Annotated in this window: 38 protein-coding genes, 1 tRNA gene and 3 pseudogenes (1 of these 42 running past the window's edge); 21 read left to right on the forward strand and 21 right to left on the reverse strand. The window is 65.9% G+C overall.

The annotated features are described in order from the left end of the window. The 3 genes from FMM79_RS21870 to FMM79_RS08680 form a co-directional block, all read right to left on the reverse strand. Positions 1 to 804, reverse strand: partial view of a DUF2779 domain-containing protein gene (locus FMM79_RS21870; protein ID WP_240339064.1) — the 5' portion only. It extends 687 nt beyond the left edge of the window; 804 of the gene's 1491 nt are visible here — the first part of the coding sequence; it begins with the start codon at positions 802 to 804; its stop codon lies off the left edge, out of view. A 76-nt stretch (positions 805 to 880) separates the two neighbouring features. After that, positions 881 to 965: transfer RNA gene (locus FMM79_RS08675), tRNA-Leu, on the reverse strand. Between the two features lie 108 nt (positions 966 to 1073). Beyond that, positions 1074 to 1355 carry an integration host factor subunit beta gene (locus FMM79_RS08680; RefSeq protein WP_039390108.1) on the reverse strand — a complete coding sequence of 94 codons (282 nt, stop codon included), beginning with the start codon at positions 1353 to 1355 and terminating at the stop codon, positions 1074 to 1076. Positions 1356 to 1709: 354 nt separating this feature from the next. Here FMM79_RS08680 and FMM79_RS08685 point away from each other — a divergent pair, with 354 nt between their 5' ends. The 4 genes from FMM79_RS08685 (at position 1710) to FMM79_RS08700 (ending at position 6877) form a co-directional block, all read left to right on the forward strand. Then, the gene (locus tag FMM79_RS08685; RefSeq protein WP_148627088.1) at positions 1710 to 3296 is read left to right on the forward strand and encodes a peptide MFS transporter; all 1587 of its coding nucleotides are present in this window, start codon (positions 1710 to 1712) and stop codon (positions 3294 to 3296) included. Between the two features lie 67 nt (positions 3297 to 3363). Next, positions 3364 to 4746 (forward strand): amidohydrolase, encoded by a 1383-nt coding sequence (locus FMM79_RS08690; protein ID WP_148627089.1) that lies wholly within the window; start codon positions 3364 to 3366, stop codon positions 4744 to 4746. Next, positions 4743 to 6044: an amidohydrolase family protein gene (locus FMM79_RS08695; protein ID WP_148627090.1), complete on the forward strand. Its 1302-nt coding sequence runs from the start codon at positions 4743 to 4745 to the stop codon at positions 6042 to 6044. Before FMM79_RS08690 ends, FMM79_RS08695 begins: the two co-directional genes overlap by 4 nt. A 74-nt stretch (positions 6045 to 6118) precedes the next feature. Continuing rightward, positions 6119 to 6877, forward strand: a complete 759-nt coding sequence (locus FMM79_RS08700) for an SDR family oxidoreductase (protein ID WP_148627091.1) — start codon at positions 6119 to 6121, stop codon at positions 6875 to 6877. A 137-nt stretch (positions 6878 to 7014) separates the two neighbouring features. Here FMM79_RS08700 and dxs read toward each other — a convergent pair whose 3' ends face one another. The 5 genes from dxs to purH all read right to left on the reverse strand — a co-directional run bounded on the left by dxs (position 7015) and on the right by purH (position 11845). Then, entirely contained in the window at positions 7015 to 8949 is a 1935-nt protein-coding gene (dxs, locus tag FMM79_RS08705) for a 1-deoxy-D-xylulose-5-phosphate synthase (protein WP_148627092.1), read from the reverse strand. A gap of 148 nt (positions 8950 to 9097) precedes the next feature. Further along, positions 9098 to 9601 (reverse strand): Fur family transcriptional regulator, encoded by a 504-nt coding sequence (locus FMM79_RS08710; RefSeq protein ID WP_226637897.1) that lies wholly within the window; start codon positions 9599 to 9601, stop codon positions 9098 to 9100. Between the two features lie 69 nt (positions 9602 to 9670). Then, positions 9671 to 9820, reverse strand: a complete 150-nt coding sequence (locus tag FMM79_RS21475) for a hypothetical protein (protein ID WP_162853542.1) — start codon at positions 9818 to 9820, stop codon at positions 9671 to 9673. Positions 9821 to 10000: 180 nt separating this feature from the next. Further along, positions 10001 to 10222, reverse strand: coding sequence for a hypothetical protein (locus FMM79_RS08715; protein WP_148627093.1), 222 nt, complete (start codon positions 10220 to 10222; stop codon positions 10001 to 10003). A 30-nt stretch (positions 10223 to 10252) separates the two neighbouring features. Next, positions 10253 to 11845, reverse strand: a complete 1593-nt coding sequence (gene purH, locus FMM79_RS08720; RefSeq protein WP_148627094.1) for a bifunctional phosphoribosylaminoimidazolecarboxamide formyltransferase/IMP cyclohydrolase — start codon at positions 11843 to 11845, stop codon at positions 10253 to 10255. 758 nt (positions 11846 to 12603) lie between these two features. Here purH and FMM79_RS08725 point away from each other — a divergent pair. The 4 genes and pseudogenes from FMM79_RS08725 to FMM79_RS08740 all read left to right on the forward strand — a co-directional run bounded on the left by FMM79_RS08725 (position 12604) and on the right by FMM79_RS08740 (position 16265). After that, a pseudogene (locus FMM79_RS08725) lies at positions 12604 to 13295 on the forward strand (IS5 family transposase). A gap of 15 nt (positions 13296 to 13310) precedes the next feature. Next, positions 13311 to 13535: a hypothetical protein gene (locus FMM79_RS08730; RefSeq protein ID WP_148627095.1), complete on the forward strand. Its 225-nt coding sequence runs from the start codon at positions 13311 to 13313 to the stop codon at positions 13533 to 13535. A gap of 352 nt (positions 13536 to 13887) precedes the next feature. Further along, positions 13888 to 15099, forward strand: a complete 1212-nt coding sequence (locus tag FMM79_RS08735; protein WP_148627096.1) for a LuxR C-terminal-related transcriptional regulator — start codon at positions 13888 to 13890, stop codon at positions 15097 to 15099. 234 nt (positions 15100 to 15333) lie between these two features. Next, positions 15334 to 16265, forward strand: a pseudogene (locus FMM79_RS08740) (IS5 family transposase). Between the two features lie 173 nt (positions 16266 to 16438). Here the strand turns inward: FMM79_RS08740 and FMM79_RS08745 are convergent. Together FMM79_RS08745 and rpe are read right to left on the reverse strand one after the other, a co-directional pair. Further along, positions 16439 to 18280, reverse strand: a complete 1842-nt coding sequence (locus FMM79_RS08745) for a heparinase II/III family protein (protein WP_148627097.1) — start codon at positions 18278 to 18280, stop codon at positions 16439 to 16441. Between the two features lie 110 nt (positions 18281 to 18390). Then, complete coding sequence (rpe, locus tag FMM79_RS08750; protein ID WP_148627098.1) at positions 18391 to 19053, reverse strand: ribulose-phosphate 3-epimerase; 663 nt, start codon at positions 19051 to 19053, stop codon at positions 18391 to 18393. Positions 19054 to 19363: 310 nt separating this feature from the next. Between rpe and FMM79_RS08755 the strand changes: the two genes are divergently transcribed. Beyond that, positions 19364 to 19855: a DUF2141 domain-containing protein gene (locus FMM79_RS08755; RefSeq protein WP_148627099.1), complete on the forward strand. Its 492-nt coding sequence runs from the start codon at positions 19364 to 19366 to the stop codon at positions 19853 to 19855. Between the two features lie 189 nt (positions 19856 to 20044). Here FMM79_RS08755 and FMM79_RS08760 read toward each other — a convergent pair whose 3' ends face one another. The 3 genes from FMM79_RS08760 to FMM79_RS08770 all read right to left on the reverse strand — a co-directional run bounded on the left by FMM79_RS08760 (position 20045) and on the right by FMM79_RS08770 (position 22987). Then, on the reverse strand, positions 20045 to 20845 hold the full coding sequence (locus tag FMM79_RS08760) for an NTP transferase domain-containing protein (RefSeq protein WP_240339065.1): 801 nt from the start codon (positions 20843 to 20845) through the stop codon (positions 20045 to 20047). Next, on the reverse strand, positions 20842 to 21831 hold the full coding sequence (locus FMM79_RS08765; RefSeq protein ID WP_148627100.1) for a hypothetical protein: 990 nt from the start codon (positions 21829 to 21831) through the stop codon (positions 20842 to 20844). The genes FMM79_RS08760 and FMM79_RS08765 overlap by 4 nt, the downstream gene beginning before the upstream one ends. A gap of 91 nt (positions 21832 to 21922) precedes the next feature. Beyond that, entirely contained in the window at positions 21923 to 22987 is a 1065-nt protein-coding gene (locus FMM79_RS08770; RefSeq protein ID WP_148627101.1) for a diacylglycerol kinase family protein, read from the reverse strand. Positions 22988 to 23234: 247 nt separating this feature from the next. Between FMM79_RS08770 and FMM79_RS08775 the strand changes: the two genes are divergently transcribed. The 3 genes from FMM79_RS08775 to FMM79_RS08785 are packed head-to-tail and all read left to right on the forward strand — an operon-like array spanning position 23235 to position 26010. Next, complete coding sequence (locus FMM79_RS08775; RefSeq protein ID WP_148627102.1) at positions 23235 to 24407, forward strand: CDP-alcohol phosphatidyltransferase family protein; 1173 nt, start codon at positions 23235 to 23237, stop codon at positions 24405 to 24407. A gap of 2 nt (positions 24408 to 24409) precedes the next feature. After that, the gene (locus FMM79_RS08780) at positions 24410 to 24838 is read left to right on the forward strand and encodes an HIT family protein (protein WP_148627103.1); all 429 of its coding nucleotides are present in this window, start codon (positions 24410 to 24412) and stop codon (positions 24836 to 24838) included. 17 nt (positions 24839 to 24855) lie between these two features. Beyond that, a complete protein-coding gene (locus FMM79_RS08785; protein WP_148627104.1) occupies positions 24856 to 26010 on the forward strand; it encodes a glycosyl transferase in 1155 nt (384 codons plus the stop codon). 83 nt (positions 26011 to 26093) lie between these two features. Here FMM79_RS08785 and FMM79_RS08790 read toward each other — a convergent pair whose 3' ends face one another. Then, entirely contained in the window at positions 26094 to 26840 is a 747-nt protein-coding gene (locus FMM79_RS08790; protein ID WP_148627105.1) for a sugar phosphate nucleotidyltransferase, read from the reverse strand. 151 nt (positions 26841 to 26991) lie between these two features. On the opposite strand from FMM79_RS08790, the gene FMM79_RS08795 reads away from it, so the two are divergent. From FMM79_RS08795 to FMM79_RS08820, 6 genes are all read left to right on the forward strand, one after another. Next, positions 26992 to 28335 carry a lipopolysaccharide biosynthesis protein gene (locus FMM79_RS08795; protein ID WP_148627106.1) on the forward strand — a complete coding sequence of 448 codons (1344 nt, stop codon included), beginning with the start codon at positions 26992 to 26994 and terminating at the stop codon, positions 28333 to 28335. A gap of 47 nt (positions 28336 to 28382) precedes the next feature. Further along, a complete protein-coding gene (locus FMM79_RS08800) occupies positions 28383 to 29603 on the forward strand; it encodes a M20 family metallopeptidase (protein ID WP_148627107.1) in 1221 nt (406 codons plus the stop codon). Positions 29604 to 29713: 110 nt separating this feature from the next. Then, positions 29714 to 33331 carry a hydantoinase B/oxoprolinase family protein gene (locus FMM79_RS08805; protein ID WP_148627108.1) on the forward strand — a complete coding sequence of 1206 codons (3618 nt, stop codon included), beginning with the start codon at positions 29714 to 29716 and terminating at the stop codon, positions 33329 to 33331. Positions 33332 to 33467: 136 nt separating this feature from the next. Continuing rightward, entirely contained in the window at positions 33468 to 35069 is a 1602-nt protein-coding gene (locus tag FMM79_RS08810; RefSeq protein ID WP_148627109.1) for a carboxyl transferase domain-containing protein, read from the forward strand. Between the two features lie 5 nt (positions 35070 to 35074). Continuing rightward, on the forward strand, positions 35075 to 35386 hold the full coding sequence (locus FMM79_RS08815; protein WP_240339066.1) for a DUF3088 family protein: 312 nt from the start codon (positions 35075 to 35077) through the stop codon (positions 35384 to 35386). Then, positions 35383 to 37221 carry a biotin carboxylase N-terminal domain-containing protein gene (locus FMM79_RS08820; protein WP_148627111.1) on the forward strand — a complete coding sequence of 613 codons (1839 nt, stop codon included), beginning with the start codon at positions 35383 to 35385 and terminating at the stop codon, positions 37219 to 37221. The genes FMM79_RS08815 and FMM79_RS08820 overlap by 4 nt, the downstream gene beginning before the upstream one ends. Before the next feature lie 222 nt (positions 37222 to 37443). Here FMM79_RS08820 and FMM79_RS08825 read toward each other — a convergent pair whose 3' ends face one another. The 4 genes from FMM79_RS08825 to FMM79_RS08840 all read right to left on the reverse strand — a co-directional run bounded on the left by FMM79_RS08825 (position 37444) and on the right by FMM79_RS08840 (position 44066). Then, positions 37444 to 38571 (reverse strand): adenosine deaminase, encoded by a 1128-nt coding sequence (locus FMM79_RS08825; RefSeq protein ID WP_148627112.1) that lies wholly within the window; start codon positions 38569 to 38571, stop codon positions 37444 to 37446. A gap of 33 nt (positions 38572 to 38604) precedes the next feature. Beyond that, positions 38605 to 39921, reverse strand: a complete 1317-nt coding sequence (locus FMM79_RS08830) for an NCS2 family permease (RefSeq protein WP_148627113.1) — start codon at positions 39919 to 39921, stop codon at positions 38605 to 38607. Further along, on the reverse strand, positions 39918 to 41024 hold the full coding sequence (locus FMM79_RS08835; RefSeq protein WP_148627114.1) for a nucleoside hydrolase: 1107 nt from the start codon (positions 41022 to 41024) through the stop codon (positions 39918 to 39920). Before FMM79_RS08835 ends, FMM79_RS08830 begins: the two co-directional genes overlap by 4 nt. A gap of 96 nt (positions 41025 to 41120) precedes the next feature. Continuing rightward, positions 41121 to 44066, reverse strand: a complete 2946-nt coding sequence (locus tag FMM79_RS08840) for a TonB-dependent receptor (protein ID WP_148627115.1) — start codon at positions 44064 to 44066, stop codon at positions 41121 to 41123. 245 nt (positions 44067 to 44311) lie between these two features. Here FMM79_RS08840 and FMM79_RS08845 point away from each other — a divergent pair, with 245 nt between their 5' ends. After that, a complete protein-coding gene (locus tag FMM79_RS08845; RefSeq protein WP_148627116.1) occupies positions 44312 to 45268 on the forward strand; it encodes a LysR family transcriptional regulator in 957 nt (318 codons plus the stop codon). A gap of 68 nt (positions 45269 to 45336) precedes the next feature. Here FMM79_RS08845 and FMM79_RS08850 read toward each other — a convergent pair. Beyond that, positions 45337 to 46436, reverse strand: a protein-coding gene (locus tag FMM79_RS08850) for an IS3 family transposase (protein ID WP_148627150.1) whose coding sequence is annotated in 2 segments (ribosomal slippage) — positions 45337 to 46196 and positions 46196 to 46436 — 1101 coding nt in all. Because the reading frame shifts where the segments join, the coding sequence is not laid out codon by codon here. A 62-nt stretch (positions 46437 to 46498) separates the two neighbouring features. On the opposite strand from FMM79_RS08850, the pseudogene FMM79_RS22245 reads away from it, so the two are divergent. Both FMM79_RS22245 and FMM79_RS21875 read left to right on the forward strand, forming a co-directional pair. Continuing rightward, positions 46499 to 46870: pseudogene (locus FMM79_RS22245) on the forward strand (recombinase family protein); the annotation flags it as partial. Positions 46871 to 46891: 21 nt separating this feature from the next. Then, positions 46892 to 47305 carry a hypothetical protein gene (locus tag FMM79_RS21875; RefSeq protein ID WP_240339067.1) on the forward strand — a complete coding sequence of 138 codons (414 nt, stop codon included), beginning with the start codon at positions 46892 to 46894 and terminating at the stop codon, positions 47303 to 47305. An 872-nt stretch (positions 47306 to 48177) separates the two neighbouring features. Here the strand turns inward: FMM79_RS21875 and FMM79_RS08860 are convergent. Beyond that, on the reverse strand, positions 48178 to 48462 hold the full coding sequence (locus FMM79_RS08860; RefSeq protein WP_148627118.1) for a LysR substrate-binding domain-containing protein: 285 nt from the start codon (positions 48460 to 48462) through the stop codon (positions 48178 to 48180). Between the two features lie 51 nt (positions 48463 to 48513). Further along, positions 48514 to 48781 (reverse strand): integrase core domain-containing protein (locus tag FMM79_RS08865; protein ID WP_148625073.1); only part of this gene is annotated, 268 nt, incomplete at its 5' end.

Raw genomic sequence — 48781 nt, forward strand, 5'->3', positions numbered from 1 at the left:
TACGATGCGGGCCTCACGCGGCTTGGTCATGGTCGCCGGGTCGAGTTCGAGAAGGTGGCACACGCCCTTGCGGGCCCACTTGCGTCCACCTCCGTCCGGCAGAAGCATGACCGGCCATTCGGGCGCGTCCTCCAGCGCTCGGCAATGCGGGGCGAAGGGGCAGGGCGCAGGCTTGCGGCAATGTGGGCCGGTCGGGCAGTTTGGTTCTGCTCCCGAAACGATCCCGCGGACTTCCCCGAGCCGATCAGCCACGTCGGATTGCTGCGCGCGCGCGGAGGCGGTGACGTCGGTGTCGGTGAAGAGGCCGCGATACTCTCCCGGCGTTTCGAGCACGAAATCGGGGGCGATATGGCGGATCATGGCGCGCGAGATCGGTACCCCGCACTGTTCGACGGTCCACATCTGGGCCGCCAGCCTGGCGACATGGTGGGGCTTGGGCTTGGTGGTTCTGTGGACGGTGGTAAGCCGCCAGCGCTCCGGTGCCAGGGGATCGCGAGTGAGCAGGTCCACATCGGCAACGAGGCCTTCGTGGACGAAGCGGGCCTCGAAGACAGGACCCGGGTGTCCGGCGGAGAGGATCTGGCGGGTACGTCGCAGGGCCGCATCGTGGCTTTCGTGTGGGCCAAGCCGCGTGCCGGCGTCTTCCTGCTCACGGGCAAGTTCGTGAATGTCGAAGGGCGCGCTCTCGAAATGGGGCGTGGCTCGCGCCAACTCGGGGCGATGAACCTCCAGCCAGAGACGACGCGGGCACTGGGCCAGCGCGGCCAGATGGCGCGGGCGCAGCAGCCGGTCAGGCCCGGGCAATGTGAGGATCGAAAGCAGGCATCGGCAAGGAGCGCTCCACAGGCAGGCCGTGCTCGGCCATCCTGGACAGGCTTTGTGGTGCGGGCGGCGGGACTCGAACCCGCACGATCAAGGATCAGGGGATTTTAAGTCCCCGGCGTCTACCATTCCGCCACGCCCGCACAGGCGTGGGCTGCGATCTGGCAGATCGCGGGGCCGACGGCAACGAGGAACTTGCGAGGAACTTGCAGGCACGCGCGACGCGTCGGGCCCCGGCGCGTCCGACCTGGTCAGGTAACGTTGAGGCGCGCGCGCATTTCCTTGCCCGGCTTAAAGTAGGGGACCCGCTTCTCGGGGACCTCCACGCTTTCGCCGGTGCGCGGGTTGCGGCCCACGCGGCTGTCGCGGTGGCGCGTCGAGAAGGCACCGAAGCCGCGTAGTTCCACGCGTCCGCCGTCGGCGAGACGCTGGCCGATTTCGTTGAAGAAAGTGTCGAGCGCGCTTTCCACGTCCTCGGCGCGCAGTTCAGGATTTTCCTTGGCGAGTGCCTGCAGCAGTTCGGATCTGATCATTGCATCCCCCAATGGCGCCGGGTCCGACTACGCCGGACATTCCGGAACTGGTTCCAACAGCGGTCCGAAAAAAGAACCGCACCCCTTCGAATCATAAAATTGCGTATTCAAACGTCCGCGTCGAAAGGGAAAATGCCATTTCATGGCGAATGACGCAACGCCTAACCTTTGTCCGTCGATTTCCGGGCCGAATCGCTGGCCTTCGCGCCGCGAGATGGGTGTGCAGGAGGCAAGGTCCCCTCTTCACAATGACCGTTTTGGCGCTAGGCTCGCCGGTCATACGCGGCCCGCGCCCCTTCGCTGTGCGGCGCACAGGGCCGAACAACACGATCAATCAAGGGAATTCCGGGGTCGATGGCGACACACTATGCCGAAAGCGGGGATGCCCGTGGCACCATATTGGGGCATCCGAAAGGCCTCTTCGTTCTGTTCTTTGCCGAGATGTGGGAGCGCTTCTCCTACTACGGCATGCGCGCGCTGCTCATTTTCTACCTGACCAAGCATTGGCTTTTCTCGGACGGGGAAGCGGGTGTCATCTACGGCGCCTACACCGCTCTCGTATACATCACCCCGGTGCTCGGCGGCTATCTTGCCGACCGCTACCTGGGGCAGCGCAAGGCGGTGGCCTACGGCGCGATACTTCTGACATTCGGCCATTTCCTGATGGGCTTCGAAGGTTCGGGCGGACAGGACGCGGCCAGCCTCAACGTGTTCTGGCTGGCGCTGGCCTTCATCATCGTGGGTTCCGGTTTCCTGAAGGCGAACATCTCGGTGATCGTCGGCCAACTCTACCCGCGCACCGATGCGCGCCGCGATCCGGCCTACACCATCTTCTACATGGGCATTAACCTGGGTGCCTTCCTCGGTTCGCTGCTGTGCGGCTACCTGGGCGAGGTTTACGGCTGGTCCTATGGCTTTGGCGCGGCGGGCGTGGGCATGCTGCTCGGACTTGTCGTCTTCGTCGTCTTCAAGCCGCTCCTGATGGGGCGCGGCGAAGCGCCCAAGCCGCTCTCGAAGGGCTTTGAATGGGCGCTCTACGGCGTGGGTCTCGTGGCCGTGCTGGCGTGCTGGTGGCTGGTGCAGAACCAGGCCGTGGTCGGCACGCTGCTCGGCGTCTTTGGTGGGCTCCTGGTCCTGGGCGTGATCCTCTACTCGGTCGTAAAGCTGCCCGGACATGACCGGGACCGTATCTTCGCGGCGCTGTTCCTGATCTTCGTGTCGATCGTGTTCTGGGCGCTGTTCGAGCAGGCGGGCAACTCGCTCTCGCTCTTCACCGACCGCGAAGTTGATCGCAACATGCTCGGCTTCGAGGCGCCCGCCTCAATGTTCCAGTCGCTGAATGCGGCCTATATCTTCCTGCTCGCCCCGCTCTTCGCCGGGATCTGGACGATGCTGGGACGCCGCGGGTTTGAGCCCTCGGCCCCGTTCAAGTTCGGCCTTGGTGTCATCCAGGTCGGCCTTGGCTTCCTCGTTCTCGTCTGGGGGGCGAAGGCTGCGGGAATGGACAACGCTGTGCCGGTGCTTTTCATTTTCCTGATCTATCTCCTCCACACCACAGGAGAGCTTTGCCTCTCCCCGGTCGGCCTTTCGGCGATGAACCGGCTGGCGCCTGCGCACATGGCCTCGCTCATCATGGGCACCTGGTTCTTCGCTTCGGCGACGGGCAACTTCGCGGCGGGTCTCATCTCGCAGGCGGCAGGCGGCGATGGCCTCGAAGGCGGCGAAGCGGGTAAAGAACTGGTGCTGGGCGTCTACAATACCGTGGGTTGGTATGGCGTCGGGATCGGCGTCGCCGTCCTCGTTCTCAGCCCGCTGGTGAAGCGCCTCATGCACCTCGACAGCTTGCGCGACGACGGCGCGGAGGACGATCTTGCCGGGCAGGGCGAAGCGGGCCTCGAAGCCCAGGAAGGCGGCGTTCACCCCGAGGTGCAGCCAAACTAAGGACACACACATTCCGGCCCGGTCAGTGATGACCGGGCCGGAGTTCTTTCAAGCAGGGGCATGACACATGAGGATGACGTCGCAGATCGGGCGGTTGAGCAGCGCGCTGGCGCTGACCCTCGCGCTTACGCTGGCGCCAGGCGCGCAGGCGAAGAAGAAGGACAAGGACGCCGAGGCGTCGCACGAGGTGCCCTACGCCTCGACCTACAAGGCCTATCCCGGGCGCCCGACAGCGCTGGTGGGCGCCACTCTCTATGACGGGCGCGGGGGCCGCATCGACAACGGCACGTTGCTCTTTGCCGAGGGCAAGGTCGTAGCTGTGGGCGCCTCCGACCTTGCCATTCCCGAAGGCTATGACCGCATCGATGGCACCGGCAAGTTCGTGACGCCTGGCGTCATCGACGCGCACTCGCACCTGGGCGACTACGCCTCGCCCGGTGTCGATGCCAATTCGGACGGCAACGAGGCGACTGCGCCGACCACGCCGGATGTGTGGGCCGAGCATTCGGTCTGGCCGCAGGACCCCGGCTTCAGCCGAGCGCTCGCAAACGGCGGGGTGACCTCGCTCCTGATCCTGCCGGGGTCGGCCAACCTCATGGGGGGGCGCTCGGTCATGCTCAAGAACGTGCCCGCGATCACCGTGCAGCAGATGAAGTTTCCAGGAGCGCCTTATTCGCTCAAGATGGCCTGCGGAGAGAACCCCAAGCGTGTCTACGGTTCGCGTGGGATGAAGCCTTCCACGCGCATGGGCAACTTCGCGGTCAACCGCCAGACCTGGATCGACGCCAAGGCCTACATGGAGGGTGACCACGAAAAGCGCGACCTGGCCAAAGAGACGCTCGAGGGCGTGCTGAAGGGCGAGATCCTGGTCCAGAACCACTGCTACCGGGCCGAGGAAATGGCGCTCGTGCTCGATATGGCGAAGGAGGCGGGCTACAAGGTCACCACCTTCCACCACGCGGTGGAAAGCTATAAGATTGCCGACATGCTGCGCGAAGCCGACGTGTGCTCGGCGGTCTGGGCGGACTGGTATGGCTTCAAGATGGAGGCCTACGATGGCATCCCCGAGAACGCCGCGCTGATCGCCAAGGAAGGCGCCTGCGTGGTCATCCACTCGGACGACCAGAACGGCATCCAGCGCCTCAACCAGGCGGCGGCGAAGGCGCAGGCTTCCGGGCGCCGAATGGGGATCGATATCCCCGATGCCCAGGTCATTTCCTGGTTTACCTACAACGCGGCCAAGGCGGCGGGCATTTCCGATCAGACCGGCAGCCTTGAAGAAGGCAAGATGGCCGACGTCGTGCTGTGGAACGGCGATCCGCTCTCGGTCTACACCCGCCCGGAAAAGGTCTGGGTCGATGGTGCAATGTTGTTCGATGCCACCAATCCCCGGATGCGTCCGGTGAGCGATTTCGAACTTGGTCAGCCCGGTGAAGGAGACGTGAAATGAGCCGTATCCTCGCATTTTCCGCCAGTCTTGCGGCGATCGCTGCGCCGCTTGCCGCGTCCGCACAGGACCTTGCCGTCACCAACGCCACTCTGGCGACGGGCGATGGCAGCGAGCCCATTGAGGGCGCGACCGTGCTCGTCCAGGGGGGCAAGGTCGTCGCGGCTGGCGTGGGCATTGCGGTCCCGGCCGGGGTCGAGACCGTGGATGGCACTGGCAAGTGGGTCACGCCGGGCATCTTTGCGGCGGTCTCCGACATGGGCCTGTGGGACGTGCAGGCGGTGGGCGACAGCAACGATCTCTCGGCCGACAAGAGCCCCTTCAACGCCAGCCTCGATGTCGTGCCCGCACTGAACCCGGCTAACGAGCATATTGCGGTCAGCCGCGAAGGCGGGGTGACGCGCGCCAGCGTGACGCCGTTCCCGGGCAATGCCATCTTTGCAGGGCAGGGTGCGCTGATTGATCTGGGGGCGGACGCCGCACTCGTCGACAAGCCGCGCGCCTTTCAGCTCGTAGTGCTGGGGGAAGGCGGCGCGCGCGAGGCCGGCGGCAGCCGCATGGCCGCGCACGTTACGCTGCGCAACGCGCTGCGCGAGGCGAAGGCGCTTGCAGGTGCGTCGGCCTCGGCCGAGCGGGCCTCCGATGCGCTTCTGACTCATGCGGATGCGGCGGCTCTTGCGCCTGTCCTCTCGGGCGAGCAGGCGCTCTACGTCCATGTCGAGCGCGCCTCCGACATTCGCGCCGTACTGGCCCTCAAGAGCGAATTTCCCGCTCTCAAACTCGTGCTGATCGGTGCGAGCGAGGGCTGGATGGTGGCGAGCGAGATTGCCGCGTCGGGCGTCCCGGTCCTGACCATGCCGCTGCGTGACTTGCCTGAGCAGTTCGAGGTGCTGGGCGCGACCCAGTCCAACGTCGGGCGCATGGTCAAGGCGGGCGTCAAGGTCGGCATCGGCCTCTTCGCGGGGGACAACCAGCCCCGCCGCGCGACCGAGCAGGCCGGAAATCTTGTGGCTTTGACCAAACTGCCGGGCGCGAGTGGCCTTACCTGGGCTCAGGCCTTCGCCGCGATCACCTCGATCCCGGCCGAGATCAGCGGCATGGGCGGTAAGGAAGGCGTCCTGGCACCTGGCGCGGTAGGCGATGTGGTGATCTGGGACGGCGATCCGCTGGAGCTCTCCTCGGCGCCCGACGCTGTCTACATTGACGGGGTCAAGCAGCCCTTCGACAGCCACCAGGCACGGCTGCGCGAACGTTACAAGGACCTGGATCGCACGTACCTGCCCAAGGCCTACGCCTGGTAAATTCGCAGCATCGACACTTTCGCGCTCGGCAGGCGTTCATCCTCTGAATTGAGGAAAGGACACACGAGGACACCATGCGGATCGTGATCGTGACGGGCGGCGCCCAGGGTATCGGCAAGGGGGTGGTGTTCCATCTCCTTGGCAAGGGGTGGAAGGTGGCCGCCTTCGACCGTGATGAAGAGGCGCTGGCTGACCTTGCGGCCGAGAGCGGCAGTCAGCAGCTTCTCACCCAAGCCGTCGATGTGGCGGACGAGGACGGCATGGCGCAGGCCTTTGCGCAGGTCGCGCGGTGGACGGACAATGCCGGTCTCGATCTCCTCGTTTCCAATGCGGGGATCGCGGATCCGGTCTCCGGGCCGATCGAGGAGCTTTCGCTGCAGGAATGGCGGCGCTGGCAGGACAGCCACGTGACAGGCGCATTTCTGGCCGTGCGCGGTTCGGTCGCACCCTTGCGCGCGCGGCAGGGAAGCATCGTCCTCATGGCGTCCACCCGCGCGCTCCAGTCCGAACCCGATACGGAGGCCTACGCGGCGGCCAAGGGCGCCCTGTGCGCGATGACCCACGCGCTTGCCGTCAGCCTGGGTCCTGAGATTCGCATCAACGCGATCCTGCCGGGCTGGATCGAGACAGCCGACTGGCAGAAGGCCAGCGCGCGGAGCGAACCTGAACACCGGCCCATTGACTGCACACAGCATCCCGTGGGGCGGGTCGGCGTCCCTGAGGATATCGCGGGGGCTGTCGCGTTTCTGGCCTCGGATGCGGCGGGTTTTATCACCGGCCAGCAGTTCGTCATCGATGGGGGAATGACCCGAAAGATGATCTACGCGCATTGAAGGAACATGAGCGATTCAAGGGCCCATCGCCCCTTGACCCCGAAATTGGCGACCTCACCTCTCTTTGCCAATGTGGCGGGCGCAAGGTGAGGTGACTGGGCTGGGGCGCCCGAGGGCGATGGCCCTCGTTCTTTCGCTCAGGCCCGCGCTTCGCTCACGCCCTGGCTGTTGTGGCGCAGCGCCGAAAGCACGGTGTCGACGATTTGCGGAGCGTTAAGGCCGGCATCGTCGTACTGCTTCTCGGGCTTGTCCTGATCCTGGAACACGTCGGGCAGGCGCATTGTGCGGATCTTGAGGCCTGCGTCGGTGAGGCCCTCGTCGCTCGCCATGGTGAGGACGTGGGCGCCAAGGCCGCCGATCGAACCTTCCTCCAGCGTGATGACCACTTCGTGGCTCAGCATCAGGCGGCGGATGAGGTCGGTGTCGAGCGGCTTGGCAAAGCGCATGTCGGCCACCGTCGTGGGCAGGCCTTTGGCCTCCAGCGTGTCGGAGGCCTTGAGCGCTTCGCCAAGGCGCGTGCCGAGTGAGAGGATGGCGACCTTGCCGCCTTTTTCCGCAGGACCGCGCACCACGCGCCCCTTGCCGATCTCAAGGCGAAGTGGGTTCTCGGGCAACTCCACGCCTACCCCGTTGCCGCGCGGGTAGCGGAAGGCGATGGGGCCACTGTCATGCTGCGCGGCGGTGTGGGTCATGTGGACCAGTTCCGCTTCGTCGGCAGCGGCCATGACGACCAGGTTGGGGAGTGTCGCCAGGTAGGTGATGTCGAACGAGCCTGCGTGGGTGGCGCCGTCGGCCCCGACAAGCCCGGCCCGGTCGATGGCGAAGCGGACCGGCAGGTTCTGAATCGCAACGTCATGCACGACCTGGTCGAAGGCGCGCTGCAGGAAGGTCGAGTAGATCGCGCAGAACGGGCGCATGCCCTGTGCGGCGAGACCGGCTGCGAACGTCACTGCGTGCTGTTCGGCAATGCCGACATCGAACGAACGCTCGGGGAAGAAGGAGGCGAATTTGTCGAGTCCGGTGCCCGACGGCATCGCGGCGGTGATCGCGCAGATCGTGTCGTCCTTCTCGGCCTCGGCGATCAGTGCCTTGGCAAAGACGCCGGTGTAGCTGGGCGGACCGGCCGGGGCCTTGGTCTGTTCACCGGTGACGACGTTGAACTTCTGGACGCCGTGGTACTTGTCGGCTGCATCCTCGGCCGGCTGGTAGCCCTTGCCCTTCTGGGTCACGACGTGGAGCAGGATCGGGCCTTCACCCGCATCGCGCACGTTTTCCAGCACAGGAACCAGTGAATCGAGGTCATGGCCGTCGAGCGGACCGACATAGTAGAAGCCCAGTTCCTCGAACAAAGTGCCGCCCATGGCGAGGCCGCGGGCGTATTCATCGGTCTTGCGGGCGGCCTGCGCCAGCGGGCGCGGCAGGCGGCGGGCAAACCGGCGCGCGAGTTCGCGAAGCCCCAGGAACTTGCCTGAGGACACAAGACGCGCGAGGTAGGACGAGAGGCCCCCGACCGGCGGTGCAATCGACATGTCGTTGTCGTTGAGGATCACGATCAGGCGGTTGCCCGCGGCCTCGGCATTGTTCATCGCCTCGTAGGCCATCCCTGCGCTCATCGCGCCATCGCCGATCACGGCGATGCCGCGTCCGGGCACGCCCTTGATCTTGTTGGCCATGGCAAAGCCGAGCGCGGCCGAGATCGAGGTGGAGCTATGCGCGGTGCCGAAAGGATCGTATTCGCTCTCGGAGCGCTTGGTGAAGCCCGAGAGGCCGCCACCTTGGCGCAGCGTGCGGATACGCTCGCGGCGACCGGTCAGGATTTTGTGGGGATAGGCCTGGTGGCCGACGTCCCAGATCAGGCGGTCGGTGGGCGTGTCGAAGACGTAGTGCAGGGCCACCGTGAGTTCGACCACGCCGAGCCCCGAGCCCAGGTGCCCGCCTGTCTGCCCCACGGCCGAGATCGTCTCGGTGCGCAGCTCGTCGGCAAGCTGCCGCAGCTGGTCGGGCGCAAGCGCTCGCAGGTCATCAGGGGTGGAAACGGTGTCGAGGAGGGGCGTTGCCGAGCTGGCGTTCATCAGGTTAGCCTTACACGTGTGCGGCGAGCATGTCGATCCGATCGACTTCGGAGCCATCGGGTCCTAACGGCCGTCCGTAAGGATTGTGCCAAGGAAAAGTCAAGAAATTGGCGGGCGTTTCAAGTTGGCACTGGAAAAAGAGGGTGCCTCAACTGCACGAAGCGCAGGTTCCGCGCAGTTCGACGACTGGACGCACGTCGGCAAAACCGTTGTCGCGGGCGGCCTTGATGAGCGCGCCGGTCAATTCATCGTCATCGATATGAACAACTTCGCCGCAGGCATCGCAGATCAGGAAGATGCAGTCGTGGCGACAGCCGGGATGCGAATTAGCGATGTAGGCGTTTGCGCTCTCCACCCGGCGCGCAAGGTTCGTGCGCACGAACAGGTCGAGAATGCGGTAGACGCTGTTGGGGGCAACACGCTTGCCGCGCAGCGCCGAGACGCTTTCGGCGAGGTCATAGGCCGAAGCGGGCGTCGTGCGTTCGGCCAGCGAGGCGAACACGTCCGCGCGCATGTCGGTCCACTGTTCACCCGCGGAGACGAGAACGTCGCGCGCAGCCTTCTTGAGGCCTTCGCCGCTGTGTTCGTGGTGGCCGTGCGTGATTTCGCAGTCGTCGTGAAGATCGGTGCCCATGCTTCCAATATGGGCCATCGGGCCCCGCTCCGCAATGTCGGTAGGTGCTACAGGCCCCGGGCGGCTGTGCGCCGCGCGCGGCTTGCCTCAACGCGTTGTGGCAGCTTCGGCCGGGGGAACCATTGTGTCCGAAAGCGAAGTTCCGGTGTCAATGCCCATGACGCCGAACACCAGCACGGCCCCGCCGGCGAAGCCGAGAGCGAAGAAGCGGGCGAATTGGGTCTTGAGCAGGCGCATAGGGTATCCAGGCAATCCAAAGGTTTTGGGCGAAAGGTTCTGGCGGCGCGGGCCGCCGGTTCCACCGCGCCCTCTTGTCCTAAAACGGCTGAGCGTCGAGTGAATAAAGGGCATCATCCGTTGACCGGACGATGAGTTGTTTTGTGTGGGCGGCAGGGCGAGGAAAAACCCGGAAACTTGTCACATTCCTGTCGAAGGACTGTGCGTTTCCATCAGCATTTCGAAGAGCGAAAGCGCGGCCAGAATCAGCACCGGCAACGTCGCGCAGCCGAAGGGAAGGCCGAGCGCGGCGAGCCAGCTGGCCGGGCGCGAGAGGCGCCCCATGCGCAGCAGGATCGCCGAAATCAGAAACCCGGCCATGAATCCGAGCGTCACGAGGGGGCCGAGCCAGAGCAAGGTCATGTTCGCAGCGGCCCCCGGCGTATCGGTGTCTTAGTGACGGAAATGGCGCATTCCGGTGAAGACCATCGCGAGGCCCGCTTCATTGGCCGCCGCGATCACTTCATCGTCGCGGATCGATCCACCGGGCTGGATGATCGCGCTGGCACCCGCTTCGGCGGCGGCGAGGAGGCCATCGGCGAAGGGGAAGAAGGCGTCCGAGGCAACCGCGCTGCCATGGGTGCGGGGCTTATCCCAACCGAACTTTTCGGCCGCTTCGGCCGCCTTCATCGCGGCGATGCGCGAAGAGTCGCGGCGGTTCATCTGGCCTGCCCCGATGCCCGCGGTCGCGCCGTCCTTGGCGTAGACGATGGCGTTCGACTTGACGTGGCGCGCGACCGTCCAGGCGAAAAGGCAGTCGGCCAGTTCGGCGTCGGTGGGCGCACGCTCGGTGACGACCTTGAGATCATCGAAGCCGATCGCGCCGTTGTCGCGGCCCTGAACGAGCAGGCCGCCGGTGATGGGCTTGACGTTGAGGCCGCCGCGGCGTGGGTCGGGCAGTTCACCGGTCAGCAGCAGGCGCAGGTTCTTCTTCTTGGCAAAGAAGGCGCGTGCGTCCTCGTCCGCGTCGGGCGCGACGACGACTTCGGTAAAGATCTGGCAGATCGCCTCGGCGGTGGGGCCATCGAGGGTCTGGTTGACAGCGACGATCCCGCCGAAGGCTGAGACATCGTCACAGGCCAGCGCGTCGTTCCAGGCGCCCAGCAGCGTGTCACCCTGGGCCACGCCGCAGGGGTTGGCGTGCTTGACGATGACGACCGAGGGCTTCTGGCCCTTGAACTCGGCGGCGAGCTCGAAGGCGGCGTCGGCATCGTTGTAGTTGTTGTACGAAAGTTCCTTGCCCTGGATCTGTTCGGCCTGGGCAAGGCCCTTGGTGTAGGGGCCGACCGGCGTGTAGAGCGCGGCCTTCTGGTGCGGATTCTCGCCATAGCGAAGGGTGGTGGAGAGGCGGCCGTTGACCGCCAGCATCTCGGGGAACTCCTGGCCTTGGTCGGCAATTGCGAACCACTGCGAGATCATCGAATCGTAGGCGGCGGTCTGGGCAAAGGCGCGCGCGGCCATCAGCTTGCGGAACGCGAGCGTGGTGGCGCCGTCGGTGGCCTCCAGCTCGACCATCAGGCCCTCGTAGTCGACCGGGTCGGTGACGATGGTGACGTAGGCGTGGTTTTTGGCCGCCGAACGGACCATCGAGGGGCCGCCGATGTCGATGTTCTCGATGATCGTGTCGCGGTCCGCGCCCTTGGCGACGGTCGCCTCGAAGGGGTAGAGATTGACGACGACGAGGTCGATCGCGCCGATTGCGTGATCTTCCATGGCCTTGGCGTGTTCGGCGTTGTCGCGCACGGCGAGGAGGCCGCCATGGACTTTGGGGTGCAGCGTCTTGACGCGGCCGTCCATCATCTCGGGGAAATCGGTCACTTCCGAGATGTCCTTCACGGTCAGCCCGGCATCGCGCAGCGCCTTGGCGGTGCCGCCGGTCGAGACCAGTTCGACGCCGCGATCGGCAAGGACCTTGCCCAGTTCGGCAAGCCCGGTCTTGTCGGAAACCGAAAGCAGGGCGCGGCGGATCTGGACAGTATCGCTCATGGTCAAAAGGCTTCCTTGCAAAGAAGAGGGCGTCAAGTCTTTGCGCGCGCCCTTAGGCCGCGGACGGGACAGGAGCAAGTCTGCGTGCGGCAAAAAGTGGCCCGCAAGGCCGCCTGCGCACCCGAAGGGCGGACAGGGTGACACAAAGTTGACACAGGTGACACTCTCCAGGGGCTGTCACCGGCCCCCTCGTGTCACCTTGGGAGGGCGTTTGGTTCCAAGGGGAGAATGAGGCGTGCGACCGCATTCGTCCGGTCTCGCACGAGGGCGCGGGTGTAGGAAAGCAAAATCCCGAGCCGCCAGGAAACCAAGCGAGGCTAATGCGAGGGCCATCGCCCTCGCGCTCCCGGAATCGGACAGAGCAGGGCGCGCCGGGAGGCCTGCTTTTGGGACCTAGCCGACTGTCGCTTTTGGAGCGACCGGCCAAGGTAAGCCGACGTTCGCTCAGCGGCTGCGCTACGTCGGCCGAGCGGCTTGCGCTGGGATATTGGAGACCGTTGGCTCCGGAGTGCAAAATCGTCGATTCCGGAAGTAACCTTCGAGCGATATGCTTTCTGGAAGTGCCGACATTGCTTACGTTCAAGAACATTATAGCATGTTCAGAAGATGCCATCCGTGTTTTTCCGAAATGCCCGCCCGAGATCATCAGCTGATCAATTTCTTCGATACGAAAGGGCGGCCTAGGGCGTAAGCTCATAAAGCGGCTTGAGGTTTGCCGGATATGCTGATTCACAGCGCTCCAAGATTGGAGAGGGGTGATGGCACGGCGGCGCTACGATTGACGGATCGGGAATGGGCAATCATCGAGCCCTTGCTGCCCAATAAACCACGCGGCGTGGCTCGGGTGGATGATCGCAGGGCCCTCAACGACCTGCTACAACCGGTTCGTGCGCTGGCGCAAAGCCGGCGTCTGGGACCGGCTGCTGTCAGCCGTCTCGGCGGATTACGATGGCGATCTGATCGTGATCGATCCTACCTGTATTCGCGTCCACCAGCATGGTGCGACGGGTAAAAGGGGAAATCCTGCGATCGTGGCATGGGACGTTCCCGGGGCGGTCTTACCAGCAAACTCCCCGCACTTGTCGATGCTCGCGGACGTCCTATCGGATTGCGGCTGACTGGCGGGCAGGTCCACGACACCTGCGAGGCCGAGGCCCTGATCGAAGTCATTTCTGAAGGCGCCACACTCCTGGGCGACAAGGGCTATGACAGCAATGCCACACGCAAGGCGGCCGCGGCTCGGGGCATCTGGGCCAACATTCCCAACCGCTCCAACCGCAAAAAGCGCTTCGGCTTCTCGCCTTGGCTCTACAAGCAGTGCAATCCGGTCGAACGCTTCTTCAACCAGATCAAGCAATTCCGGGGCATCGCAACGCGATACGACAAATGCCCCGAAAACGACCTCGCCGCCATCAAGCTCGTCTGCGTGCGCCTCTGGTGTGCCAATTAATGAGTCTGCGCTCTAATGGCTATCAGCGCTGGCAAGCCAGTCGTGGCGCCATTGTTTATGCACTTTCCTGCGAATCGGCTTGTCGCAGTACTTGCAGTTTCCGACGAAATGCTGCCCATCCCAGTTCACGTGGGGGCGTACCGGTTCGTGTCGATTGAAAAGACATTTGAACAAGCCGATAATCGTTTTTGGCATTGGCGACTCTTGTTGCGTGGTACCGGTAAATCGAAGCCGTGGTGATCAAGCGGTAGACATGTGGCTGCCCTTGCCTGCCAGTATTCCGTATTGGCAAAACCTTTGGCGCGGGCGGGTGGTTTGGCCCTGCCTATGGCATCGGGATATGGGTATGTATGTGGCCCGATCGGGCCACAGCGTTCGATTTATTGCATCGTGCAAAGTGGGGCGCTCGCGGCCATCCGGGCAAGGTGACGATGGCAGCCCCGGCGGAGATTAGCGCAACGCTTCAAGCGGCCGTTTTGCAAACGTGCATTATTGAACTTATGGTAAATTTCTCTTAGCGATGAATGCGTTGTGCCGAGACTGTGCGAAGGGGTTGGCATAGGGGGTGCGCAGACAGGGGGATCGTGTCGCAATGCATGCACGTGCAGTACGTTCGGATCATGAAAGCCATGGCTTGGGGGATCGCGCAAGCGGCGGGAACGCCACCCCTTGGGCGGCCGAGTTTTATAGCGATGCACTAGCGGTTGCCGGCATCGGCGCCTGGTCCTGCGACTTGCGCGACGAGACGCTGACGTGGAGCCCGATGGTCTTCGATATCTTTGGCCTGCAACAGTCCGATCGCATCGAGCGCACCGATACGGTGGCGATGTATTGCGAAGAGTCCCGTGAAATGCTGCACCGGCTGCGCTCGTGCGCCATCGCCGATTGCGGCACGTTCTCGCTGGAAGCCCGGATCATCCGGCCCGATGCCGAGGAACGCTGGATACGGGTGAAAGCGGCTACGCGCTCCCACCGGGGAAAGCCACTCGCGTTATTCGGGACCAAGGAGGATATCACCAGCGCCCATATTCAGTGGACCTTGCAACGCGGCTCAGGGCAGTTCGACCCGCTGACCGGGTTGCCGACGCGCGCCCAGTTTCAGGCCGATTTCCTCGATCTGGCGCCCGGAGGCGTCACACTGGCTGCCTTGAAGGCGCTCACCGTGTTCAGGATCGACAACCTGCGGGAGATCAACCGGCAGTGGGGTACTTCGGCCGGCGATGCCTGCCTGATCGCGCTGGCCCGGCGGCTTTCCGCGGGCAGTACCGGGATGCATATGCCAACACGGCTTGGCGGCAGGACATTCGCGGTGCTCGCCAACGGTGCACGTCTGACGGGGCGCCGCGGTGCGCAGCAATTGCCGGAGGACTTTGCCGACGCGGTGCTGTGGCGCGGAACCTTCATTCCGCTCTCCCTCTCACTGGGAATCGCCAGCCTGATGCCGGGCCAGATGCCGACACCCGAGGCGCTGTTCGAGCAGGCCGCTCTGGCGCTTGATATTGCGGTCCGGCAATCGGGTGCCTCGCCGCGCGTGTCGGTGAGGACATGCGATGTGGCGGATCGTCGCGCGCCGCAATTTGCAGATCAAGCCAATCGCGCAGGCTGGGGCGGTCAATGGGGCCTTTCCCGGCGCGAGGCGCAAGTGCTGCGGCTGATCGTGCAGGGGCGGACCAATGATCAGATCGCCTGTTCGCTGGAATTATCGCCGCACACCGTCCGCAATTTCATCCGGCGCCTCTACATGAAGCTGGAGGTGAGCGGCCGGGTGGAGGCGGTACGTCTGGCACTGGTTTCCGGTCTCTAGTGGATTGATTTTGACATTTGAACGCGCCCTATCCGATAGCGTGCCAAATACCACTAGGCGGCGTGGACACAATCAATGCCGGCCGGAACGGCGGAAATAGGTGTGGTACGGACGTTTGCAAACATCGCTCATCGATAGCGGCTAACGCCCCTCCCTTCACAGACCTTTTGGGGGCTTTGTTGCGCAAACACCCAAGGGATTCCGTTGGTGAATCCAGTTGGTTAGGGTGCGGCGATGAGCAAACCGCCCCGGGCCCGCTACCGCACGACGAACGGGAAGTCCGACAATGCAGCGCTGGCGCAGAGAGGTTCGCTTCAGGTCTGGTTTGATCCCGGGATGCAATGGCCGTCCGCGCCCACCGGCAAGCGCGGGCGTCAGCCGGTGGTTTCGGAAGCCGCAATCCAGGCCTGCTTGACCCTGAAGGGCGTGTTCAAGCTCCCCTTGCGCCAGACCACCGGCATGGTTTCCAGCCTTCTCGAGATGGCCGGGCTCGATTGGCCGGTGCCGGATTTCAGCACGCTGAGACAGAGGCAGAAGACCTTGCTTGTCGAGATTCCTTGCCAGCCCAGTTCCGAGCCGCTGCACCTGCTGATCGACAGCACGGGCATCAACGCGGTGGATGACGGGGAATGGTGCCGGCGCAAGCATAGCCCGTCCAAACGCCGCCAGTGGCGCAAGGTCCACTTGGTGTGAACCTCGGATCGTTGGATATCCGCGTTATCGAAGTGACCGGAAGCCGGGTTGGCAATGCCCCCATGCTACCCGAACTGCGGGACCAGATCCCACCCGATCACGCCATCGCGAGCGTCAGCGCCGATGGTGCTTTCGACACAAGAACCTGTCACGAAGCCATTGCCGCGCGCGATGCCTGCGCCATCATTCCCGCCCGCAGCAATGCGCTGGCCTGGCCCCAGAGTACGCCGGGCGTTGCGGCCCGCAACGAAATCGTGCGCTCAAGCCAATAGTTTGGCAGGGCGATCTGGAAGCGATGGAGCGGCTGTCACCAGCGCAGCCAGGTCGAAACGAAAATGCATCGCTTCAAGCTGCTGGGCCAGCGCATCATGGCACGAGACTTCGATCGCCAGGTCGCCGAAATGCAAGTCCGCGCCGCCATCCTCAAACGCAGCGTGTCGCGTGACCCAATGCCATCAAAGGTCAACTGTTGAGCGGCGACTGATTTGCGCAACAAAGCCCGGCCAAACGATCGACAAGGGTCGAACGGCGACGTTGCGGGTGAGTATAAGCGCCTGGTTCGCACTGCGCTCGACAGTTCGGGGAGCCCGGGGGCGATGGCTCTCGGATTTGTCTTTTCTTCCCATATTCAAGAGCCCCTGAGGGCTCAGCCCATCTTCTTGAAGAGCCAGCTGAAGGTGCCGCCGCCGCGTGAGGCGAGGCCCTGGAGGACGATCTGGTGGGTGGCCTGGGGGCGGCCCTGGCCATCGACCCAGAGCGAATCCTCGATCTCGACGGTGCCCGCGCCCGCGCGGAACTGCCAGTAGCTGCCGTCGGCAAGGACGAGGGCAGCGCCCTGGCCGTCCTCGGTGGGGGCGACGGTGACTTCGGGGGCGAGGTGGAAGCGGATCGCAAAGCCCACCTTGCCACGCTTGGCCTTGCGCCCGGAGGGCAGCAGCATGTCCTCGCCGCGCAACTCGGTGCCGTCGTCGCGCAGGATCAGGATGCGGCGGTGGGTCAGCGTGTAGCGCTGGGCATAGCCGTTGTGGCTGGCCTCGAGCCGGGTCGCGCGTGCGCCGCTGTCGGTCTCCATCGTCTTACGGTCGACATCGACGGCGGTGACGCCCTGGCCGATCGCGCCGTTGATGAGGATAGCGGTGGAATTGGCATCGTCGAGCGTGAGGGTGGAGTGCGCGGCGGTGGCGCGCAGACCCTGGTCGAGCCGCGCGGGGACAAGCCCGCCCGCGCTTGCCGCGCCGCCGCAGTTGACGATCATGCGCTGGCGGTTGTGCGAGAATTCGAAGGCAAGGGTGGACGCACAGCCAAAGCGCCCGTCGCGCGGCATCGGCGGCGGGGCGGTGTCGAACTGCAGGATCGACTTGTGCGCGGCAACACGCTGGTAACCCCACTGGCGCACGTCGCGCAGCGGACGGGTGCGCACGCCGCTTGCCGCAATGAGGCCGTCGACGGTGTCGGCCGGAACCGCCCAGCCGCCCTGCCACGAGCCCAGCGAACCATCGCCATGGCACAACGCGAGGAGCGGGGGCACGAGCATCTCGATGACGTGCTCCATCGCCTCGGTGCTGTCGCGCCGGGTGGCCTGGTAGCAATTGCGCAGGCGCACGAGGAGGGCGATCGCCTCCATCTGGGCGAGCGGGCTGCGCGAGAGGACACCGCCGTCATCGCCCATCAGTTCGCCCAGCGCCTTCATTAGCCCGGCTTCGCCGTAGAGGCGGCGCGGGCGGCCTTCGGGCAGCAGCAGGCCGCAGGCGACAAGGCCGCACCAGCCCGCGACCGCGCCTAGCGAATCCTCGGCGTGGTGGACCTGCCGGTCGAGCCAGCGGGCGGTCTCGGCAATGTGGCGCAGCATGCGCACGCGCAGTGCCTTTTCGCCCGAGAGGATGAGAGGGGCATGGACCAGCCAGTTGAGCAGGCGCGCGCCAGTGTGCCCCACCGTCCAGGCCGGCCCACGGGTCGCCTTGCCGGTCTTGGTGGGGGCCCTGGGGTTGGCCTGAAGCCAGGAGGTGAGGATGCGTTCGGCCACGGGGGCGACCTGTTCGCGGGGCCCGCAAGCTTCGAGGTCGGCGAGCCAGGCGAAGCTGTGCACGGTGCGCTCGAGCGGGGGGGGGACGCGCGCCGCACCGCCGAAATCGACCTGGGTGATCGGCGTGCGCGCGCCATGAACAAGGAAATGTCCCGCGCGCAGCGCGGTGCCGGCTGCCTTGTCGCCCGGCACGGTGCCACGCACGGTGGCCAGCAGGCGCATGCGGGCCTTCTTGCCCATCGGAGCGGTCAGCATCGTGCCCGGCACGCCCAGCTTGTAGGCAAAGCGGATCAGGCGTTCGCCCGCGCTGACGGTGGGCGCCGCAAAGTCGACCAGCGCAAGCGCGCGGCCGGTTTCGGACTGGTCGACCCCGACGACGGGGGGCTCGGCACCCTCGGGCACGGATGTATCTCCCAGAGGCGGGTCCACGCGGCGCGCGGCGCTGTCTTCTGCGGGTTTGTACATGGAGCCCTCCTCGACGCCCGGCTCGGCGGCGTCTGCCGGTAGCGGAACGGCCGAAGGGGGCTCCTGGTTGCGCGTGGCGGCGTCGAGGGGAAAATCGCGCCGCACCGTGCTCAGTCGAGGCCCTTGAGCCTGCGGATGTTGGCCGCGTAGTGATCAGGGCCACCCTTGAAGGTGGCGGATCCGGCAACCAGAACGTCGGCACCGGCGGCCACGCACTGCGGCGCGGTGACGCCATCGACGCCGCCATCGACCTCGATCTGAATGTCGCGGCCCGACTTCTCGATCATCTTGCGCACGGCTTCGATCTTGCGCAGCTGGCTGGAGATGAAGCTCTGTCCGCCGAAACCGGGGTTCACGCTCATGATGAGGACGAGGTCGATCTCGTCGATGAGGTAGTCGAGCATCTTTGCGGGCGTCGCTGGGTTGAGCGAGACGCCGGCCTTCTTGCCCAGCTTCTTGATCGTCTGTACCGTGCGGTGGATGTGCGGGCCGGCTTCGGGGTGGACGGTAATAATGTCCGCGCCTGCGTCCGCAAAGGCTTCGAGGTAGGCATCGACTGGCGAGATCATGAGGTGGACGTCAAAGGTCTTGGCCGAGTGCGGGCGCAGCGCCTTGACCACGGCCGGACCGATGGTGATATTGGGCACGAAGTGGCCGTCCATGACATCGACGTGGATCCAGTCGGCCCCGGCTTCATCGATCGCGCGCACTTCTTCGCCCAGACGAGCAAAATCAGCGGACAGGATCGACGGGGAAATGAGCGGCGTGGTCATGGATCTCGTGAAACTCCTCTAGCCATCCAGATACGGCACCCCATGTTGGGGCGACAAGGCAGGATCGGGCCGTTTTCCACACACGATGTGGGGTTTGCCTCCGATCCGGATCGACGCGCGGATAGCGTCTTTCGTCTCGCGTGCAAGCCCATCTTGGAGACTGTGTGCAGGGAGTGCTTGAAATTCAGTGCCTATTCAGCGCGTCAGACCTAAGAACCTCTATGAAGTCCCGGGCTTTGCTCGGGAGGGGCGCTGTCCGATGGGAGGATAGGCCGCCGGAAAAACGAGTTGTCTTGAGGATTGGATCGACATGATTCGACACAGAATGGGCGCGTTTGCGCTGGTCAGCCTTCTGGCCGTGGCAGCCGCGACACCCGCATCCGCGCAGTTTCGTAACGAGATTTCGAACGACCTGCGTAAGTGCACGAGCGCGAGCGGGCCGGGCCTGCTGGTCACGGTTGACGGGGTGAAGGCCTCGCGCGGGAACATGCGCGTGCAGTCCTACCGCGCGACCAAGGCCGACTGGCTCGAGAAGGGCCACTGGCTCTCGCGCATCGAGGTTCCGGCCAAGGCGGGCACGATGACCTTCTGCCTGCCCGTTCCGGGGCCGGGCACCTATGGGGTGGCGGTGCGCCATGATCTCAACGGCAACGGCAAGACCGACATCGCCGAGGATGGCGGGGCAATGTCCAACAACCCCTCGATCAACATCTTCAACCTGGGCAAGCCCAGCTACACCAAGGTCGGCGTCGAGGTCGGCTCCAAGGTGAAGTCGATCCGGGTGCAGATGAAGTACATGTAAGGGGAGCAGACAAAGCTTCTTTTCAAGGGGCCATCGCCCCTCGCCCCCCAACCGTCCTGCGCACTTCGTGCCGGAAGTGCCGTGGCGGACAGTCCCTTTTCTCTGCTGCACGCTGGCGTCCGGCCCATCTGCGCTCGGCAGTTCGGGGAGCCCGAGGGCGATGGCCCTCGGAAACCATCTTTCTGCTTACTATGTCTTTCGCGCGGCAAGAATCGCGCGCACGTCGACAAGGTCCGAGGGCTTGTCGACATCGACCGCGGCGAGGCCGTCGCGCGCGGCGACGCGCACCGCCGCAACCCCGATCCTGCCGCCGAGCCGGGCAATCGCCTCGGCCATGGTCAGGCGTCCCAGCGCAAAGCGCAGGAGGATGCCGGGCCCGAGGCGCAGCGCAATGCGCCAGGGGCGCTTGCGGTCGGCCTCGACGGCCTTCCAGGTCTCGATCGCAGCTTCCGCGCCGGGACGGGCGAGGAGAAACAGGTTGCAGCCCGACCAAGCGCCGTCGGCCATCTTTAGCCAGGTGCGCTTGCTGCCGGGCAGCGCCTTCTCCACCACCTCGCGCCGGGCAAGCAGAATTGCAACGTCCGCTGCCTCTCCCCCATCCGCCACGAAATCGGTGATCCACTGCGGGTCGAGCAGCGCGTGGTCGGCGGTGGTGACGAGCATTGGCGCGCCCAGGTGCGCGAACCCGGCAGCGACGCTGGCGCTGGGGCCTGCCTCGGCGGGCAGGACTTCGCAGCTCAGGTCCTGCGCCAGCGCGATCACTTCGGGTGTGCTGGTGATAACGGCGATGCGCGCGATTGCGGCGGCTTTGAGGGCGGCGACCACGCGCGCGAGCATCGGCTGTCCGTCAATCTCGATCAGCGCCTTGTGCGCGACGCCTTGTTCGCTGGCGAGGAGATCGGGCGCGCCGGGTCGCGAACCGGCCAGCACGAGAGCGCTCAGGGGGCGGGCCTGTGCGGGGGCGGGAGAGTCTTGGGGTGAAGATGTCACGCGGCGCGGTCGTCCGTCGTGTCGGGGGAGTTAGCGGCGGCGAGACTCGCGGCCTTACGTGCACGCCATACGCTCCACAGCACGCTGGGCGCGGCGAGCACGGGGTGACGTTCGCGCCAGGGCGTGATGAGGACGGGCACGCCGGTGTGGCGCTCGATCTTCCAGGCGGCGTAGCGCGCGGCGCCCTCGAACGTGGTCGAGGCCTTGATCAGGCGCAGCACGTTGTAGGGCTTGCCCAGCCGCTGGCGGCGCTGCCACCAGCTGAGGATACGGGCCTTTGCGGCCGCATCCAGCTCGGGCCGGATCGTGCCTTGGGGGCCGCCGCGCGCGAAGGGGATCCCCTGCGCGACAAGGGCGAGCGGGAGCAGGCCATCGAAATGCTCGCGGTTGGCCGAGAGGATCGAATCCTCGCGCCCCGCCTTTTCGACACGGAATTCCGCCGCGTAGGTCGCGCGGAACAGCGCGCGCCAGTAGTCCTCAGGAGTGCCGCTGTCCGGGCCGAGTGCGACGGCAAGGCGTGCAGCGGTCTTCGCCGCGCCCGCGACGGCCTCTCCGGCGGTGCGCGAGGCGGCGCGGTCGTGGCTCCAGACCAGCGCGCTGGGCTGGACGAAGCGGGCCCAGATGGTGGTGTCGAGGCGCTCTCCGGCGGCGGCCGCGCGAAAAGTCTCGAGCGGCATCGTCGCGACCTTGGCGCGCAGGTCCGCGTCGGGCAGTGCGGTGCCGTCGGGCGCGGTGACGGCGGGCGAGCAGCGCCATTCGTGGTAGCTGACGCGCGGCCAGATCTTCTCGACCTGCGGCGTGTCGGTCAGGACGTAGAAGTCGAGTACGCCGTCCAGCGAGCCGGTGCGCAGGTTCGATCCGTAGAACAGCACGGCAAGTACAGGCACGGCGGACTGTGCGGCAAGACGGTGCGCGAAAGCCGCCACAGCCGGTTCCACCGGGCGTTCGAGTGCGGTCCGGATCCGCCCCAGGAGGTCTACGCTCATGTCCTTATGCTCAGGCAAGGCCGCCTCGAAATCAAGACAGATGGAGAAACGGGTGGAAATGCCTGCGCCAGATGGCGCGTGCAGGGTGGGGTCAGGGCACCACGAAGGTCAGCAGCGGGCCTTCGTCCAGAATGTAGCGCCCGGCCGGGAAGGCTTCGCCATCGAGGATGAAGGGGCCTTCAATGTCCATGTCGACATCGCTGGTGGCAAAGCGGTGCAGACCATGGCGGCCCAGCAGGCGCCCGCCCAGACCCATCATAACCAGCGGCGCAAGGCCCAGCACGAGGCGGCTGGCGCGGTCGAGCACGAGGAGTTTGAGGCCCGGGGCCACCTTGCGCCCGAAAGGGCGCATGCCGAGCGGGAAGCGCTCGAAGGTGGTGGCGATGGTGAGGAAGCGGCGGTCGGTTTCGCCGGTGCCGAGCTTGGCTCCGGCATGGGGAAGCGCGCGGCCCGTCATGCGGTCGACAAGACGCGTGGGTGTACCCCGCCGCCAGGTGTTGGCCTGGCGGCCGAAGAGCGCCTGGAGGATGCCCGAAAAGATCGAGATGCCCACCGCCAATGAGTTGAACGCGCCGCGGCGGTGTGCGTCCTGGCCCGCTTCGGTGCACAGCGTGTAGACGCCCGAACCCAGGATGAAGCCCTGGACCGCGGCGAGGCCGGTGTCGGCCGCGTCGGCAGAGGTGATGCGTAGCGGGTGGCGAGTGACCGTCTTGCCCACGTGGGCGGCGGCAAGCGCCTCGGTGAGCGACCATTCGCCGGGCAGACCCAGGTCCACCGTCAGCGCGTTGGTCTTGCCCTTGGGCAGCACGATCAGGCGCGGCCAGTCCTCGCCGAAGATCTCGGTGCCGCAGGTCAGCACGTCACGCACAGTGCCATCGCCGCCATCGATCACGAGGTAGTCGATCCCGCGCCGGGCAAATTCGCCGAGCGTGTCGAGCAAGGCCTTGCGATCGCGCGGAGTTTCGGTCAGGATGTTCGAGCAGTCCGCCATTTCCGCGGCCTTGCCCTTGTTGCGGTGGCTGCGCGGATTACGGATGATGCCCACGAGCGGCACGGCGCGACCGGCCCGGGCACGGGCGACCGCTGTGCGCGAAGGGCGCTGCACGCGATCGCCGAAACGCGGCATCGCTTCAAATTCGTAGATTGATCCGTTCACGCGCTCCACATAGGGACTCGCGCGGAAAAAATCATCCCGAAATGCGTTCTGACACATTTGTGTGACATATTGATGGCTGTTTTGCGCCCGAGTGATGTCTTGATGGCACGAAATGATGGGGACTGCGGCAAGGTCAGGGCGCTGTCCGTTCCCGGTGCGTCGCCCTCGACACTCCTGCCCGACTCGCGCAAGGCCAGCCCGTGGCCCGCCGATTGCCAGTTTGTCCAACTCGCAGTAGGGGCCAATCATGGCACAAGGTGAAAATGCAGTGGGTGACCTGACGGTCGCCGTAGTCGTCGGGCACAACGACGTGATCCTGTGGGGCCTTTCGGTCACGGAGCGGGTCGGGCGGATCGCCCGCGCCTCTGGCCTGGAGCTGGCCGCGCAGGTTTCCGACGCGATTGCAGGGTCGGACCCGGCGGGCGCGATCCTGGCCCATGCCGATTTTGCCTGGGACCCCTCCTGGTTTCGCCACATCCTTGCGCACCCGGGCATGGTGTTGACGCTGGGCGGTGTGCCCGCGCTCGCCCATGCGCGCTCGGGCGAGGAAGCGGCTGCCCTGGCGGCGGCCATGCGCGGCGATGCGGCGCAAGGGCGCACCCTCGCGGGGCTTCAGGTCCTGGCCTTCGAGGATGGCCCGACGATCGAGAACAGGCAGCTGCGCAAGCGCGAGACGCCCTTCCTCATGCCGCTGCGCGCCGACACCGTGCGCGCGATCGAGCGGGCCAGCTATTTCGGCGCCTACAAGGGCGTGACCGACATCCTCACCAAGTACCTCTGGCCCGAATGGGCGCTGGTGCTCACCCGCATCTGCGCGCGCTGGCACGTGACCCCCAACATGGTGACTTTCGTGGGTGCGGTTTTCTGCGTGTTGGCGACGGTGCTGTTTGCCTACGGCCACTACTGGGCGGGCATGGCAACGGGCCTCGTGTTCATGGTGCTCGACACCGTGGACGGCAAGCTCGCGCGCTGCACCATTACCTCCTCGGCCTGGGGTAATATCTTCGACCACGGTATGGATCTTGTCCATCCCCCGTTCTGGTGGTGGCTATGGGCCACGGGCCTCGCCAGCTGGGGCCTCGCCTACGACAACGCCACGTTCTGGTGGATCCAGGGCGTAATCCAGCTGGGCTACTGGGTCCAGCGCGCGATCGAGGGCATCTTCATGCAGCTTGCAGGCGGGCTCCACATCCATGTCTGGACCCGCTTTGACAGCTGGTTCCGCCTGATCACCGCGCGGCGCAACCCCAATATGGTGATCCTTTTTGTCGCGATGCTCTTCGCGCGTCCCGACATCGGTCTGGCGCTCGTCGCGGCGTGGACCGGGCTGAGCTGTGCCATCCATGCGGTGCGCCTGGTCCAGGCCCTTGTCTACAAGGCGCGCGGCGGGCAGATAGCCTCGTGGTTGGCGGAAGGTTGACTATGCACGCGACGCTCGAGAAGTTTGGTTACCCGGCAAGTGAAGTGAAGGCCTACGAGCACTGGGTGGTCCTCGTCCGGCCGGCCCAGCCTACGCTTGGCAGCCTGGTGCTTGCGGCCAAGAGCACGGCGATCGCCTTCGGGGACCTGCCGGCAGGTGCGCATGCCGAACTGGCCGAGATCACGCGCGACATCGAGGTCGCGCTCGCGACTTTTTCGGGCTATGAAAAGCTCAACTATCTCATGCTGATGATGGTGGACCCACACGTCCATTTCCATGTCATTCCCCGCTACGAAGGCGCGCGCGAATGGCATGGGTTCGCCTTTGCCGATGCCGGTTGGCCCGGCCCCCCGGCGCTGGGCGAAGCGCATAAGCTGACAGGCGACGAGCCGGATGCGATGCGCCGCGCGCTTCAGGCGCTCTGGGCCTGAGCCGAGCCCACCCCGACATGGTCCGGATCGCTTTTTCGCTGGTCGGCGGCGCGCACCAGTTCCTGCACGGTTTGCCCGTTGCGGCCGCGCTTTCGCACCGCGCGGGCGTGGAGGTCGCGGCCTTCGTCGCACGTCGCTGCGATGGACGGGCCGCGGGCGAGTTGTTGGCCCAGCTCGATGGCCAAGCGGTCCAGGTACGCGAGATGCCGCTGCCCGGCTGGCTCGAGGCGCTCGCCGCCCGGGGCGACGCGCAGTCCCCGCTCAAGGTCCTGCGCCTGGCCCGCTGGGCCGGCACGCTGCGCGGTTTCGATTGCATCGTCGCGCTCGAGCGCACCTCGGCGCTCCTGAAGCAGCTGCCCGGCCGCTGCCCGCCGCTGGTCCAGATCCCGCACGGCGTGGGCGGTGCCCGGCGAGCGGGCGGCGGCGGGGTTGACCGGCGCCTTGCTTTGTTCGACCGCGCGCTCGTCTCGGGCGAGGCGGACCGCGCCTCGACCGTGGCGCTGGGGCTCCTGAACGATGCGCAGATCGACGTGGTGGGGCAGGTCAAGCTGGCAGGCTTGCGGCGCCTGGGCCGATTGGAACGTCACCGCCTCTTCGCCAACCAGCGCCCGACCGTCCTCTACAACCCTCATTTCCATGCCCGGCGCGGCACCTGGAAGACCTATGGCCGTGGGCTCATCGAGGCGCTGCGCCGCGATGGCCGCTTCAACCTCGTCGTCGCGCCTCACGTGCGACTGTGCGAGGGCATGGGTGAGGCCGAACGGGCGCAACTGCGTGGCCTCAGCGATCCCGACTGGCTGCTGGTCGATCCCGGATCGCAGGCTTCAATGGACATGACCTATACGCTGGGTGCGGACATCTACCTCGGCGATTTTAGCAGCCAGCTCTACGAATGGCTGATCTACCAGCGCCCCTGCGTGTTCATCGACCAGGTTGGCGATGGCGGGTGTGACGACACCAAACTGCCCGAGATGTGGAGCACGGGTGAAGTCGTCCACCGCATCGAGGATCTTGTTCCCGCGCTCGAGCGTGCGAGCGCGCGGCACGGTGAATTCGCCCCCCGCCAGGCCGAAATCGTCCACCACGCCGTGGGCGATCCGAACCTGCCCTCCGACGAGATCGCGGCGGCGCGCATCCTCGCGATGCTGGAGAGCCCTCAAGACGCGGCCTGAAAGCCAGGGGCAATAGGCGAAAACAAGTGATCCAAGGGCCATCGCTCTTGGAATCGCCTTTTTCGACTTTCAGGCTGGAGCGATCAGGCGGCCCACTGGTCGGTGAGCCGGGTTGCGATCTCGATGTCGTTGAGGAAGTCGACTTCGGCCCAGTCCATGCCCTCGATCGAAAGCGTGCCGACCTTGCCGGTGGGGGCGATCGAATCGATGACCTTGAGGTACCAGTGCTGGACGCCTTCAGGGGTGCGCATGGCCTTGCGTACGGTTTCGCGGAAGAGGTCTGCGCCTTCGCCGCGGAAGGCCAGGAAGCCGATCGATTCGGCGTTCGACTGTTCGGCGGTGAGCGTCTTGCCGATATGGACGAGGCGCCCGTCTGGGGTGCGTTCGACCTTCATGTCATCGCTGTCGTAGCCCTCGGCCTTGACGTCGACGGTGACCGCGATGGGCCACGGGTTGGGCTCGGCCAGCACTGCCCGGGCAATGTCTTCGGACACCAGCGTGTCGCCGTTCAGGATGACGAAGTCACCGCGCATCGCCTCGCGCGCGATCCAGCACGAGCCGAGGTTGTCGGCGACCTTGAAGAAGGGGTTGAAGCGCACCGTGATTTCGACCCGCGGGTCCTTGATGGCGGCGAGGTGGGCTTCGAGCATGTCGGTCATGAAGCCGGTGACAACATCGATACGCTTGATCCCCGCGCGCGCCAGCATCTCGATCTGCCAGGCGATCAGCGAACGGCCCGAAAAATCGATCAGGCACTTGGGACGTTCGGCGGTGAGGGGGAGGAGGCGCGAGCCCTGGCCGGCGCTCAGGAGGATGGCATGTTCGATCATGGGGGTCACTGCGTGTACTTTGGGGGAGGCCTAGGCCTCTAGCGCGCGGCGCGGCGAAGGGAAAGGCAAACGCGCCGTTTCGCGTTGATTTGCGCGCGCGGCATGTATCCACGGCTTGCAAGTCGGCGCGCGCTCGTCCACATGCCCGCCAATGTCGGCCAAACCCAACCGCCCGAAGACCGAATCTTCGCTGGGGCGGATCCTTCGCAACACCGCCTGGCTGCTGGGCGGCAAGGGATTCGGTGCTGTGTGCAGCATCGCCTACCTTGCCATCCTGACGCGCACCCTGGGCCTGAAGGACTTCGGCCACTTCTCGCTCATCTTCGGAACCGCGCAGGCGATCATCGCGCTGACCGGTTTCCAGACCTGGCGGGTGGTCGTGCGCTACGGCAGCGCGCACGTCCATGAAAAGGAATGGGGCCGCTTTGGACGTCTGGCGATGCTGTGCGGGGGGCTCGACGCCATCGGCGCGGTGCTGGGCACGGTGGTCGCGGCCATCGCCATCTTCGGTTTCGGGCATATGCTCGAGCTGAACCCGGCCTACGTCAGCGTCGCGTTCTGGTTCTGCTGCGCCTCGCTCTGGGCGCTGGTCTCCGCGCCGACCGGCGTGGTGCGCGCGCTCAACCGCTTCGATGCGGCGGTCTACGTCGAGGCGGTGGTGCCGACCGGGCGGCTCCTCGCCGCGCTGGCGATCTGGCTGACAGGACCCAGCGTGGCACGCTTCCTGTTCGCATGGGCCGCGATCGATATCGTGGAGGCTGCGCTCTACTGGATCGTTGCGCGCCGGCTGTGTCCGGAGGGTATCCGTCTTTCCAATTTCTGCCGTCTGCGCACGGCCTTGCGTGAGAACGAGGGGCTCGCCCACTTCTTCCTCGTTTCCTATTTCGGCTCTTCGATCGACGCGCTGATGAAGAACGGCCCGTTGCTCATCGTGGGTGGCTGGGTCAGCACCAGCGCGGCCGGTCTCTACCGCCTCGCTTCGCAGCTCTCGCAGGCGATGAGCAAACTCTCCACCCTGCTCACACGCTCGGTCTACGCCGAGGTCGCCCACGTCAGCGCCTCGTCCGAGGCCTCCGAGCTGCGCAAGCTGGTCGGACAGACCAGCAAGATCGCGGGTGGTGCGGCGCTGCTCGTTGTGGTCCTCGCGCTGGTGGCGGGCAAGTACCTCCTGCAGCTCATCGGCGGCGATGATTTTGAGCAGGGCGCGGCGATCCTCGTACCGCTTGCGATCGGCGCCAGCTTCGACCTCGCCAGCGTCTCGTTCGAGCCGGTGCTCCATTCGACCGGCCGCGCCAACCTCTCGCTCTTTGCGCGCATGGTCGCGCTGGTGGCGATGGCTGTCAGCCTGGTCTTCCTGGTCGGTTTTGGATCGACGGGCGTGGCTTGGGGCGTGGCCATTGGCGGGGCATGCTCGTATCTGTTCATGGGTTGTCTGGCGCTGCGCACGCTGCGCCGCCTCGAACATGAGGAGAAGGCTGCCGCGGCGGCGTCCTGAGCCCTCACAGCGCTCGACACCCTGCGCGCCGTGCGTATCATGGTGCCATGAGTGTTTCCATCGAGGCTGACTGCCCCGCCGCCATTTCCGAGCGCATCGTGGCCCTGCGCCGCGCGATCCATGCCGAGCCCGAATTGGGCCTTCACACGCCCCTGACGCGCGACAAGATCCGCGCCGAGCTGGCCGACCTGCCGCTCGAATGGGAGGAGGGGCCCTCGACCACGGGCCTTGTCGCCACATTGCAGGGGCGCGCCGGACCGGGGCGCTCTGTTCTCCTGCGCGGCGATATGGACGCGCTGGCCATGCCCGAGGAAACCGGGCTCGATTTCGCCTCCGTCATTCCGGGCGTGATGCACGCCTGCGGGCACGACACCCACGTCGCCATGCTGGCGGGCGCGGCGCGGTTGCTGGCGGACAAGGCGGAAACTCTGACGGGCGAGGTGCGCTTCATGTTCCAGCCCGGCGAGGAAGGCTGGCACGGCGCGCGCTACATGCTCGAGGATGGCCTGCTCGGCGGTCCGGGCACCGACCGTGCGCTGCCTGAAGCCGCCTTTGCGCTTCACATCATGCCCAACGCGCGCCATGGCATGATCGGCGGGCGGGCAGGGCCCCTCATGGCCTCGGCCGACCAGATTGCAATCACCGTCAAGGGCCGGGGCGGACACGCCTCGATGCCGCACGACACGATGGATCCCATGCCCATCGCCTGCGAGATCGTGGCCGCCATTCAGACCATGGTTGCGCGCCGGTTTTCGGTCTTCGATCCGGTCGTCGTCACCATCTCGAAGATCACGGCAGGCAGCGCGCACAACGTCATTCCCGACCATGTCGACATGCTGGGCACGATGCGTTCGCTTTCGGCCACCAACCGGGCGCGGTTGCGCGAGGAGGTGACCTCGCTCGCCGCCGGGATCGCCGGGGCCCACGGCCTTGCCGCCGAGGTCGAGATCATCGAGGGCTTCCCCGTCACTATGTGCGATGCGGGCGCAGTCGACTTCGGCGAGGGCGTGGCCCGCGATCTTTTCGGCGCGGACACGTTCGAGCGGCTCGCCAATCCGATCATGGGCGCGGAGGACTTCGCCTATGTGCTCGAAAAGACACCGGGCGCGATGTTCTTCCTGGGCGTCGCGGCCGAAGGCGATGACTGGAGTCAGTGCTGCGGCATCCATTCGACCCGGATGATGGTCGATGAGAGCGTTCTGCCCCGTGGCGCACTGTTCCTCGCTGGTCTCGCCGAGCGCTATCTTGCGACAGGGTGGGAGGAGTAAGAACAAGAGTGATTTCCGAGGGCGATGGCCCTCGGAAAACCATCTTCTCTTCCTGTTCGTGCATCCCACTTCGTTTGCGCTTTTCCCCCTTGGTCACCATGTATGTCCCCATGACGGACAACTGGCAATTCTGGGTCGATCGCGGTGGCACATTCACAGACGTAGTGGCGCGCGCGCCGGACGGGCGGTTCGAGCGGCTGAAGCTCCTGTCCGAGGACCCGGGCCGTTACGAGGACGCCGCTGTCGAGGCGATGCGCCGACTGACGGGCGTTGAGGAGGGCGATCTTCCGCCCAGCGAACTGCGTCTGGGCACTACGGTTGCCACCAATGCGCTGCTGGAGGGCAAGGGCGAGCCAGTGCTGCTTGCCATCACGCGCGGCTTTGGCGATGCGCTGCGGATCGGCACGCAGGAGCGCCCGGACATCTTCGCGCGCCACATCGCTCTGCCTGACCCGCTCGCCGCGAAGGTGCTGGAGATCGATGAGCGCATCGGCGCGGACGGCACGGTCCATCGCCCACTGGACGAAGCGGCGGCCCGAGCCGGGCTCGAAGCGGCCTTTGCGGACGGGTTTCGCGCCATCGCCGTCGTCCTCATGCACGGCTATCGCCACACGCAGCACGAAGCCGCGCTGGCCAGGCTGGCGCAGGAGATAGGCTTCACTCAGGTCTCGGTCAGCCACGAGGTCGCCCCGCTCATCAAGCTCATCGCGCGCGGCGATACCAGCGTGGTCGACGCGCATCTCTCGCCCGTGCTCGACCGGTACATCGACGGGCTGGAGGCCGGTCTTGGGCCCCATGTCGATTCGCTCTACATGCAGTCGAATGGCGGGCTGACGACGGGCGGTATGCTGCGCGGCAAGGACGCGATCCTTTCGGGGCCCGCGGGCGGCATCGTGGGCATGGCGGCCATCGCGAAGGAGGCCGGGTTCGACGAGGTCGTGGGCTTCGACATGGGCGGCACCTCGACCGACGTGTCGCACTACGCGGGCGAGTACGAGCGCGACAGCGAAACCCGCGTGGCGGGTAACCGCGTGCGCACGCCGATGATGCGGATCGAGACGGTGGCGGCGGGCGGCGGCTCGGTCTGCGCCTTTGATGGCGCGCGCTTCCAGGTCGGCCCCGAGAGCGCGGGCGCGGTGCCGGGGCCGGCCTGTTACCGGCGCGGTGGCCCGCTGGCGGTGACCGACTGCAACCTCATCCTGGGCAAGCTGCGCCCCGCGCATTTCCCGCATGTCTTCGGCCCCAAGGGCGACGAACTCCTTTCGCTGGAGGCAGCGCAGGCGCGCATGGACGCGATCCTGGCGCAAGCGAAAGCGGCAACGGGGCGTGAACTCACCCGCGAGGAAGCCGCCGAGGGCTTCCTGGAGATCGCGGTCGCCAACATGGCCAATGCGATCAAGACGGTCTCGCTGCGCCGGGGCCACGACGTTACCCGGGCGGCGATGGTGACCTTCGGCGGGGCAGGCGGGCAGCACGCCTGCAAGGTTGCCGACGCGCTGGGGGTGACGACGGTGCTGTGCCATCCGCTCGCCTCGGTGCTGTCGGCCTATGGCATGGGCCTCGCCGACCGCCGCGTGCTGCACGAGCGCACGCTGGGCCTCGACCTTTCCGATGAGAGCAAGGCTGCGCTCGACGATGCGGTGGCCGCGCTGGGCAAGACCGCGCGCGCGGACCTTGCCGCGCAGGGCGTGCCTGAAAGCGTCATCACGCTCGAAGCCTCGCTCGCGATCCGCCCGCGCGGCAGCGAGAGCACGATTTCGGTCCCGCTCGGCGATCTCACGCGGATGCGCGCCGCCTTCCACGAAGGCTGGGACCACCTCTTCGGCTTCGCGCCGGGGGATGATCTCGTCGCGGAAACCCTGCGCGTCGAAGCGGTCGCGGGCGGCCATGCAGGGGGCGGCGCGGTAATGCCGCTCCCGGCTGCCTCGGGTGCGGCGGCCGAGACGGTGCCGATCTGGACCGGCGGCGCGCGCCACGAGGCGCCGCTCTACCACCGCCACGACCTCGCCGAAGGGTTTACCGCCTCGGGCCCATTGCTTGTCGTAGACGATGTGTCGACCACCGTTGTCGAACCCGGCTGGTCGGTGCGCGTCGATGCTGTCGGCAATCTCATCCTGTCGCGCAGCACACCGCAGCAATCCGCTCTCTCCTCCAGTACCGAGCGCGATCCGGTCCGTCTCGAGATCATGGGGGCGCTGTTTATGGCGATTGCCGAGGAGATGGGCGCGGCGCTGCAGCAATCGGCGCGCTCGGTGAACATCCGCGAGCGGCTCGATTTCTCCTGCGCGCTGTTCGACGCGGCCGGAAGCCTGATTGCCAATGCGCCACACATGCCGGTCCATCTGGGCTCGATGGGCGAATCCGTGCGCACCGTGCTGGAGCGGCGCGGGAACGCGGTGGATGGGCGCGGGAACGCGGTGGATGGGCGCGGCATCCGGACGGGCGACGCCTATGTCCTCAACGCGCCCTATGACGGCGGCACGCACTTACCCGACATTACCGTGGTCATGCCGGTCTTCGCCGAGGATGGCGACGAAGCGCCCGCCTGGTTCGTCGCCGCGCGCGGGCACCACGCGGACATTGGCGGGATCAGCCCGGGCTCGATGCCCCCGCGCAGCCGCACGTTGGACGAGGAAGGCGTGCTGATCGACAACGTCCTCCTCGTCGACAGGGGCACCCTGCAGGAAAAGGCGATACGCGAGTTGCTGGCCTCCGGTCCGTACCCCTCGCGCGCGATCGAGCAGAACATTGCGGACCTGCGCGCCCAGCTCGCCGCGTGTCGGCGCGGCGCGTCGGAACTGCGCCGCATTGCAGGCGAGCAGGGTCGCGCGATGGTCGATGCCTATATGGGCCACGTCCAGGCCTATTCCGAAGAGGCCGTGCGCCGTCTGATCGAACGCCTGACGGACGGCACCTACGTGCTCGAGATGGATAACGGTGCCCAGATCCACGTTGCCGTCACCATCGATCACGATGTGCGCAGTGCCGTCATCGACTTCGCCGGGACCTCGCCCCAACTTCCCGACAACTTCAATGCGCCGCTGCCTGTGGTGCGCGCGGCGGTCCTCTACGCGGTCCGCACGCTGATCGATGATCCGGTGCCGATGAACGAGGGGTGCCTGAGGCCCATCGTGGTGCGCGTGCCCGAAGGCTCGATGCTGCACCCCGTTGTGCCTGCCGCGGTCGTAGCGGGCAATGTGGAAACCAGCCAGGCGATCACCGACGCGCTGTTCGGCGCGCTGGGCGCCATGGCCGCCGCGCAAGGCACGATGAACAACTTCACCTTCGGCGATGCCGCACACCAGTACTATGAGACGATTGCGGGCGGTTCGGGCGCGGGCCCCGACTTCGACGGGACGAGCGTGGTCCAGACCCACATGACCAACTCGCGCCTCACCGACCCGGAGGTGCTGGAAACCAACTTTCCGGTTCTGCTGGAGGAATTTTCCATCCGGACCGGCTCGGGCGGCCAAGGGCGGCATCGCGGGGGCGATGGTGCGGTGCGCCGGGTGCGCTTCCTAGCACCGATGCAGGCCGGCATCCTCTCGCAGCGCCGCAAGGTCGCGCCCTTCGGGCTGGCGGGCGGCGGCGATGGAGCCGCGGGTATCAACCGCGTCGAGCGGGCGGACGGTCGCGTCGAGGAACTGGGCCCCACTGCGAAGGTGGAGCTCGAACCGGGCGACGTTTTCGTGATCGAAACGCCCGGTGGTGGCGGCTTCGGGGGCTGATACCGCCCCCCCGTTACTCGACCTGGCGGGCAAGCTTTGCCTTGCGCGGCGCATTTGTCCTGTGCCAACATGCGCGAAAATAAATTAGGCACGGGAACAGGATGATGTCGCGTTTTCGAAATGAGAGTGCGCTGCGATGAGCGGGCCGGTCTTGCCCACAACGCTCGATTCCAGCGCTCCGGACGCGCAGGCGCGCACCCGCCACAACCGCGCTCTGGTCGAGGATCTGCGCGAACGCGTGGCCCGGGCCGCGCTGGGCGGCTCCGAACAGGCGCGTGAACGCCATGAGGCGCGCGGCAAGATGCTTCCGCGGACTCGCGTCGAGGCGCTGCTCGATGCGGGCGCACCGTTCCTGGAGATCGGCCAGCTGGCCGCGAACGGCCTCTACGGCGACGAGGTGCCTGGTGCCGGGATCATTGTCGGGATCGGGCAGGTTTTGGGCCGCACCTGCATGATCTTCGCGAACGACGCGACGGTGAAGGGTGGCACGTACTACCCGATGACGGTCAAGAAGCACCTGCGCGCGCAGGAGATCGCCAGGGCCTGCCGTCTGCCGTGCATCTACCTTGTCGATTCCGGCGGCGCGAACCTGCCCAACCAGGCCGAGGTATTCCCCGACCGCGACCACTTTGGACGCTTCTTCTTCAACCAGGCGCAGATGAGCGCTGCCGGCATCGCCCAGATCGCCTCGGTCATGGGCAGCTGCACGGCGGGCGGCGCCTATGTGCCCGCGATGTCGGACGAGACTGTTATCGTGCGCGAGCAGGGCACGATCTTCCTCGCCGGTCCCCCACTGGTCGAGGCCGCGACGGGCGAAGTGATCTCGGCCGAGGAACTGGGCGGGGGTGAACTGCACGCGCGTACCTCGGGCGTTGCGGATCACCTCGCTGACGACGATGCCCACGCGCTCTCGCTCGTGCGCGACATCGTCAGCCACCTGGGGCCGGGCGAGCGCGCCAGCGTGGAGCGCCGGGAATCCAGAGCGCCGCTCTACCCCGCCGAGGACCTTTACGCGCTCATCCCGGAGGACGTGCGCGCACCCTACGAAGTGCGCGAGGTCATCGCGCGGCTGGTCGACGGCTCGGAATTTCACGAGTTCAAGCCGCTGTTCGGCTCCACGCTCGTCTGCGGCTTTGCCCATATTCACGGGTTCCCGGTCGCGATCCTTGCCAACAACGGCGTGCTCTTTTCCGAGTCTGCGCAGAAGGGCGCGCACTTCATCGAGCTTGCCTGCCAGCGCGGCATTCCGCTGCTGTTCCTCCAGAATATCTCGGGCTTCATGGTCGGCGGCGCCTACGAGGCTGAAGGGATCGCCAAGCACGGCGCCAAGCTGGTGACTGCGGTGGCGACCGCACAGGTGCCCAAGCTGACCGTCATCATCGGCGGCTCCTTCGGGGCGGGCAATTACGGCATGTGCGGGCGCGCCTACGATCCGCGCTTCCTCTTCACCTGGCCCAACGCGCGCATCTCGGTGATGGGTGGCGAGCAGGCCGCCTCGGTGCTCGCCACCGTTCACCGCGACGCGAAAAGCTGGTCTGCGCAGGAGGCCGAGGACTTCAAGGCGCCGATCCGCGCCAAGTACGAGGCCGAGGGCAACCCCTATCATGCGACTGCCCGCCTGTGGGACGATGGTGTGATCGACCCGGCCCAGACCCGCGACGTGCTGGGCCTTGCGCTCGGCGCCGCGCTTGAGGCGCCGTTCCCCGCAAGGCCGCAGTTCGGCGTGTTCAGGATGTGATGACGATGGCCAAGGACACTCTCTACGTACTCGACACCGATTGGGCCGACCCGGTGCTGGGCGGCGAACGGCGCTTCTACTGCAAGGACTGCGTGACGGTGGAGGGGCTGCTTTCGCTCTTTCCCGAGCGCGCCGAGCGGATCGAGGTGGTGCGCGTGCCCTGGCCGCGCCCACGCGCGGCCGTGATTGAACGGCTGGGCGAGGCGCACCAGGACCTTCCGGCGCTGGCCTTTGCCGAGGGCGACTTTGTGGGCGATGTCGAAGGCGTGCTCGCCGCGCATCACACTCGGCACGGTTTCCCGGAGCGTCACCCGTGATCGGCGCGCTCCTTATTGCCAACCGGGGCGAGATCGCCTGCCGCATCATCCGCACCGCGCACCGCATGGGGATCCGCACCATCGCGGTTCATTCCGATGCGGATGCGCAGGCGCTGCACGTCCAGATGGCGGACGCGGCGGTGGCGATCGGTCCCGCCCCCGCGGCCGAGAGCTACCTTTGTGCGGACAAGATCCTGGCCGCGGCACAAGCTGCGGGCGTGGATGCGATCCATCCGGGTTATGGCTTCCTGTCGGAGAACGCGGACTTTGCGCAGGCCGTCCTCGATGCCGGGCTGACCTGGGTGGGGCCGTCCCCCGCCTCGATCCGTGCAATGGGCCTGAAAGATGCGGCCAAGGCGCTGATGGCAAAGGCCGGCGTGCCGGTGACGCCGGGGTATTTGGGCGAGGACCAGTCGCCCCAGCGGCTGGCACGCGAAGCCGAGGCCATCGGCTATCCGGTGCTGATCAAGGCGGTCGCGGGCGGTGGCGGGAAGGGCATGCGGCTGGTCGAGGAGGCAGGGGCCTTCGCCGACGCGCTCACCTCGTGCCAGCGTGAGGCGCGGTCCAGCTTCGGCAACGATCGTGTCCTGATCGAGAAATACATCGCCACCCCGCGCCATATCGAGGTGCAGGTCTTTGGCGATACGCACGGGTCCGTCGTCCACCTCTTCGAGCGGGACTGCTCGCTCCAGCGCCGCCACCAGAAGGTGATTGAGGAAGCGCCAGCGCCCGGCATGGACCCGGCCACGCGCGAGGCGCTGTGCGCCGCCGCCGTGCGCGCGGCCAAGGCAGTCGATTACGTGGGCGCAGGAACCATCGAGTTCATCGCGGACGGCTCGGGCCCGCTCGATGCGGAGAAGATCTGGTTCATGGAAATGAACACGCGCCTTCAGGTCGAGCATCCCGTGACCGAGGAGATCACCGGGGTCGACCTCGTCGAATGGCAGCTGCGTGTGGCGGCGGGAGAGCCGCTGCCCGCGGCACAGGAGGACCTCTCCATTTCGGGCTGGGCGATGGAGGCACGCCTTTACGCCGAGGACCCGGCGCGTGGCTTTCTGCCCAGCACCGGGCGGCTGGAAATGCTCGAGTTCGGGCACGTGCCGGGCGGGCGGATCGAAACCGGGGTGGAGGCGGGCGACACCGTCTCGCCGCACTACGATCCGATGATCGCCAAGCTGGTTGCGCATGGCGATACGCGCGAGGAGGCGCGCGAGAGGCTGTGCGACATGCTGGCCGAGAGCGCGGTCTGGCCGGTGAAGTGCAACGCGCCCTTCCTCGTGCGCGCGCTGGAGCATCCCGAGTTCGTGGCGGGCACGGTCGATACCGGTCTCATCGGCCGCGACGGCGAAGAGATGGCGCAGCCGCAATTCCCGTCGGCCGAAACGCTGGAGGCCGCCGCGCGCGCGCTCGTCCCGGCCGATCCGCTGCTGGGCTTTCGCCTCAACGCCGCGCCCCGGCGCAGCGCGCGCTTCCGGCTGGACGGCGAGGCGTGCGAAATCGCCTTCGAAGGCGGGAGCGAGGACCCGGTCGAAGCCGTCCTGCTCGCCGAACGGGGGGAGGCCTGGCAATTGACCCACTGGCGGCGCGATGGCGCGCACGGGGCCAGCGCAGGCTCCGGGGTGATCCTGGCGCCGATGCCGGGGCGGATCATCGCGGTCGCGGTTGCCCAGGGTGAGGAAGTCGTGCGCGGGCAGAAGCTCGTCACGCTCGAGGCGATGAAGATGGAGCACACGCTTGTGGCGCCGTTCGATGGCGTGGTGGGCGAACTTGCCGTGCGTGAGGGGCAGCAGGTAGCTTTGGAAGCGGCGCTGGTTCGGATCGATGAGGTGGAGTAAGTAGAAAGGAGTATCCGAGGACCATTGCCCTCGGGCTCCCCGAACTGTCGAGCGCAGCTGTCTCCCGCCGCGTTGGTGGAGATGGGAAAGCTTGGCAGGTCGAATCGTGCAGGGCAAAGCCCCTCGCGGATCATCGCCTACGTACGCACACCTTCCGCAAGCTGCGAAAGCTAAGGCCGCCGAGTCCGGGGGCAAGGGACGATGGCCCCTTGAAAACCCCTCTTAAACTTCTTGGGCCCGCGCCAGCAAAGCGTCGAACTCCCCGGGCCAGGTCGCGCGCCACTGTGCGCGCTGGTCTGCGCTTGCCCAGGAGCCCTCGATCCCGTTCAGCATCATTGCGCGCAGCTGGGACAGTTCCAGGCCGAGGTGGCTGTAGAGGAGCTGCCAGGCGCCGGCGGGGGTCACCTGGTGGAGCGTGGGATCGTCGGAATTGGGGTGCAGTTTCAAGCCCATCTCGGCCATGCGGCGGATCGGGTGGTCGAGCGCCCAGCGCTCGTGGTCGAGCGTACGCAGGTAGTAGGAGTTGGTTGGCACAATGGTGAACACGAGGCCGCGTGCAGCATAGTCCTGCGCCAGTTCGGGGTTGTCGACGATGGTGTAGCCATGGTCTACGCGGTCGACGCCGATGGTGTCGACGGCCATCGCCACATTGGTCCAGGGCATGCCGAATTCGCCCGCGTGAGCGGTAGTGCGCAGGCCGTGTTCCTTGGCAAGCGCGTAGGCCTTGGCGAACATTTCGGGCGGGCGGTTGTCCTCGCGGTAGTCGATGCCGATGCCCACGACCTTGGGGTGGGGGTGGGCGATCATCTCTTCGACCATGAACACGGCTTCCTGGGCCGGGGCCTCGCGGTCGATGGAAGGGATGAGGAGTGAGGAGATGCCGAAGTCCGCCTCGGCCTGTTCCATGCCTTCGAGGATACCCGCCACGGCCTTGGCGTAGGGCAGGCGCCCGTCGCGGATGGTGGCGGTTGGGTTCCAGAAGAACTCGGCGTGGCGCACGCTCTCGCGCGCGGCGTCTTCGAGGTACTCGTGGGTGATGCGGCGCAGGTCCCCGGGCGTCATCAGGAGGTAGTCCTCCAGCGCGCGCAGCACGCGCAACACGCCGACAGGGCGTTCGCCGCGGGTATAGAAGGCCTCGATCTCGGCCCGTTCGAGCGGGGCCTCGTACTTGGCGACGAGGTCAAGGAAGGTCTCCTTGCGCACGGTGCCAAGCAGGTGACAGTGCAGCTCGACCTTGGGCATCGCCACGAAGAAGGCGCGCAGGCCCGCATCGACGTCCCGGCCGATCGGGGACGCGGGGACGCAGCCGATCGCCAGCGGCGCGACCGAGGGGGAGGGGGTCTCAGGCATGGGTTATTTCCGGTATGCGGGGCAGGCCCTGCGTCAGTGGAGCGTGGCTGCGGTGTAGAAATAGTAGCCGAGCGGAAGGCTGAGCACGAAGAGGCCGACAGGGATCTGCCGCCAGCGCCCCGCCAGCACCTCGACGAGGACGTGGACGAGCAGGCCTCCGGCGATGCCGGTGCCAAAGCTGTTGGAAATGAGCGTGAGCAGCATCATCGCGATGGGCGCGAAGAGCGAGATCGTGTCTTCGCCCGGGGCCTGGCGGATGGTGCCCATCATGGCGATGCCGATGAGGATCAGCGCGGGCGCGGTCGCCTCGCGGGGGATCGCCATGGCAAGCGGCATGGCCAGCAGCGTGGCGGCAAACAGCAGCGCGGCGACCATCGGGGTCATGCCGGTGCGCCCGCCCGCCTCGACGCCCGCGGCCGATTCGACGAGCGCGGTGCCCCCCGGAACGCCGACGAGCGGGCCGAGCGTCGCGGCGAGCGAATCGATCAGGAACGGGCGCTCGATCTGCGGGAGGTTGCCATCTTCGTCGGTGAGGCCCGCCTTGCCGCCAATGGCGAGGGTGGTGCCCAGCGTGGAGAAGAATTCCGAGGCGAAGAAGGTGAACATGTAGGGCAGCGCGACGAGGCTTATCGCCCCCAGCATGTCGACCTTGCCGGTGACCGGCGCGGGGGACTGGGGCAGCGAGAACACGCCGTCGAAGCGGGTGAGGCCCAGCGGTACGCCGACCAGCGCGGCGACGACGATGCCGGCCAGCACGGCGCCGGGCACGCGGCGGGCCTGGAGCGCGATGGCAACGGCAAGGCCGATGAGCGCGCAGATCGGGCCAGGCTGGCCGAAGTCACCGAGCTTCAGCGCATGGCGTGCGACGTCGACCGAGACGAGGCCCGCATCGCGGCAACCCAGCATGGCGATGAACAGGCCGATAGAGGCGCCCAGTCCCAGCTTGATCTGGGGCGGGATGATGCGCACGACCATGCCGCGCGCGCCCGTGAGCGTCAGGATGATGAAGGCGATGCCCGAGAAGGCCGCGATGCCAAGGCCGGTCTGCCAGGGCACGCCCTCGATCTGGGCCAGCGTGATGCCCAGGATCGCCGAGCCACCGATGCCCGGTCCCACGATGAAGGGCAGGTTGGCGTAGAAGGCCATGGCAAGGCTGCCGATGGCCATGACCAGGATGACGCCTGCCGTCACCGCCGCGCGGTCCATCCCTCCGCTCGAGAGAAGCGAGGGAATGACGACGATGAGGTAGGCGGCGGCCAGGAACGTGGTGAGCCCGGCGAGGGTCTCGCGCGCGGGCGTGGTGCCGCGTTCGCTTAGCGCAAAACGGTGTTCGAGGAAGTCTGCGATCACTGCTGCGCCTGCGCGATGAAGTCTTTGAGGAAGCGCTCCTCATCGATGCCCAGGATCAGGTGGACCGGCCGCTCGCCGGCATTGGGGGCCATGTCGTCCTTCCACACCTGCGGCTCGCCGTAATGCATGCCGGGCATGGTATCGACGTCCATGCGCACGACCAGCTCTTCGGTCACGAGCGAGCGGTCGATGGCGACGGCGACGGTGATCTCGTCCCACAGCGGCTGGCCGAGGCGCGCGTAGGTCTCGAAATACGTGGCGACCGGGGTTCCGGCCTTACCGATGCGGTTGGCGACCTTGGGCGTGACCTTCACCTTGGAACTGACGTTGCCGACCAGCGTGATGCGCTTCCATGGTGCGGTGAGCACGATGTGCGCGGCCTCGGGGTCGAACAGGAAGTTGAAGTCGGTTGCGTAGTCGGTGTTGCCGGTCGCCCGCCCGATGGCGGTGTCCAGCTTGCCCGGTTCGATCACGATCTCCCTGGCCAGCGTCGCGATGTCCGGTGCGACCCGAAGGGCCAGCGCGATGTTGGTGAGGGGGCCGGCCGAGACGATCGTGATCTCACCGGGGTGCTGGCGCACGGCCGACACGAGCGCGTCGACCGCGCCCGTGTCGGCGACCGCGACGCTGGGCATGCCCTCGGGCATGGGGGGGACCAGGTCGGGGTCTTCCGGGTGGTACGTGCGACCCGGACGGGGCGTGCTCCACGCCCCCTTGAAGGGAATGCGCCCGTAGCGCGCTTCCCAGTTGGCCATTTCCGCCTGCGTGCGCAGCAGGGGCATCTTCGCGCCGGGGTGAACCGGCACGTCGGTGCGCCCGGCGATCTCCAGAAAGCGCAGGAGGTGCTGCGTCTCCTCGGTCATCCAGGCATCGCCCGTCACCACGCCCACGCCCAGAAGATCCACCCGGGGATCGCGCAGCAGCGGGATCATCGACTGGATGTTGCTCTGGCCGGGGCCAAGGAAGTCGTTGTCGAAGAAGATCCGGACCTTGCCGTCCCGCGAGGCCTCCGAGGGGGCGGCGGCGTCCTTCGCCAGCGCCGGGACCGTGGGGGCGATCGCCAGCGCTGCGGCGGCAAGGAGAGAGGAAAGGATCTTCGTCATGTCACGCGTTTCCTTGGACAGGAGCGGAAAAGTGGCCCCCCGGACGCGCCGGATGGGGGGAAGGGGGACGCGTCCGGGAAGTTCAGGTTGCCAGGGTCAGAACTTGGCCGTGACGCTGGCGAAAAGATAGCGGCCAAGTGCATCGTACATGCCCGCAAAGAACGCGCCGTTCGAAGTCTGCCCGCTGGTGCTGGCGGTCAGCGGCGGGTCGCGGTCGAACACGTTGTTGACGCCCAGACGCAGCGTGTAGCTGTCTTCGATGAAGAAGCTGGCGGCAAAGTCGATGTAGTCCATCGCCTTCAGCTTGCCGTCGTAGGGCTGGTAGCTGCCCGAGAGGAAATCGGCATCGCTCGCGCGGTCGTTGCGGGTCGAGCCGATGTGGCGCCAGGTGGTGGCAAGCTTCACGTTGCCATCGGGCGCGGTCCAGTCGAACTGGGCGCGGTGGCGCCAGGTCGGGATCGGCTGGCCGCAGGTCGCGCCGAAGTAGCCGTCGCAGCCGTAGGGCTGGGTGCCTGGCACGATCTCGACCTCGTACTTGTTGGTGCGCGTGCCCGAGAAGGTGACCGAGACGAGGCCGAGGTCCGCGCCGAGGAGGTCATAGAGGTCCTGGCGGGCCGAGGCGGAAACGTCGATGCCGGTGGTCCTGAGGTAGCCCGCGTTGACATTGGTGGTCCGCACGTAGCCGCTCGTCACCAGCGAGCCGGTGGCCGGGTTGCGCTCGATCTGCTCGCAGAAGGTGCCCGCCTCGATGCACTGGCTGAGCGTGATGGTGGCCGGGATCGTGGTGATCAGGCTGTCCACCTTGATGTCGAAGTAGTCCGCAGTCAGCGTCACGCCCGGCAGGAACGAAGGCGTGAGCTGGATGCCAAAGGTCTTGGTATTCGACTTTTCCGGGCTGAGGTCAGGGTTGCCGCCGACAAGGGCGCCCGAAAGCTGGCCTGCGGCCGGGGCGATCGAGCCGTACTGCGCCGCCGTCACGCCCGAGGCCGCGCAGGCCTCGAAGGTCGCGACCGGGTTGGCGCCCTCGCACGGGTCGGAGAGGCGCGCGGTGCTCACGCGCTGGGGACCGTAGAGCTCGACCAGGTTGGGCGCACGCACGGCGTGCTGGAAGCTGGCGCGCAGGCGAACGTCGTTGACGGGCATCCACTCCGCCCCGGCCTTCCAGGCAACGGTGTCGCCTGCGGTCGAGTAGTTGGAGTAGCGGATGCCGCCTTCCAGCGCGAGGCTTTCGAGCAGCGGGCGGTTCTCGGCCAGCGGTACGCGGATCTCGCCGTAGACTTCCTTGACGTCGAACGAGCCCGAGATCGGGTATTCGCCGCCCGAGTTACCCGCGACATCGCGGCTGGAATAGTGCGTGTCGGGGGTGAAGCCGATGCGCTCCTTGCGGTATTCCGCGCCGAAGGCGACGCTGATCGGGTTTGCCGCGAGGGGCAGGGTGAGCCCGAGGTTGCCGGTGACCGAGCCGCTGACGATCGATTCCTCGGTGAAGCCGGTGCGGGTGAAGGTGCCCTGCACGTAGTCGAGCGCGTCCTGGGTCACGCCGCCCGGGGTAAAAATGTTGAGCGGCATGCAGGCCGGGTCGCTGCCTTCGCACACCACGGTCCCGTTGGCTCCGGGAACGGCGCGAAGGGCATTGGCGAAGCGGGCGAGCGAGATATCGCCGGTCAGGCGCGAGGAATAGTTGGTGCGGCCGTACTGGGCGTAGGCGTCGTAGGTCCAGCCCGGCGCAAACTCACCGCGAAGACCGCCCACCGCGCGGTATGAGGTGTGGTTGGTGTAGTCGTGACGCGAGCCGCCCGGCGCGTTGCGCATCGAGACGTTGACGGTGGCATCGTCCTCGGGCCCCAGACCCACCGAATTGCACATCAGGTCCTGCTGCTGCGCCGAAAGGTACGGATTGGAGCAGTTGATGCTGTGCGCGACGGTGAAGATGCCGGTGGGCGAGAGGCGGATGTCCGCCTTGTCGCGCATGTACATGAACTCGCCGTAGACCTCGATTGCGGGCGAGATCTCGAAGTGGCCCATAAGGTCGGCGTTGATGCGCTCGTCGGGGGCCTGAAGGTCGTAGGTGTTGCCGTTGTTGAAGCCGTCCGAGCTCTGGTAGGGGCGGAAGCCTTCGCCGCCCAGCGTGTAGCTGCCGCGCGTGGTGCCGGTCGCCGGGTCGGTCAGCTGGAACTGGGCCGGGTAGGTCGTGGAAGACAGCGAACAGGCATAGCCGGTCGTGTTAGCGCGCAGGTTGCAGGTCGCGAAGTCACGCGAATCGGTGCCCACGCCGTTGATCTTGCGGTAGTTGACGAAGGCGGTGATGTTGCCGCGCCCGTCAGCAAAGTTGGTGCCTGCGGTCAGCGCCAGGCTGGTCTGGAAGCCGTCGACCGTGCTGCCGGTGGGCACGCGCTGGCCCGCCGCTTCGGCGACCGAGGCAATCGAATTGCCGTTGTCGTGCTGGAAGACGCCGGTGCTGCCGTCGAACTGCAGACCCTCGAAGTTCTGCTTGAGCTGGAAGTTGACGACACCGGCCAGCGCGTCCGAACCGTAGACCGCCGAGGCGCCGCCGGTGACGACGTCGATGCTCTCGACAATGGCGGCGGGCACGTTGTTGATGTCGGCGGCCTGTGCGGCCGAGCGGGCGGGATCGCCCTGCATCAGACGGCGGCCGTTGATGAGGACGAGCGTGCGCTGGTTGCCCAGGTTGCGCAGGTTGATCGTTGCGGTGCCGCTGGCGCCCACGGTGCCGCCGCGGTTGCCGCCGCCCTGGTCGGCGTAGACCTGGGGCAGGGTGTTGAGGAGGTCTTCCAGACGCGTCGCGCCGCGTTCGGAGATGTCCTCGGCACCGACCGTCGAAATCGGGCTGACGCTGGTCGCGTTGGGCGAACGGATGCGCGAGCCGGTGACGACGATAGCCTCCGAGGCACCTTCGGCTGGTGCGGCGGCAAGGTCCTGCGCGGCGCCGGCTGTGGGCACGAGCGCCAGGAAGGTAGCGCTCAGAAGTGCGCTGCGACGGCGCGCGAAGATGGACCCAACGGTGTTGGCAACAGACGACATGACTGACCCCCTGGAAAGAACTTGGGACCCCTTGCGGGATCTCCCGTGCCACCCGAACTCCCATGGCAGACCCGGCATGGGGGATGGAACGGGCCGCCGGAACCCTCATTTTTTCGCACCGGCGGTCTGGATGGGACGGACCCTATGGTGGGCCGGTTATCAGGGGAAACTGTTTATATTTATCATTCTATAATTCCGTATTATAAGAAGGGCACGAGCCGTGCCGCCCGGAGTTCCGCTTCGCCATGTCCACACCCGCCGTGCCGACCTCCGGGCCTGTGCCTAACTCCCCGTCGCACATGCCGATTTCAATCCGGCAACTGCGCTTTTTCGTGGCCTTGAGCCAGGCCGGCAATTTCAGTCGGGCCGCCGAGGCGATGGCGGTTTCGCAGCCGGCACTCAGCGCTTCTATCCGACAGGTGGAGGCGATTCTCGGTGTACGGCTGTTCGAGCGCACGACTCACCAGGTCCATCTGACCGAGGCGGGCGAGGCGCTGCTGCCCCACGCCTGGCGCCTCCTGACGACCGCAGACAACGCATTTCGGGACATGAACGACACGCTGCGCCGCCGCACGACGACGGTGCGGATCGGCACGATGCCCTCGGCGCTCCCGGCGCTGGCGCAGTTCGTCGCCGGGCTCGACCAGGACGCGCGTGCGATCAGCGTCGATATCACCGATGGCACCAGCGACACGCTCATCACCGGGCTTCAGCGCGGCGCGCTCGACATGGCGATCTGCGCCACCACGCTGATCGAGGAGGGCCTCGCCGGCACCCCGTTGATAGAGGACGAGATGGCGCTCGTGCTCGCCGCCGACCATCCGTTTGCTGCGTGCGAGAGCGTGACCTGGGCGGAGCTTGCCGGGCTCGAGGTCGTCCATTTCCGCTCCGGCAGCATCGGCGAGATCAGCACAGCGGCGATGCGCGAGGCCAACATCGTCCATTCGCGCCACTACCGTGTCGATCACATGGAGTCGTTGTTCGGGCTTGTCGCCAGTGGCCTTGCGGTCGGGGTCATGCCGCGTCTCTACGTGCGCGGCTACGACCCCGCACGCCTGGCTGTCGTCCCGCTTACGGGGCCTGTCGTGCGCCGCCGCCTGATTTTCCTCCACCGCGCCCGCCTTGCCGAGGAACACCCCGAAGCCGCGGCTCTCGCCCGCGATCTCGTCAAGGCGCTTCCCGCTGCCCTTCAGGCCAGCTGACCTCCCGCCAGGACCGTTGGATGCACGAACGCCTGGTCCTGCCGGTGGTATGAGTAGCCCCTAGTTTTCTAGACGCCTTCCGCTTTCAAAATTTGCTGTCGTTCGAACTCGACAGGTGACAGCATCCCGTTTCTGACGTGCTTACGCACCGGGTTGTAGAACATTTCAATGTAATCGAACACGTCCTGCCGGGCTTCCTCGCGGGTTTTGTAGGTCCGGCGCCGGATGCGCTCAGGCTTGAGCGATGAGAAGAAGCTCTCGGCCACAGCGTTGTCGTGGCAGCTGCCACGTCGGCTCATCGAGTGCTCAAGATTGTGAGCCCGGATGAAGGCAGCCCAGTCCATGCTGGTGAACTGCGAGCCCTGGTCCGAATGGATCAGCACCCGTTGCTTGGGCTTGCGCCGCCATACAGCCATGTGGAGCGCCTGCAGCACCACATCTGTCGTCTGCCGGCTCTGCATCGACCAACCCACCACGCGGCGGGAATAAAGGTCGATCACGACAGCCAGATAGGCAAAGCCTTCCAGGGTGCGGATGTAGGTGATGTCTGTCACCCAGGCCCGATCTGGCGCAGCCACATCAAACTGGCGATCCAGCGTGTTGTCGACTGCCAGGGAAGGTTTACCGCCATAGCTGCCCGGCCGGCGCTTGTAGTCGATCTGCGCCTTGATACCTGCAAGTCTGGTCAACCGCGCAACGCGGTTCGGGCAGCAGGTCTCGCCATGATCCAGCAGATCATCATGCAGCTTGCGGTAGCCGTAGACCTTGCCGCTGTCGTTCCAGGCCCGCCGGATCAACTCTGTCTGCCAAGCATAGAAACCGCTGGGCTGCACGGCGAGGCACCGGCACATTGCCCGCACACCAAAACGATCGCGATGCTCGACAATGAACGCGTATCTCACTTTGCATCCCTGGCGAAATACGCGGTGGCTTTTTTTAGGATGTCGCGCTCCTCGGTCACCCGGGCCAGCTCGCGCTTCAGTTGTCGGATCTCGGCATCCTTGCTGGCATCGCCGGACACCTGCCTCGCCAACCGCCGCTTCCACGCATAAAGCGAGTGCGCGCTGACCCCGAGCCGCTGCGAGACCTCGGCTACCGGATACCCGCGTTCGGTGATCTGGGCCACCGCATCGCGCTTGAACTCATCACTGAAATTGGGCTTCCCCATCATCGCCTCCCGTCCTCAAAATCAGGATCGAAAGCGTCCAGAAATCTAGGGGCTACTCACATCTGCAGAACCGGCTGTACCGAGGCGAGTTGATCCATAATCGGACAAGCAAGGTAATCGACCCAATTTCCAGAAAGACTCGGATCAGACCTAACGCTGACAGCGAATGGGTGATTCAGGACGTGCCTGAGCTTCGGATCATTCCGGAGGAGCTTTGGCAAGCTGTTCAAGAAAGGCGAGCGCAAAGCTTCGGAACGCCATTCTCTCGGCAACAGCGGCCGAAGCGCTTGTTGTCAGGGCTGGGGGTCTGCGGAATCTGTGGTGCACGATGGATCGTCTTCGGCAAGGAACGATGGGGGTGCTCAGGCCACCGCAATGGACGGGGGTGCACGAACTCGAAATCCATAACGACGGCGAGTTTCGAGCGACGCGTGCTGAGGGGTTTGCAGGAGAAAATGCTCGATCCCGATTTGGTCAAGGCCTTCGTAACCGAGTACCATCAGGAATTCGCACGCCGCACAGCCGACCAAGCTGCACGTCGATGGAAGCTCGAGCGCCAAATCGACGAGGAGGGTAGGAAAATTCAGCGACTGGTGGCTGCCATCGCCAACGGAGCGGAATTTGACGAGATCAAATCCGCCTTGGCAAAAGCCCAGCAGGCCCGGGAGCGGTGCAAACTTGAACTCTCGGAGCTTGCCGCAGTGCCGGTGATCGCGCTTCACCCGGAGATTGCGAAGACCTATCGCAGGCAGGTCACGGACCTCACCCGCTCCTTGACAAGCGATGAGCAAACGACGTTACAAGCACAAACGATCATCCGCAGCCTGATTGATCAGGTCATACTCTACCCCCGTGATGCGGAGCGGTGAAGGGAAGCCAATTGGTAAAGTAAACAACTGACATTATTTTGTGTTTCAAAACCTGAGAAACAAAAGGCCCCCAATCTGGCCCCCTCCTGCCTGCGCTTCTGTGGAAAACCACGGGACTGAGAGGGACGGTTGCGTCCGTTGCAGCTTTCTTAGTTAGCCCGCTAAACGTGGATGTTCACCGCGTCCGATTGGCAACTCGTATATGAGTGAAGCGTGGGTCTATGATATAAATGGCGTCGAAAATCGGTGGATCGCACACAACTTGCTCGTCGAGCGAATATTCTCATTTAATTTCAGATTCTAACGAGACTATGAGTTGTCCACGGATCAGTGCTAACCCGCTCAACTCGCAGACGGGTGACTTTCGCCCAAAACGCTATTTGATATAAATATCAGAAGCTTATCTCCCGAATTCTTGGGGTAGGGTGTGCTTACGTTTCCAGTTACGGTGGAGAGTCCAGAAAAGCGAGACAAGGTGCTTGCGGGGCAACGCATCGCTTCCAGTTGGATTCGCAGCCTCGCTGGCGTTTGAGGCTGCTTGTGGGCCACTTTCGGACTGTTTGGTTTCAGTCGCCGGATCGGCAAAGCTGCCGTTCGAGTGCGTCGGTGAACATTTCTGTTTCCGACCACTATGCGTCATTCGCCGACATAGCTTTGATCGGTAGCTCCCGACAAAACCGGCCATTCGCACAGCGCGAAGCCGTAAGTCAGCTAAGCGCTCCATCTCATTCATTCGGGCGATCGCGGCGCGATCCTGAAACCCGTCACTCCTTCAGAATGGCCCGGTGAATTCATCGCGCTCTTCGTTGAGACCTTCGCCAATGGGCCTGGGCACCAACAATGCCGCCGCAATTTGACGACCGATCGCCTGTTCAGCCTCTATAGCGCACGGCCGCCACGAAGGCCGCCAGAGCGGGCGACTGCTGTCGGCGACTGGGATAATAGAGATGGTAGCCGGGAAACGGCGGACACCAGTCTTCCATCACGGGCACGAGTTCCCCTGATTCAATTTGCGCATCAAGATAGTCGCGAGGCAGGTAGCATAGGCCCAGGCCATCGATGGCAGAAGTGGCTCGGTTTGTCTGAACAGCCTTTGACGTTTGATAAGTGGATCGTCTGCGGTTTGGTTGTTCAAGCTGGCGCCTGCGGGGCGTCATGGAGGTCGGGCGTAGCCCGGCCGGAGTGACGCCCCGCAAGTCGCGGCCAATTCACGCTGCCACGGCCTGTGGCAGATTGTCAAAGTAGGTTTGATCGGGCGTACGTCCGCCGAGGCTCGAGTGAGGTCTCCGGGCGTTGTAGAAGCCCAGGTATCGGCCGATCGAACTGCGCGCTTCGCTGACGCATGCGTCGGCGTGCAGGTAGACTTCCTCGTACTTCACCGAGCGCCACAGCCGCTCGACCACGACATTGTCGCGCCAGGCGCCGCGGCCGTCCATGCTGATGGCGATACCCTCGCGCCGCAGCACGCCGGTGAAG

The sequence above is a fragment of the Novosphingobium sp. BW1 genome (assembly GCF_008107685.1).
In the GTDB taxonomy this organism is placed as follows: Bacteria; Pseudomonadota; Alphaproteobacteria; order Sphingomonadales; family Sphingomonadaceae; genus Novosphingobium.

Excerpts from the sequence above, each read along its gene's own strand:
- FMM79_RS08680 (WP_039390108.1), bottom strand. The coding sequence starts at position 1,355 with ATGATCAGATCCGAACTGCTGCAGGCACTCGCCAAGGAAAATCCTGAA.
- FMM79_RS08685 (WP_148627088.1), top strand. The coding sequence starts at position 1,710 with ATGGCGACACACTATGCCGAAAGCGGGGATGCCCGTGGCACCATATTG.
- FMM79_RS08690 (WP_148627089.1), top strand. The coding sequence starts at position 3,364 with ATGAGGATGACGTCGCAGATCGGGCGGTTGAGCAGCGCGCTGGCGCTG.
- FMM79_RS08695 (WP_148627090.1), top strand. The coding sequence starts at position 4,743 with ATGAGCCGTATCCTCGCATTTTCCGCCAGTCTTGCGGCGATCGCTGCG.
- FMM79_RS08700 (WP_148627091.1), top strand. The coding sequence starts at position 6,119 with ATGCGGATCGTGATCGTGACGGGCGGCGCCCAGGGTATCGGCAAGGGG.
- dxs (WP_148627092.1), bottom strand. The coding sequence starts at position 8,949 with ATGAACGCCAGCTCGGCAACGCCCCTCCTCGACACCGTTTCCACCCCT.
- FMM79_RS08710 (WP_226637897.1), bottom strand. The coding sequence starts at position 9,601 with ATGGCCCATATTGGAAGCATGGGCACCGATCTTCACGACGACTGCGAA.
- FMM79_RS21475 (WP_162853542.1), bottom strand. The coding sequence starts at position 9,820 with ATGCGCCTGCTCAAGACCCAATTCGCCCGCTTCTTCGCTCTCGGCTTC.
- FMM79_RS08715 (WP_148627093.1), bottom strand. The coding sequence starts at position 10,222 with ATGACCTTGCTCTGGCTCGGCCCCCTCGTGACGCTCGGATTCATGGCC.
- purH (WP_148627094.1), bottom strand. The coding sequence starts at position 11,845 with ATGAGCGATACTGTCCAGATCCGCCGCGCCCTGCTTTCGGTTTCCGAC.
- FMM79_RS08730 (WP_148627095.1), top strand. The coding sequence starts at position 13,311 with ATGGCTATCAGCGCTGGCAAGCCAGTCGTGGCGCCATTGTTTATGCAC.
- FMM79_RS08735 (WP_148627096.1), top strand. The coding sequence starts at position 13,888 with ATGCATGCACGTGCAGTACGTTCGGATCATGAAAGCCATGGCTTGGGG.
- FMM79_RS08745 (WP_148627097.1), bottom strand. The coding sequence starts at position 18,280 with ATGTACAAACCCGCAGAAGACAGCGCCGCGCGCCGCGTGGACCCGCCT.
- rpe (WP_148627098.1), bottom strand. The coding sequence starts at position 19,053 with ATGACCACGCCGCTCATTTCCCCGTCGATCCTGTCCGCTGATTTTGCT.
- FMM79_RS08755 (WP_148627099.1), top strand. The coding sequence starts at position 19,364 with ATGATTCGACACAGAATGGGCGCGTTTGCGCTGGTCAGCCTTCTGGCC.
- FMM79_RS08765 (WP_148627100.1), bottom strand. The coding sequence starts at position 21,831 with ATGAGCGTAGACCTCCTGGGGCGGATCCGGACCGCACTCGAACGCCCG.
- FMM79_RS08775 (WP_148627102.1), top strand. The coding sequence starts at position 23,235 with ATGGCACAAGGTGAAAATGCAGTGGGTGACCTGACGGTCGCCGTAGTC.
- FMM79_RS08780 (WP_148627103.1), top strand. The coding sequence starts at position 24,410 with ATGCACGCGACGCTCGAGAAGTTTGGTTACCCGGCAAGTGAAGTGAAG.
- FMM79_RS08785 (WP_148627104.1), top strand. The coding sequence starts at position 24,856 with ATGGTCCGGATCGCTTTTTCGCTGGTCGGCGGCGCGCACCAGTTCCTG.
- FMM79_RS08790 (WP_148627105.1), bottom strand. The coding sequence starts at position 26,840 with ATGATCGAACATGCCATCCTCCTGAGCGCCGGCCAGGGCTCGCGCCTC.
- FMM79_RS08795 (WP_148627106.1), top strand. The coding sequence starts at position 26,992 with ATGTCGGCCAAACCCAACCGCCCGAAGACCGAATCTTCGCTGGGGCGG.
- FMM79_RS08800 (WP_148627107.1), top strand. The coding sequence starts at position 28,383 with ATGAGTGTTTCCATCGAGGCTGACTGCCCCGCCGCCATTTCCGAGCGC.
- FMM79_RS08805 (WP_148627108.1), top strand. The coding sequence starts at position 29,714 with ATGACGGACAACTGGCAATTCTGGGTCGATCGCGGTGGCACATTCACA.
- FMM79_RS08810 (WP_148627109.1), top strand. The coding sequence starts at position 33,468 with ATGAGCGGGCCGGTCTTGCCCACAACGCTCGATTCCAGCGCTCCGGAC.
- FMM79_RS08815 (WP_240339066.1), top strand. The coding sequence starts at position 35,075 with ATGGCCAAGGACACTCTCTACGTACTCGACACCGATTGGGCCGACCCG.
- FMM79_RS08825 (WP_148627112.1), bottom strand. The coding sequence starts at position 38,571 with ATGCCTGAGACCCCCTCCCCCTCGGTCGCGCCGCTGGCGATCGGCTGC.
- FMM79_RS08835 (WP_148627114.1), bottom strand. The coding sequence starts at position 41,024 with ATGACGAAGATCCTTTCCTCTCTCCTTGCCGCCGCAGCGCTGGCGATC.
- FMM79_RS08840 (WP_148627115.1), bottom strand. The coding sequence starts at position 44,066 with ATGTCGTCTGTTGCCAACACCGTTGGGTCCATCTTCGCGCGCCGTCGC.
- FMM79_RS08845 (WP_148627116.1), top strand. The coding sequence starts at position 44,312 with ATGTCCACACCCGCCGTGCCGACCTCCGGGCCTGTGCCTAACTCCCCG.
- FMM79_RS21875 (WP_240339067.1), top strand. The coding sequence starts at position 46,892 with ATGCTCGATCCCGATTTGGTCAAGGCCTTCGTAACCGAGTACCATCAG.
- FMM79_RS08860 (WP_148627118.1), bottom strand. The coding sequence starts at position 48,462 with ATGACGCCCCGCAGGCGCCAGCTTGAACAACCAAACCGCAGACGATCC.